At 71.6% G+C, this 56451-nt stretch carries 49 protein-coding genes, 1 tRNA gene and 1 pseudogene; 25 read left to right on the top strand and 26 right to left on the bottom strand.

The features are described 5' to 3' along the window. Positions 1-215 precede the first annotated feature (215 nt). From ACFQUV_RS14840 to ACFQUV_RS14825, 4 genes are all read left to right on the top strand, one after another. Complete coding sequence (locus tag ACFQUV_RS14840; protein WP_129607852.1) at positions 216-1841, top strand: B12-binding domain-containing radical SAM protein; 1626 nt, start codon at positions 216-218, stop codon at positions 1839-1841. A 153-nt stretch (positions 1842-1994) separates the two neighbouring features. Then, positions 1995-3737, top strand: coding sequence for a hypothetical protein (locus tag ACFQUV_RS14835; protein WP_244601464.1), 1743 nt, complete (start codon positions 1995-1997; stop codon positions 3735-3737). A 216-nt stretch (positions 3738-3953) separates the two neighbouring features. After that, a complete protein-coding gene (locus ACFQUV_RS14830) occupies positions 3954-6086 on the top strand; it encodes an AsmA family protein (RefSeq protein ID WP_378395143.1) in 2133 nt (710 codons plus the stop codon). 161 nt (positions 6087-6247) lie between these two features. Next, complete coding sequence (locus tag ACFQUV_RS14825; protein ID WP_129609115.1) at positions 6248-7759, top strand: malonyl-CoA synthase; 1512 nt, start codon at positions 6248-6250, stop codon at positions 7757-7759. Between the two features lie 71 nt (positions 7760-7830). Here ACFQUV_RS14825 and bla read toward each other — a convergent pair whose 3' ends face one another. After that, the gene (gene bla / locus ACFQUV_RS14820; RefSeq protein WP_129609116.1) at positions 7831-8721 is read right to left on the bottom strand and encodes a class A beta-lactamase; all 891 of its coding nucleotides are present in this window, start codon (positions 8719-8721) and stop codon (positions 7831-7833) included. Between the two features lie 162 nt (positions 8722-8883). Here bla and ACFQUV_RS14815 point away from each other — a divergent pair, with 162 nt between their 5' ends. Then, positions 8884-9792 carry a LysR family transcriptional regulator gene (locus ACFQUV_RS14815; RefSeq protein ID WP_129609117.1) on the top strand — a complete coding sequence of 303 codons (909 nt, stop codon included), beginning with the start codon at positions 8884-8886 and terminating at the stop codon, positions 9790-9792. 19 nt (positions 9793-9811) lie between these two features. Here ACFQUV_RS14815 and ACFQUV_RS14810 read toward each other — a convergent pair whose 3' ends face one another. Further along, positions 9812-10513 (bottom strand): SDR family NAD(P)-dependent oxidoreductase, encoded by a 702-nt coding sequence (locus ACFQUV_RS14810; RefSeq protein ID WP_129609118.1) that lies wholly within the window; start codon positions 10511-10513, stop codon positions 9812-9814. Positions 10514-10758: 245 nt separating this feature from the next. Between ACFQUV_RS14810 and ACFQUV_RS14805 the strand changes: the two genes are divergently transcribed. From ACFQUV_RS14805 to ACFQUV_RS14795, 3 genes are all read left to right on the top strand, one after another. Then, on the top strand, positions 10759-11841 hold the full coding sequence (locus ACFQUV_RS14805; RefSeq protein ID WP_371851707.1) for an ABC transporter ATP-binding protein: 1083 nt from the start codon (positions 10759-10761) through the stop codon (positions 11839-11841). Positions 11842-11939: 98 nt separating this feature from the next. Beyond that, a complete protein-coding gene (locus tag ACFQUV_RS14800) occupies positions 11940-12821 on the top strand; it encodes an ABC transporter permease (RefSeq protein ID WP_244601585.1) in 882 nt (293 codons plus the stop codon). Between the two features lies 1 nt (position 12822). Next, positions 12823-13620 carry an ABC transporter permease gene (locus ACFQUV_RS14795; RefSeq protein ID WP_129609121.1) on the top strand — a complete coding sequence of 266 codons (798 nt, stop codon included), beginning with the start codon at positions 12823-12825 and terminating at the stop codon, positions 13618-13620. A 233-nt stretch (positions 13621-13853) separates the two neighbouring features. Here the strand turns inward: ACFQUV_RS14795 and ACFQUV_RS14790 are convergent, their stop codons facing one another. From ACFQUV_RS14790 to ACFQUV_RS14745, 10 genes are all read right to left on the bottom strand, one after another. Next, positions 13854-14105 (bottom strand): hypothetical protein, encoded by a 252-nt coding sequence (locus ACFQUV_RS14790; protein WP_129609122.1) that lies wholly within the window; start codon positions 14103-14105, stop codon positions 13854-13856. Positions 14106-14323: 218 nt separating this feature from the next. Then, positions 14324-16372: an AsmA family protein gene (locus ACFQUV_RS14785; RefSeq protein ID WP_165363884.1), complete on the bottom strand. Its 2049-nt coding sequence runs from the start codon at positions 16370-16372 to the stop codon at positions 14324-14326. Positions 16373-16734: 362 nt separating this feature from the next. Continuing rightward, positions 16735-17388: a 3-oxoacid CoA-transferase subunit B gene (locus ACFQUV_RS14780; RefSeq protein WP_129609124.1), complete on the bottom strand. Its 654-nt coding sequence runs from the start codon at positions 17386-17388 to the stop codon at positions 16735-16737. Continuing rightward, positions 17388-18122: a CoA transferase subunit A gene (locus ACFQUV_RS14775; protein ID WP_129609125.1), complete on the bottom strand. Its 735-nt coding sequence runs from the start codon at positions 18120-18122 to the stop codon at positions 17388-17390. The genes ACFQUV_RS14780 and ACFQUV_RS14775 overlap by 1 nt, the downstream gene beginning before the upstream one ends. Before the next feature lie 196 nt (positions 18123-18318). Then, the gene (locus ACFQUV_RS14770; protein WP_244601581.1) at positions 18319-20052 is read right to left on the bottom strand and encodes an iron ABC transporter permease; all 1734 of its coding nucleotides are present in this window, start codon (positions 20050-20052) and stop codon (positions 18319-18321) included. 122 nt (positions 20053-20174) lie between these two features. Continuing rightward, on the bottom strand, positions 20175-21212 hold the full coding sequence (locus ACFQUV_RS14765) for a Fe(3+) ABC transporter substrate-binding protein (RefSeq protein WP_129609126.1): 1038 nt from the start codon (positions 21210-21212) through the stop codon (positions 20175-20177). A 264-nt stretch (positions 21213-21476) separates the two neighbouring features. Beyond that, the gene (locus ACFQUV_RS14760; RefSeq protein WP_244601582.1) at positions 21477-22337 is read right to left on the bottom strand and encodes a DUF1194 domain-containing protein; all 861 of its coding nucleotides are present in this window, start codon (positions 22335-22337) and stop codon (positions 21477-21479) included. A gap of 216 nt (positions 22338-22553) precedes the next feature. Further along, the gene (locus ACFQUV_RS14755; RefSeq protein WP_129609127.1) at positions 22554-24731 is read right to left on the bottom strand and encodes an acetate--CoA ligase family protein; all 2178 of its coding nucleotides are present in this window, start codon (positions 24729-24731) and stop codon (positions 22554-22556) included. Next, positions 24728-25537 (bottom strand): enoyl-CoA hydratase/isomerase family protein, encoded by an 810-nt coding sequence (locus ACFQUV_RS14750; RefSeq protein WP_129609128.1) that lies wholly within the window; start codon positions 25535-25537, stop codon positions 24728-24730. Before ACFQUV_RS14750 ends, ACFQUV_RS14755 begins: the two co-directional genes overlap by 4 nt. Before the next feature lie 47 nt (positions 25538-25584). Then, positions 25585-26445: a MurR/RpiR family transcriptional regulator gene (locus ACFQUV_RS14745; protein ID WP_155479762.1), complete on the bottom strand. Its 861-nt coding sequence runs from the start codon at positions 26443-26445 to the stop codon at positions 25585-25587. 155 nt (positions 26446-26600) lie between these two features. Here ACFQUV_RS14745 and ACFQUV_RS14740 point away from each other — a divergent pair, with 155 nt between their 5' ends. The 3 genes from ACFQUV_RS14740 to ACFQUV_RS14730 are packed head-to-tail and all read left to right on the top strand — an operon-like array spanning position 26601 to position 29624. Further along, on the top strand, positions 26601-27611 hold the full coding sequence (locus ACFQUV_RS14740; RefSeq protein ID WP_165363886.1) for a tripartite tricarboxylate transporter substrate binding protein: 1011 nt from the start codon (positions 26601-26603) through the stop codon (positions 27609-27611). 37 nt (positions 27612-27648) lie between these two features. Continuing rightward, positions 27649-29175, top strand: coding sequence for a tripartite tricarboxylate transporter permease (locus ACFQUV_RS14735; protein WP_129609131.1), 1527 nt, complete (start codon positions 27649-27651; stop codon positions 29173-29175). Then, positions 29172-29624, top strand: a complete 453-nt coding sequence (locus tag ACFQUV_RS14730; RefSeq protein WP_129609132.1) for a tripartite tricarboxylate transporter TctB family protein — start codon at positions 29172-29174, stop codon at positions 29622-29624. Before ACFQUV_RS14735 ends, ACFQUV_RS14730 begins: the two co-directional genes overlap by 4 nt. A 24-nt stretch (positions 29625-29648) precedes the next feature. Here the strand turns inward: ACFQUV_RS14730 and ACFQUV_RS14725 are convergent, their stop codons facing one another. Further along, positions 29649-32672: a PAS domain-containing protein gene (locus ACFQUV_RS14725; protein WP_165363888.1), complete on the bottom strand. Its 3024-nt coding sequence runs from the start codon at positions 32670-32672 to the stop codon at positions 29649-29651. A gap of 72 nt (positions 32673-32744) precedes the next feature. Further along, positions 32745-32909: pseudogene (locus ACFQUV_RS14720) on the bottom strand (PAS domain-containing protein); the annotation flags it as partial. Positions 32910-33167: 258 nt separating this feature from the next. On the opposite strand from ACFQUV_RS14720, the gene ACFQUV_RS14715 reads away from it, so the two are divergent. The 3 genes from ACFQUV_RS14715 to ACFQUV_RS14705 all read left to right on the top strand — a co-directional run bounded on the left by ACFQUV_RS14715 (position 33168) and on the right by ACFQUV_RS14705 (position 35995). Further along, entirely contained in the window at positions 33168-33563 is a 396-nt protein-coding gene (locus ACFQUV_RS14715) for a phasin family protein (RefSeq protein ID WP_129609134.1), read from the top strand. A gap of 562 nt (positions 33564-34125) precedes the next feature. Then, positions 34126-35505, top strand: a complete 1380-nt coding sequence (locus ACFQUV_RS14710) for a pyruvate carboxylase subunit B (protein WP_111386289.1) — start codon at positions 34126-34128, stop codon at positions 35503-35505. A gap of 103 nt (positions 35506-35608) precedes the next feature. Beyond that, positions 35609-35995 (top strand): MmcQ/YjbR family DNA-binding protein, encoded by a 387-nt coding sequence (locus ACFQUV_RS14705; protein ID WP_129609135.1) that lies wholly within the window; start codon positions 35609-35611, stop codon positions 35993-35995. Here ACFQUV_RS14705 and ACFQUV_RS14700 read toward each other — a convergent pair whose 3' ends face one another. Together ACFQUV_RS14700 and ACFQUV_RS14695 are read right to left on the bottom strand one after the other, a co-directional pair. Further along, positions 35996-36748, bottom strand: coding sequence for a hypothetical protein (locus tag ACFQUV_RS14700; RefSeq protein WP_129609136.1), 753 nt, complete (start codon positions 36746-36748; stop codon positions 35996-35998). It abuts the gene before it with no gap. Positions 36749-36985: 237 nt separating this feature from the next. Further along, positions 36986-37972 (bottom strand): AraC family transcriptional regulator, encoded by a 987-nt coding sequence (locus tag ACFQUV_RS14695; protein WP_165363889.1) that lies wholly within the window; start codon positions 37970-37972, stop codon positions 36986-36988. Between the two features lie 275 nt (positions 37973-38247). On the opposite strand from ACFQUV_RS14695, the gene ACFQUV_RS14690 reads away from it, so the two are divergent. Beyond that, positions 38248-39939 carry a methyl-accepting chemotaxis protein gene (locus ACFQUV_RS14690; RefSeq protein WP_129609138.1) on the top strand — a complete coding sequence of 564 codons (1692 nt, stop codon included), beginning with the start codon at positions 38248-38250 and terminating at the stop codon, positions 39937-39939. A gap of 55 nt (positions 39940-39994) precedes the next feature. On the opposite strand, the gene ACFQUV_RS14685 is transcribed toward ACFQUV_RS14690, so the two are convergent. After that, positions 39995-40876 (bottom strand): LysR substrate-binding domain-containing protein, encoded by an 882-nt coding sequence (locus tag ACFQUV_RS14685; protein WP_129609139.1) that lies wholly within the window; start codon positions 40874-40876, stop codon positions 39995-39997. A 180-nt stretch (positions 40877-41056) separates the two neighbouring features. Between ACFQUV_RS14685 and ACFQUV_RS14680 the strand changes: the two genes are divergently transcribed. Both ACFQUV_RS14680 and ACFQUV_RS14675 read left to right on the top strand, forming a co-directional pair. Next, positions 41057-41425 carry a DUF1127 domain-containing protein gene (locus ACFQUV_RS14680; protein ID WP_129609140.1) on the top strand — a complete coding sequence of 123 codons (369 nt, stop codon included), beginning with the start codon at positions 41057-41059 and terminating at the stop codon, positions 41423-41425. Positions 41426-41537: 112 nt separating this feature from the next. Further along, positions 41538-41918, top strand: a complete 381-nt coding sequence (locus ACFQUV_RS14675) for a hypothetical protein (RefSeq protein ID WP_129609141.1) — start codon at positions 41538-41540, stop codon at positions 41916-41918. Positions 41919-42111: 193 nt separating this feature from the next. On the opposite strand, the gene ACFQUV_RS14670 is transcribed toward ACFQUV_RS14675, so the two are convergent. The 3 genes from ACFQUV_RS14670 to ACFQUV_RS14660 all read right to left on the bottom strand — a co-directional run bounded on the left by ACFQUV_RS14670 (position 42112) and on the right by ACFQUV_RS14660 (position 44248). Continuing rightward, positions 42112-43095: a tripartite tricarboxylate transporter substrate binding protein gene (locus tag ACFQUV_RS14670; protein WP_129609142.1), complete on the bottom strand. Its 984-nt coding sequence runs from the start codon at positions 43093-43095 to the stop codon at positions 42112-42114. A 262-nt stretch (positions 43096-43357) separates the two neighbouring features. After that, positions 43358-43666: a hypothetical protein gene (locus ACFQUV_RS14665; RefSeq protein WP_111387896.1), complete on the bottom strand. Its 309-nt coding sequence runs from the start codon at positions 43664-43666 to the stop codon at positions 43358-43360. A gap of 228 nt (positions 43667-43894) precedes the next feature. After that, complete coding sequence (locus ACFQUV_RS14660) at positions 43895-44248, bottom strand: BA14K family protein (RefSeq protein WP_111387898.1); 354 nt, start codon at positions 44246-44248, stop codon at positions 43895-43897. 232 nt (positions 44249-44480) lie between these two features. Between ACFQUV_RS14660 and ACFQUV_RS14655 the strand changes: the two genes are divergently transcribed. Next, on the top strand, positions 44481-45110 hold the full coding sequence (locus tag ACFQUV_RS14655; RefSeq protein ID WP_244601583.1) for a LysE family translocator: 630 nt from the start codon (positions 44481-44483) through the stop codon (positions 45108-45110). A gap of 23 nt (positions 45111-45133) precedes the next feature. On the opposite strand, the gene ACFQUV_RS14650 is transcribed toward ACFQUV_RS14655, so the two are convergent. The 4 genes from ACFQUV_RS14650 to ACFQUV_RS14635 all read right to left on the bottom strand — a co-directional run bounded on the left by ACFQUV_RS14650 (position 45134) and on the right by ACFQUV_RS14635 (position 47359). Next, entirely contained in the window at positions 45134-45562 is a 429-nt protein-coding gene (locus ACFQUV_RS14650; protein ID WP_129609143.1) for a hypothetical protein, read from the bottom strand. A 65-nt stretch (positions 45563-45627) separates the two neighbouring features. Next, positions 45628-46380, bottom strand: a complete 753-nt coding sequence (bluB, locus tag ACFQUV_RS14645; RefSeq protein ID WP_129609144.1) for a 5,6-dimethylbenzimidazole synthase — start codon at positions 46378-46380, stop codon at positions 45628-45630. Between the two features lie 92 nt (positions 46381-46472). Further along, a complete protein-coding gene (locus ACFQUV_RS14640) occupies positions 46473-46877 on the bottom strand; it encodes a hypothetical protein (RefSeq protein WP_244601584.1) in 405 nt (134 codons plus the stop codon). A 134-nt stretch (positions 46878-47011) separates the two neighbouring features. After that, positions 47012-47359 (bottom strand): DUF952 domain-containing protein, encoded by a 348-nt coding sequence (locus ACFQUV_RS14635; protein ID WP_129609145.1) that lies wholly within the window; start codon positions 47357-47359, stop codon positions 47012-47014. 274 nt (positions 47360-47633) lie between these two features. Between ACFQUV_RS14635 and ACFQUV_RS14630 the strand changes: the two genes are divergently transcribed. The 3 genes from ACFQUV_RS14630 (at position 47634) to ACFQUV_RS14620 (ending at position 49380) form a co-directional block, all read left to right on the top strand. After that, entirely contained in the window at positions 47634-48563 is a 930-nt protein-coding gene (locus ACFQUV_RS14630; RefSeq protein ID WP_129609146.1) for a diacylglycerol kinase family protein, read from the top strand. 215 nt (positions 48564-48778) lie between these two features. Continuing rightward, positions 48779-48854, top strand: a tRNA-Phe gene (locus ACFQUV_RS14625). 208 nt (positions 48855-49062) lie between these two features. After that, positions 49063-49380 (top strand): hypothetical protein, encoded by a 318-nt coding sequence (locus ACFQUV_RS14620; RefSeq protein ID WP_129609147.1) that lies wholly within the window; start codon positions 49063-49065, stop codon positions 49378-49380. A 28-nt stretch (positions 49381-49408) separates the two neighbouring features. Here ACFQUV_RS14620 and ACFQUV_RS14615 read toward each other — a convergent pair whose 3' ends face one another. Together ACFQUV_RS14615 and ACFQUV_RS14610 are read right to left on the bottom strand one after the other, a co-directional pair. Next, the gene (locus ACFQUV_RS14615) at positions 49409-50962 is read right to left on the bottom strand and encodes a UxaA family hydrolase (protein WP_207211470.1); all 1554 of its coding nucleotides are present in this window, start codon (positions 50960-50962) and stop codon (positions 49409-49411) included. A gap of 55 nt (positions 50963-51017) precedes the next feature. After that, positions 51018-51689: a GntR family transcriptional regulator gene (locus ACFQUV_RS14610; RefSeq protein WP_129609148.1), complete on the bottom strand. Its 672-nt coding sequence runs from the start codon at positions 51687-51689 to the stop codon at positions 51018-51020. Positions 51690-51764: 75 nt separating this feature from the next. Between ACFQUV_RS14610 and ACFQUV_RS14605 the strand changes: the two genes are divergently transcribed. From ACFQUV_RS14605 to ACFQUV_RS14590, 4 genes are all read left to right on the top strand, one after another. Then, entirely contained in the window at positions 51765-53480 is a 1716-nt protein-coding gene (locus ACFQUV_RS14605; protein WP_129609149.1) for an IlvD/Edd family dehydratase, read from the top strand. A gap of 325 nt (positions 53481-53805) precedes the next feature. Continuing rightward, a complete protein-coding gene (locus ACFQUV_RS14600; RefSeq protein ID WP_129609150.1) occupies positions 53806-54837 on the top strand; it encodes an amidohydrolase family protein in 1032 nt (343 codons plus the stop codon). Between the two features lie 19 nt (positions 54838-54856). Further along, positions 54857-55846 (top strand): tripartite tricarboxylate transporter substrate binding protein, encoded by a 990-nt coding sequence (locus ACFQUV_RS14595; RefSeq protein WP_165363891.1) that lies wholly within the window; start codon positions 54857-54859, stop codon positions 55844-55846. 259 nt (positions 55847-56105) lie between these two features. Beyond that, positions 56106-56270, top strand: a complete 165-nt coding sequence (locus ACFQUV_RS14590; RefSeq protein WP_155479781.1) for a hypothetical protein — start codon at positions 56106-56108, stop codon at positions 56268-56270. The last annotated feature ends 181 nt before the right edge of the window (positions 56271-56451 follow it).

Genomic DNA, 56451 nt, shown 5'->3' with positions numbered 1-56451 from the left:
ACCCGCGCTCGCACGCTTCCTGGGCTCGCCCGTCCCGGCACGCACCCCCTCTGCCGGCCCGCGGCATCGTGACCACCCGCCGGGCGCCGTGGCCCGCCCGTACGGCCAAAAAACCGCCCAGCTTGACAGGTCTTTCCGTGGTCTCGCACGTTGTCACAGCACGGACGCGACCCCGACCCCCGAAACACCCCCGCGTCGCGCCGCAGGACTTGGGAATGCCGATCGTTCATTCGGAAGCCACACGCGCGGACGCCACACGCGCGGCAGGAGACGACGGCGCCCGCCGCATCCTCTGCGTCTGCCCGCGCTACACCTCGTCGTTCGGCATGTTCGAGCATGCCTATCCGCTCACCGACGGCGTCCGCGCCCTGATGCCGCCGCAGGGCCTCCTGGTGATCGCCGCGGCGCTGCCGCCCGGCTGGCAGGTCCGCTTCGTCGACGAGAACATCCGCCCCGCGACCCGCGAGGAGTTCGAATGGGCCGAGGTGGTGTTCGTCACCGGCATGCACGCCCAGCGCCGGCAGATCGAGACCATCTGCCACCGCGCCCACCGGCTCGACCGCACCACGGTGCTGGGCGGCTCCTCGGTGTCGGCCTGCCCGGAGAACTATCCGGAGTTCGACTATCTGCATGTCGGCGAGCTCGGCGATGCGACGGACGAGCTGTTCGCCCGGCTCGCCCGCGACCCGACCCGTCCCGAGCGGCAGATCGTGCTGACCACCCGCGAGCGGCGCGAGCTGACCGACTTCCCGTTGCCCGCCTACGAGCTGGCCGAGCTGCGGCGCTATCTCACCGGCAGCATCCAGTACTCCTCGGGCTGCCCCTATAGCTGCGAGTTCTGCGACATCCCGGCCCTCTACGGCCGCAACCCGCGCCTCAAGACGCCCGCCCAGGTGACGGCCGAGCTCGACAAGCTGCTCGCCTGCGGCCTCACCGGGCCGGTCTACTTCGTCGACGACAACTTCATCGGCAACCGCCGCGCCGCGCGCGAGCTGCTGCCGGCGCTGATCGCCTGGCAGAAGGCGCGCCGTTATCCCTTCATCTTCTCGTGCGAGGCGACCCTCAACATCGCCAAGCGGCCCGAGATCCTGGCGCTGATGCGCGAGGCGATGTTCGAGACGGTGTTCTGCGGCATCGAGACCCCCGAGCCCGAGGCGCTCGAGGCGATGTCCAAGGACCACAACATGATGGTGCCGCCGCTGGAGGCGGTCGCGACGCTCAATCGCCACGGCCTCGAGGTGGTGTCCGGCATCATCCTCGGCCTCGACACCGACACGCCGGAGACCGGCCCGCGCCTCGTCGACTTCATCGAGCGGTCGCGCATCCCGATGCTGACCATCAACCTGCTCCAGGCGCTGCCACGCACGCCGCTGTGGGACCGGCTGGAGAAGGCGGGGCGCCTGATCGACGACGACGAGCGCGAATCCAACGTCGACTTCGTCATGCCCTACGACGAGGTGCTCGCCATGTGGCGCGCCTGCATGGCGCAGGCCTTCGCACCGGCCGCCGTGCTGGCGCGCTACCGTCATCAGCTCGATCACACCTATCCGAACCGGCTGCGGGTGCCGTGGCGGCAGCGGCATGTGCCGTGGCGTGACGTCGTCCGCGGCCTGCGCATGCTGCGCGCCGTGCTGTGGGAGGTCGGCGTCAAGGCCGACTATCGCGGCGAGTTCTGGAAGGTCGCCCGTGCCTGCCTGCGGCGCGGCCAGATCGAGCACCTGATCCGGATCGGCGTCATGGCGCATCATCTGGTGATGTCGGCTCGCGATGCCGCGGAAGGGCGCCAGAAGGCGTCGCACTACTCGGCCCGCCCGCAGGAGGTGCCGGTGCCGGCCGAGTAGACGGTTTACCTCGCGACGGTCCCGGCCCGACACGTGCGGGCGCGCCCGCGCCTTCATTCACATGACGACCCGCAAGTCCGACGCGCGTGGATGGCCGGGTCGAGCCCGGCAGGACGAGCGACCGTCGATGCCGCGTTGTTCAGGATACTGCCTTTGCCTGCCATCGATCTGATCAAGGCCGCCGCCGCGGCACTCACCGCCAAGAAGACCGGCCCCACCCTCTACGACCTGTGCGATCCGCTGCTGCGCGGGCGCGGCCCCGGCGACGCCCATCTGCGCACCTTCTACAAGACCGCGGTGGCCAACGTCGCGCTGCGCCCGCTCCTCGGCCGCGCCGGCCTGCCGGCGCTCGCCGATCCCGACCGCTTCGCCGCCCTGCAAGGGGCGATCCGCTCGGCCCGCGACGACGACCGTCCCGACTGGGCCGCCATCGGCCGCGAGGTCGCGCCGCTGATCGACGCCGCCCCGCAACAGCATCCGCGTCGGCCGCGGCTGGCCGCGGTCGCCCCGATGCCGTCGACCGCCGAGATCGATCGGGTGCTGCGCGGCTGCGCCAGCCACCTGCTCGGCGCCTTCGGCCGCAACAAGGGCTTCCTCCCGGCCTGGGCGGCCTTCAACCTGGTCGGCGATCCCGACTTCCACGGCCGCGATCTGGTCACCGCGCTGACCGGCCTTCAGGCGCGCACCTACAAGAACGCCACGCTGGTGTTCAACCTGGCGCGCGCCTTCATCCTGCCCAATGCGCCGATCGCCGGCCTGCTGAACCCGCCATGGACCGGCTTCGCCGAGCCGATGTGGGAGCCGGTGCAGATCCGCCACCGTTCCGCCTATTACGACGCCTTCTTCGCCGAAGCGCTGATGGACTATGTCGGCACCGGCCTCGCCGCCGGCGACGAGGCCGCCCAGGCCCGGAGCGCGGTCGCCGCCATGGTCGACTTCTGCCTGCGGACCAGCCGCGAGACGGTGAAGCACCCGGTCGACGGCACGCCCTTCGACGTGGTCACCGCGCTGGTGCCGCCGCCCCACGCCCGCATGAGCGGGTTCTTCTGGCGGCTGAAGAGCGATCTCGGCTTCGGCACCTACGTGCCGGACTGTGACACGACCGCCTGCGCGCTGTCGGCCGCCACCCAGTTCGGCTCGCTCGACCCGATGCTGGACCAGCCATTCCTCGACTTCTACGCCGGCTACCAGGTGCGGCCCGGCAGCAACCGGCCGCCGCCCTCGGTCGACATCAACACGCCACTCGATTTCCAGGGCGGCATCGTCACCTGGATCGAGAGCGCCGGCGGCGACCGCCCGTTCGGCAACGACCTCGACCCCACCCTCAATCTCGACGTCCTGGAGGCGGCATTCCGCAATCATGCCCGCTGGGGCATCGTCGAGACCGAGCAGCGCCGCGACGTCGTCCGCGGCATCGTGGCGTTCCACGACCGCCTGATCGGCTCCGGCCTGTTCGCCGATCCGCGCGCCCACATCTATTATCTGCCGGAGCTGTACGCGGCCTATTTCGGCCGCTGCCATGCGGCGTTCCGGGCGCTGCCGGCGGATGTGCGTGCCACCGTCGATCCCGACGACCGCTTCGCCCGCATGCGCGAGACCGTGCTGGCCTATGTGCTCGACGATCTCGCGGCCCACGAGATGAACCCGTTCGACGCCGCACTCGCCCTCCTCGCCATGGCCAAGCTCGGCGCCAAGCCGGCGCGCTTCGCGCCGGCGCTCGACGTGCTGGTCAGGAGCTTCGGCGAGGGCGGCCGGCACGGCCCGTATCGCGCCTACGAGTGGAACAAGATGAAGACGCCGACCCGCATCCTGGTCGGCGGCCCGGAGGTGACCTCGGCGTTCGTGCTGTCGGCGCTCTGCCACGCCCGGACTAGCCTTCGCGGCGACCGGGCCTGAGAGCCCGGTCCGGGCCACCCTGCCGTGGTGGCCCTGCCGTCGCGGCCGTCGCGGGACGGCCGCATTCGCTCGCCAAGTTGTGCACGCCGGCCGTCTCGCATGGAAACGGCCGGGCCGAAAGTGATACAGATCACATCAGTCGATCGATCCCCATTCTATTTGAATCCGTCGTTTCTCCGAGTTCGATGCGCCGTCCCGGCGCAGGAGGCACCGGACATGGTCCCGAGGAAGATCGCGGCCCTGGCGGCGGCGGCGGTGCTGATCGTGATCGCGCTCGCCGCCCTCCATGGCATCCCGGCCGCCGGGCTGATCGACAGGTTCGGCCGTGACGCCCTCGCCCGCCACGACCTCGCGCTCGACGTCGCCGGCGACGCCCGCCTGACCCTGTGGCCGTCCACCGGGCTGACCCTCGCGGACGTGCGCCTGCGCGACGCCGTCGGCTCCGACGAGATCGCCCGCATCGATCGCGTCCAGGCGGCCATCGGGCTCGGCGACCTGTGGGGCGGCCGGCTGCGCATCGCCGAGCTGACGCTGACCCGACCGGTCCTGCGCACCGATCCGCTGTTCGCCCGGGCGGCACGCGCCGCCGCCCAGCGCAAGACCCGCGGCCTCGGCGGCGCCAACGAGAGCCTGCTGCCGGAGGATGCGCCGGTCTCGGTCGGGACGCTCGTGCTCGACAACGGCACCGTGGTGGTGCGCGACGGCGGCGAGACCGCCGAGATCCGCGTCGACCAGCTCCGGGCCGCCTCGCTGCCGGCCGCCGGCGGCCGCTCCAACCTGCATCTTGACGCCCGTCTCGGCACCGCGACGGTGCGCCTCACCGCCGCCGCCGACGCCCCCTCCCGCCTCGCCGAAGGCCGCGCCGTCCCGATCGAGGCGACCATCGAGGCGCCGCGCCTGTTCCGCACTCCGGCGACGCTCAGCGCCAGCCTGACCAGCGCCGGCCCGGTGCTCAAGCTCGACAGCCTCAACGGCCTCGTCGACCAGGGCCGGCTGCGTGGTGCCGTGTCGGTGTCGTTCGCCGGGGCGAAGCCGTTCGTCGACGGCAGCCTCGAATCCGAGCGCCTCGACCTCACCGGCCTCGTCGACGCCGTCGCCGGCTCCGCCGCGACGCCCGCGGCGGGGCCCCGCGGAACGCCGGCCGCCCCCGCGACCTCACCGTGGAGCGACACGCCGCTGAACCTGTTCGGGCTGCGGCTCGTCGACGCCAATCTCACGCTGTCGGCCCGCGAGCTGGCGATCGACAAGGTGAAGATCGCGCCCGCCACCGTGGAGGCGACGCTGCTCGACGGCAGCCTGACCGCCAAGCTCTCGCCCTCCGGCCTCTATGGCGGCCAGGCGAGCGGCGAGGCGACGCTGGACCGCAGCCGCGACGAGCCCACCCTCGGGCTGCGCACCAGCTTCGCCCAGGTGGCCGCCCTGCCGCTCCTGCGCGACGCCGCCGCCTTCGAGTATGTCGAGGGCCGCGCCCGCGGCAGCCTGGATGTGCGCGGACAGGGCATGAGCCCGCGCCGCATCGTCGCCAGCCTGACGGGCCGCGGCGATCTCATGCTGGAGGACGGCGCCATCCGCGGCATCGACATGCCCGCCATGGTCCGCTCGGTGCTCGACGCCATCCTGTCGGGCTGGCAGGACAAGGGCTCCGGCCAGACTCGCTTCTCCACCTTCAAGGCGAGCTTCACGGTGGACGGCGGCGTCGCCCGCACCACCGACGTCGCCTTCGCGGGCCCCTACATGGTGATGAGTGCCGCCGGCAACATCGACCTGCGCGACCGCACCCTCGACCTGCGGGCCGACCCGCGCCTCGTCTCGGCGCCGGAGACGCCCGGGCAGCGCCCCGGCGTCTGGGGCATCGGGGTGCCGGTGGCGATCCAGGGGCCGTGGTCGGCGCCGCGCATCTATGCCGATACCCCGAACGTCCTCGCCAACCCGGACGGCGCCCTCAAGGCGTTGCGCGACGCGATCGGCGGCGGCGGCCAGCTCGGCAAGGTGATCGAGGGGCTGAAGGGCCTGGCGCCCGCCCCCGGCGGCGAGCCGCCGCGCGAGCCCGGTGCCCTCGCGGACGACATCCTGCGCGCCCTCAAGGGCGAGACCCCGGCCCCCGCGGCCCGCGACGCCCCGGCGGGTCGCGACACCATCACGCCGCCCGCTCGGCCGGCGGTGCCGCCTCCGGCCGCCGCGGCGGCACCGCCGCGCGAGAGCACGGCCCCGCGTCCCGCGCCGAGCCCGAGCCCGCCCCCGTCTGGCCCGATCACCCGCGAGACCCGCCCGAAGCCACCGCCGGAGCCGACCGTGCGCGAGCTGGAGCAGGGCGCCCGCGAGTTTCTCCGCGACCTCCTCGGCCGATAGGCCGCGAGACAGCGGCACGAGACGGCAGACGGTGCCGCGGTATGGCCGGCTGCGTGGAGCCATCGGCCCATCGCCGAGCCCCTTGAACTCGGCCCGCCCGGCATGGGAGGGGAGGAGGCGATCGTCGTCCCTCCCCCCGTCAGCAAGCTTGGGTCCACGCCATGTCCGGAAGCCTGTTCGCCCTCGTCCGCAGCCGCATTCCCTCGGTCGGCAAGACCCTGATCGAGACGCCGGCCGGCGAGACCCTGACCTATGCGGACATGCTGGCCCGCACCGGGCGGCTCGCCAACGCCCTGGTGAAGCGCGGCGTCGCCCCCGGCGACCGGGTCGCCGTGCAGGTCGAGAAGTCGCCCGACAACCTGATGCTGTTCCTGGCGGTGGCGCGCGCCGGCGCCGTCTACCTGCCGCTCAACACCGCCTACACGACCCACGAGGTGGACTATTTCGTCGGCGACGCCGAGCCGCGCCTGGTGGTCTGCGACCCGGCCCGGCGCGACGCGCTCGCCGCAGTCGCCGAGGCCCACGGCGCCACGCTCGACACCCTGGCGGCCGACGGCAGCGGCTCACTGACCGAGCTGGCCGCGGCGCTGCCCGAGGCGTTCGACGACGTCGGCCGCACCGACGACGACCTCGCCTGCATCCTCTACACGTCGGGCACCACCGGGCGCTCCAAGGGCGCCATGCTGACCCACCGCAATCTCGCCTCCAACGCCGACACGCTGGTCGACTACTGGCGCTTCGGCGAGACCGACGTGCTCTTGCACGCGCTGCCGCTCTACCACACCCACGGCCTGTTCACCGCCGCGCTGGTGGTGATGCTGGCCGGCGGCAGCATGCTGTTCCTGCCGAAGTTCGACGCCGACCAGGTGATGGCCCTGATGCCGCGCGCCACCACCATGATGGGGGTGCCGACCTTCTACACGCGGCTGCTCCAGCATCCCGGCCTCACCCGCGAGGCGACCGCCCACATGCGGCTGTTCACGGCGGGCTCGGCGCCGCTGCTCGCCGAGACGCACGACGCCTTCAAGGCGAAGACCGGCCACGCCATCCTCGAACGCTACGGCATGACCGAGACCGGCATGAACACCTCGAATCCCTACGACGGCGACCGCCTCGCCGGAACGGTCGGCTTTCCGCTGCCGGGCGTCACGGTGCGGGTCGCCGATCCGGCGAACGGCGAGCTGCTCGGCCCCGACGAGATCGGCGTCCTCGAGGTGAAGGGGCCGAACGTGTTCGCCGGCTACTGGCGGATGCCGGAGAAGACCAAGGAGGAGTTCCGCGCCGACGGCTTCTTCATCACCGGCGACGTCGGCAAGATCGACGCCCGTGGCTACGTCCACATCGTCGGCCGCGCCAAGGACCTGATCATCTCGGGCGGCTTCAACGTGTATCCGAAAGAGGTGGAGAGCGAGATCGACGCGCTTCCGGGCGTCGTCGAATCCGCCGTCATCGGCTGCCCGCATCCCGACTTCGGCGAGGGCGTCACCGCCGTGGTGGTGCGCCAGGCGGGCGCCACCGTGAGCGAGGCCGACATCATGGCGGCGCTCGACGGCCGCCTCGCCAAGTTCAAGCTGCCCAAGCGCGTGCTGTTCGTCTCCGAGCTGCCGCGCAACACCATGGGCAAGGTGCAGAAGAACGTGCTGCGCGAGCAGAACAAGGCGCTGTACGCCTGAACGCTGTACGCCTGAGCGGCGCGCCCGGGCGGCGCGCCGTATCGGCGCGCTCAGGCGCCGCGTCGAGGCGGTCAGGTGCCGAGCGCCGCGACCACCGCGCGGGCGACCGCCGCATGGGCGCCGTTGCGGACGGCCGGCGCCGCCTCGGTCTCGGTCAGATAGACGGCGACCACCACGGGCGGCCGGCCGGGCGGCCAGATCACGCCGACATCGTTGGCGGTGCCGCGGTCGCCGGTGCCGGTCTTGTCGCCGACCCGCCAGCCTTCCGGAACCCCGGCCCGCAGCCGCGCGTCGCCGGTGCGGTTGCCCACCATCCAGGCGACGAGTTTTTCACGCGACCCCGCCGCCAGGGCATCGCCGAGCGCCAGCCGGCGGACGGTCTCCAGCATGGCGGCCGGCGTCGTGGTGTCGCGCGGATCGCCCGGCACCGACTCGTTGAGGAACGGCTCGATGCGGTCGAGCCGCGTCGCCGGATCGCCGAGCGAGCGGGCGAAGTCGGTGAGGCCGGCCGGCCCGCCGATGGCCTCGAGCAGCAGGTTGCCGGCGGTGTTGTCGCTCAGCACCATCGCGGCCTCGCACAGCGCCGCGAGCGTCATCTCCTCGCCGGCATGCCGCTCGGTGACCGGCGAGTAGGTGACGAGCCCGTCACGCGGCGGGATCGCCACCCGGCGATCGAGCCGCTCCTGCCCGGCGTCGACCCGGGCCAGCACGGCAGCGGCGGCGACGAGCTTGAAGGTCGAGCAGAGCGGAAACCGCTCGTCCTCGCGATGGCCGGCCCGCAGGCCCGAGCCGGTGTCGCGCACCGCGACGCCGAGGCGGCCGCCGCTCTCCCGCTCGATGCGAGCGAAGGCGGCCGCGAGGGTCTCAGCCGACGGCGGGGCGGCCCGCAGCACGGCGGGTGCGAAGACGGCCGCAGTGGCGGCGAGGCCGGCGGACACGGCGAAGCGACGGCGGGTGATCATCGGGGGCTCCCCTGGAGTTGCGGAGACCAGAAAGCCGCGGCCCGTGGCTGTTGACAAAGGATGGATTTTCGCACGAGTCATGAGAAAATCTCGATCCGCTCCCGCCCGCACGTCCGCACCTCCGGGCGGGCGGGTCCCGACTTCCCTCGCCCCCGGCGGCCCATGACGGTCTCGCACATCTCCCTCAACGCGCTGCGGGCCTTCGAGGCCGCCGCCCGCCATCTCAGCTTCACCCGGGCCGGGCTGGAGCTGCGCGTGAGCCAAGCGGCGGTGAGCCATCAGGTCCGCGGCCTCGAGGAAATCTTGGGGGTTCGGCTGTTCCGTCGGCTGCCGCGGGGGCTCGCCCTCACCGACGAGGGGCTGGCCCTGGTGCCGGTGCTGGCCGACGCCTTCGGCCGCATCCGCGCCACCCTCGACCAGTTCGAGGACGGCCATGTGCGCGAGGCCGTCACGGTCGGCGCCGTCGGCACCTTCGCGACCGGCTGGCTGCTGCCGAACCTGAAGGGGTTCGCCGAGGCGCATCCCTATGTCGACCTGCGCCTGTTCACCAACAACAATCGCGTCGACCTCGCCGGCGAAGGGCTCGACTGCGCGATCCGCTTCGGCGACGGCTCGTGGCACGGCACCGACGCCACCTTCCTGTGCCGGGCGCCGCTGGCGCCGGTCTGCGCCCCGGCGGTGGCGGATCGCCTGCGCGACCCCGCCGACCTCGCCCGCGAGACGCTGCTGCGCTCCTATCGCAGCGACGAGTGGCCGCGCTGGTTCGCGGCCGCCGGCGCGCCCTGCCCGGCGCTGCGCGGCCCGGTGTTCGACTCCTCGGTCACCATGGCGGCGGCGGCCGCCCAGGGGATCGGCGTCGCGCTTCTGCCGGTCGCGATGTTCGCCGACGCGCTGCGCCAGGACCGGCTGGTGCGGCCGTTCGCCGCCGAGGTCGATCTCGGCGCCTACTGGCTCACCGCGCTCAAGTCGAAGGCGGCCACGGCCGGCCTGACGGCGTTCGTGCAGTGGCTGACGCGGCGCGTCGCCGCCGATCTTCCCGACGAGGCGGCCGGCGCGAGCCCGCCACCCTGAGAGTCCGTTTGGGCGCCGCTCACGCCTTGCCGTAGACCGGGACGACGGCGCCGCGGGTGACGCGGTTCTCCGGCGAGGCGAGGAACAGGATGGTGGCCGCCACCTCCTCGACCTTCGGCCACGCCGAGAGGTCGGCCTTCGGCATGTCCTGGCGATTGGCCGGGGTGTCCATGATGGAGGGCGCCACGGCGTTGACCAGCACGCCCTCCTTGGCGACCTCCTCGGCGAGTGCCACCGTCAGGGCCGCGACGGCGGCCTTGGCTGCGGCGTACACCGCCATGCCGGCGCCGGTGCGCCATTCGAGCGCCGGCCGCGCCGCCACGTTGACGATGCGGCCGCCGTTCCGCCCGCGCGAGAAGGCGCGCAGCGCCGCCTGGCAACACAGCGCGCAGGTGACCAGGTTGATCTCGATCTGACGATGCAGCACCGCGGCGTCGAGGTCGCGCAGCGGGCCGAACGCGAAGCCGCCGGCCAGATGGATCGAGGCCCACAAGGGGGGCAGGCGCTCGTACAGGCGATCGACCGCCTCGGCCTCGGCGAGATCGACGCCCGGATGGATCAACACCCTGGTGCTCTCGCGCAGCGCTGCCGGAATCGTCCCGCCGTCGCCCGTGGTGGGAACGTGACAGACCGCGCCCGCCTCCAGCAGTGCCGCCACCACCCCGCCGCCGAGCGCTCCGGCGCCTCCCGTGACCACGACATGACGTCCGTTGAAGTCCATTCCCGGTCTCCTTCTCGGGCGCCGCCGCGCCCGCCCCGCCCACCTGGCGGCGGCGCGTCACCATGGGGGATTCTCGCGCCGGCGTCATCGCCCGGCCCGCCCGTCCCCAGGCCGGCGGCGGCGAGAAATTTCCGGTTGATCGCCACGCCCGCCGCCTCTACGGGGACCACGATCAGCTCTCTCGCCGCCGGGACCGCGCCATGCCCCCTGACCCTGCTCCTCCGCCCGACCCCGACCCACGACCGATGGTGCGGTTCGACGCCGTGACGCGGCGCTTCGCCGACGTCACCGCGGTCGACCGGCTCAGCCTCGACATCCGCGAGGGCGAGTTCTTCGCGCTGCTCGGCCCCTCGGGCTGCGGCAAGTCGACCCTGCTGCGCATGCTGGCCGGCTTCGAGCGGCCCGACGCGGGGCGCATCCTTCTGGCCGGCGAGGACATCGTCCCGGTGCCGCCCTATCGCCGGCCGGTCAACATGATGTTCCAGAGCTACGCGCTGTTCCCCCACCTCACGGTGGCCGGCAACATCGCCTTCGGCCTCAAGCAGGAGCGGCTGCCCAAGGCGGAGATCGAGACGCGCGTCGCCGAGATGCTGCGCCTCGCCCGCCTCGAAGGGCTCGGCGGCCGCAAGCCGCACCAGCTCTCCGGCGGCCAGCGCCAGCGGGTCGCGCTCGCCCGGGCGCTGGCCAAGCACCCCAAGGTGCTGCTGCTCGACGAGCCGCTGGCCGCCCTCGACAAGAAGCTGCGCGAGGAGACGCAGTTCGAGCTGATGGAGCTTCAAGATCGGCTCGGCACCACCTTCGTGATCGTGACCCACGACCAGGAAGAGGCGATGACGGTGGCGGACCGCATCGCCGTGATGAACCAGGGCCATGTCGTCCAGGTCGGCACGCCGTCGGAGATCTACGAGCAGCCGCGCTCGCGCTGGGTCGCCGGCTTCATCGGCGACGTCAACCTGATCGAAGGCGAGCTGGTCTCGGCCGGTCCGGACGGTGCGGTGGTGCAGGATCGGGCCGGACGCCGCTTCCTGGCCGAGGCGGCGTCCTTCTCCGCGGCGCCGGGCGGCACCGTGGCGCTGGCGGTGCGCCCCGAGAAATTCCGCGTGTCGACGACGCCGCCGGCCGACGCCACCGTCAACGGCCTGTCGGGCCGGGTGGTGGACATCGGCTATCTGGGCGACCTGTCGATCTACAAGGTGCGGCTCGACGACGGCACGCTGGTGAAGGCGTCGGTCACCAACATCCGCCGTCACGCCGCCCGCGAGATCGACTGGGAGGATGCGGTGTGGCTGTCGTTCGCCCCCGAGGCCGCCGTGGTGCTGGGCGAATGAGCGCAGCGGAGCCGTCGATGACCGAAGAGTCCCCCGCGTTGCCCCACGCATCGCCGACCGCATCGCCCGACCCGTCGCCGCGCCGGTCCGCCGGCGAGATGCTGATCGTCGCCCTTCCCTATCTGTGGCTGATCGCCTTCTTCGTGGTGCCGTTCCTGATCGTCGCCAAGATCAGCCTGTCGCAAACCGCGATCGCGCAGCCACCCTACACGCCGGTGCTCGACCTCGCGGCCGGGCTCGACGGCCTCGCCGCCTTCGTGCGCGAGCTGTCGACCTCGACCTATGCGCTGCTGGCGAGCGACGATCTCTACTGGCTGTCCTACCTGAAGAGCCTGCGGGTCGCCGTGGTGTCGACCGCGATCCTGCTGGTGATCGGCGTGCCGATCGCCCATGCGATGGCGCGGGCGCCGGCGCGGCTCCAGCCGCTGCTGGTGATGCTGGTGATGCTGCCGTTCTGGACCGCGTTCCTGATCCGCATCTATGCCTGGATGACGATCCTTCAGCGCGACGGCCTGCTCAACGGGCTGCTGCACACGCTCGGCCTGATCGATCAGCCGATCACCTGGCTGGCCACCGACACCGCCGTGCACATCGGCATCGTCTACTCGTACCTGCCCTTCATGGTGCTGCCGCTCTATGCGAGCTTCCAGAAGCTCGACGAGAGCCTGATCGAAGCGGCCGCCGATCTCGGCTGCCCGCGCTGGAAGGCGTTCTGGCTGGTGATGCTGCCGCAGGTGGTGCCCGGCATCGCGGCCGGCTCGCTCTTGTGCCTGATCCCGATCACCGGCGAGTTCGTCATCCCGGACCTGCTCGGCGGCTCCGACACCATGATGATCGGCCAGACGCTGTGGTCGGAGTTCTTCGCCAACAAGGATTGGCCGGTGGCCTCCGCCATCGCGGTGGTGCTCCTGGTGCTTCTGGTCGGACCGATCGCCGCCTACGAGGCCCTGCAATCGCGCGCCATGGACGGGAGGCGCTGAGATGGGCCGCCGGCTGTCCGCATTCAACCTGGTTTCGCTCGCCCTCGGGCTGGCGTTCCTGTATCTGCCGATCCTGATCCTGGTGATCTACTCGTTCAACGACTCGCGGCTCGTCACCGTCTGGGGCGGCTTCTCGACCCGCTGGTACGTGCAGCTCGCCGAGGATCACGCGCTCCAGGAGGCGGCGCTGACGTCGCTCGGCATCGCGGTCGCATCGGCGACGCTCGCCACCGTGCTGGGGACGCTGGCGGCACTGGCGCTGACCCGGCTCGGCCGCTTCCGCGGCCGGCTGCCGTTCTCGGCGATGATCTACGCGCCACTGGTGATGCCGGAGGTGATCACCGGCCTGTCGCTGCTGCTGCTGTTCGTCGCGGTCGAGCTCGACCGCGGCTTCCTCACCGTGACGATCGCCCACACGACACTCACCATGTGCTTCGTCGCCGTGGTGGTGCAGTCGCGCCTCGGCAGCTTCGACAGCAGCCTGGAGGAGGCCGCCCAGGATCTCGGCTGCCCGCCGCTGAAGACCTTCCTCACCGTCACCCTGCCGGTGATCGCGCCCGCCATCGTGGCCGGCTTCCTGCTCGCCTTCTCGCTGTCGCTCGACGACGTGGTGCTGGCGAGCTTCACCACCGGGCCGGGCGCCACCACGCTGCCGATCCGCATCTACTCGGACGTCCGCCTCGGTGTGAAGCCGGAGATCAACGCGGTGTGCACCATCTTCATCGCGGTGATCGCCGTGGTGGTGATCCTCGCTTCGCTGGTCACCCGCCTCGGCGAGCGCCACGGCGCCGCGGGCTGACCTCAGGGCCCGTTTGGACACTCCGGCGTAGCCCCGTCGGAGTGTCCAGACGGTCGTTCCTGCTGTTTCCGGGTGATCAGTTGGCCGTCATTCCGGGGCGCGGCGAAGCCGCGAACCCGGAATCCAGCGACACACTCCATCCAGCGGCGAACTCAGAGCTCGCGGCTGGATTCCGGGCTCGGCGCTGCACGCCGCCCCGGAATGACCACCGAATGGACCAGCCGGATCTCGGATCACTCGCTGCTCTGGCCGGGCGGACGGAGGATGTAGATCAAGGCCCACAGCGGCACGATGATCACGGCACCGAGCAGCAGGTTGGGCACCACCACGGCGGCGGCCTGCCGGACCAGCTCGGCGAGGCGCTCGGGCGAGATGCCGAGCTCGCCCGCGAGCGTCTCCAGCGTGATGCCGAAATGGGCCAGGATGGTGCCGACGATCAGCGAGGCGACCGCGATCTTCACCACGGTGTGCAGCACTCTCCACATCGCCTGCGCTCCCGCGGCCGCGCGGGCGGTCCGGTCGGAGGGAACCCCGGATGCGCTGCGGCCTGGCTCTCGTGCTCGTTCGATCGGCGGCGAACCGCTGGCCGCGCCACCGGCGGCCGCGGCAGGCGGCCGCTGATTCGCGGCGGGCCATCATACAGCAAGGCAGGGAGTCGAACGGCCCGACCGGGCCGCACCGGACCACCGGGCCGGCAGGCCGATCAGCGGGTCGGGACCTCGGCGGCGTGCTCCGGGGCCGGCTCCGGCGTCGCCGAGACCGGGGCCGGATCGGCGGCCGGACCGGCCACCGGCGGCGTGGGAGCCGATTCCGGCGCCGGATCGGCCGACGGCATGCCGAAGCGGCGCAGCGCCGCGGCCCCGTCGGGTCCGCCGAGCCGCTCGATCGCCGAGCGCATGGCATCGCGGGCGCGCTTGTCCGACACCGCGTCGAGCAGCGGCGCCGCCGCGCCCGAGCGGCGGATCAGCGCCTGGGTGTCGGGCAGCATGATCGGATCGTCCCAGCTCCCCTGGACGAAGAAGGGCAGCTCGAAGGCGGGCGGCTGGTCGGCCGCCGCCAGCAGGCTGGCGGTGCCGGTGAGATCGAGTTCGCGGGCCGGCACCGAGGCGGTGCCGCCGACCGCGAGCCGGACCTTGGCGCCGTCGAACCGCACCTCCTCCGCATAGGCGGTGCCCTGGGCGATGCGCAGCACCACCGCCAGGCTGTCGAACGGGGTGCGGCCGCTGCGGAAATCGGCACTGCCGGCGAGCGGGCGGCGCTCCAGCCGGCGCAGCAGCTGCTCCACATTGACGCCGACCAGGCCGCCATTCGACGCCTTCAGCGAGACGCGGCCGGCGAGCGTGCGGGTGAGGCCGAGCACGCTGGTGCCGCTGCCCTCCACCGCGAACGAGATGTCGCCCTTGCCCTCCAGCCGGCGGACGCCGATCAGGTCGGACAGGCAGGCGTCGAGATCGACATTGACGAAGGAGAGCTGCGAGCGCAGGTCGGCGCCGGCCGGCACGCGGGCGAGCGCCACCGAGCCGCTGACCAGGCCGTTGAACGCCTGGCTCTCGCCGACGGTGACGACCAGCCGGCCGTCGCGCAGCGTGGCGGCGACGGCGGTGCGGCCGAGCCGGGTCTGTGGTGTCAGCACCCGGGCGGCCGACACCCGCAGATCGAGATCCATGTCGTCGAACCAGTCGAGGTCGAACGGCTTGCGGTTCCAGTCGCGCGCGTCGGAGCCCAGCAGGCGGATCGCCGACAGGTACGGGGTGAGATCGAGGGCGTCGACCGCCAACGTCCCCTGCAAGGTCGAGCGGCCGCGCTGGGCATAGGTGAGCACGCCTTCTGCGGCATTGCCGTCGAGCTCGATGTTGAGATTGGAGAAGGCGACGCTGCCGCTGACCGCATTGGTGCGCGCCTTGAGGGCGAAGCGGCCGAGCCCGACGCCGTAGAGCGGCCGTCCCGTCATCCAGCTCATGGCGGCGCGCAGCGACGGTGCGTCGGCCGCCAGCGTGCCGTCGATCTTGAGGGTCGGCCGGACCCCCATGGTGCCCTCGAAGGCGGCCTTCAGCGGGGTGCCGCCGATCCGCAGCTTGAGCCCGGAGGTCTCGCCGGCCAGCGCGGCGCGGAAGTCGCTGATCGCCAGCGAGACGTCGAGCGGCTCGTCCCGCCAGGTGACCCGGCCGGTGGCCGCGAAGCTCTTGGCGATGGACGGCCAGGCGAGCGACAGCGCGACGCCCTCCAGCACCTCGGAGGTGTCGCGCCCGGCCTCCTGGAGCACGACGACGCCGTCGGCGATGCGGATCTCGGAGAACGACAGGGTGCGCCGGTCGGGCTCCGGCCCGGGTCGCAGCGTGCGGGCGAGCGTCTCCAGCAGCGGCGACCAGTTGGAGCGGCCGTCGGCGCCGACGCGGACCGTGATGTGCGGCCGCACCAGGGCGACGTCGGCGATCTCGATGCGGCCGGCGAGCAGCGGCAGCCAGCGCAGGTTGGCGACCAGTGCGTCGGCCACGAAAGGCTGCTCGTCGACCGCGAAACCGGCCAGCGCCACGTCGCCGAGGCTGACGCGGGGCGACGGGAACATCGACAGGGTCGAGGCGCCGCGCACGCTCGGCTGGAGCCCGGTGACGGCCCGCACCTCCGCCGTGACGGCATCGCGGGCCACCTCGACCGAGACCAGATAGGAGGCGAGCCCCAGCAGGACGAGCCCGCCGGCAGCCACCGCGACGACGGCGGCGGCGAGACGCTTGAATCCGGCGGGAGCACTCACGGGACGGCGCATCCAGTCACGGGCTTGGGGCCGGCAGACGGCCGGCGGACGAGCCCGGACCCTGCGCGATCTTCATGACCCTTTCGTGGCCGCAAGATTCGGTTCGTCAAGGGTTTTCTCGTGCAATCGGGACCCCGTAGGCGGGCCGCTCGCGCCTCCTGCCGCACGCGGCGTCGTCGCCGGGCCCGACCCGGACGCGCACCCGCGTGACGAGCCCGGATGCGCGGGCAGCCCGCGCATGACGGCTCCCGGGCATGGCACGCGACCGGCGCCTGCCATCCCGCTTGCGGAGACCCGGTTGGGGAGAGAGGTGAGACGCCGGCAGCGCCTGCGCTCACACGGCTCCCCTCACCGGCCAGCCCTCACGCGGCCTGCGCCACCGCGACCTTGAAGCTCGCCTCGGTGTTGGCCTCGATCTCGTCGAGCGACACGCCGTCGGCGATCTCGATCAGGGTCATGCCACCGGGGCCGTGCTTGTCGATGGTGAAGACGCCGAGATCGGTGATCACCATGTCGACCACATTGGCGCCGGTGAGCGGCAGGTTGCAGCGCTTCAGGAGCTTCGGCCCGTCCTTGGCGACGTGCTCCATCACCACCACGACCTTCTTGACCCCGGCAACCAGGTCCATGGCGCCCCCCATCCCCTTCACCATCTTGCCGGGGATCATCCAGTTGGCGAGGTCGCCGTTCTCGGCCACCTGCATGGCGCCGAGGATCGACAGGTCGATATGGCCGCCGCGGATCATCGCGAAGGAGTCGGCGGACGAGAAGTAGCTGGTCGTCGGCAGCTCGGTGATGGTCTGCTTGCCGGCGTTGATGAGGTCGGCGTCCTCGTCGCCCTCCAGCGGGAACGGCCCCATGCCGAGCATGCCGTTCTCGCTCTGGAGCTGCACCTTGACGCCGGGCGGAATGTAGTTCGACACCAGGGTCGGGATGCCGATGCCGAGATTGACGTAGAAGCCGTCACGCAGCTCCCGGGCGGCGCGCGCCGCCATCTGATCACGAGTCCAGGCCATCACACCTCCTCCCCGGCGCCGGCGGGCACTTCCATCTCGCCGCGCTTGCGCGTGGTCCGCTGCTCGATATGCTTCTCGGCGTGCACCTGCACGAGGCGCTGCACGTAGATGCCGGGCGTGACGATGCGGTCGGGATCGAGCGAGCCGGGCTCGACCAGATGCTCCACCTCGGCGATCGTGATCTTGCCGGCGGTCGCCATCATCGGGTTGAAGTTGCGCGCCGTCTTTCGATAGATCAGGTTGCCTTCGCTGTCGCCCATCCAGGCATGGACCAGCGAAATGTCGGCGACCAGGCCGGTCTCCATCACATACTTCTCGCCACCGAACTCGCGCACCTCCTTGCCGTCGGCGATCACGGTGCCCACCCCGGTCTTGGTGTAGAAGGCCGGAATGCCGGCGCCACCGGCGCGGATGCGCTCGGCCAGCGTGCCCTGCGGATTGAACTCGAGCTCCAGCTCGCCGGAGAGGAACTGCTGGGCGAACAGCTTGTTCTCGCCCACATAGGACGAGATCATCTTGCGGATCTGGCGGCTCTCCAGAAGGATGCCGAGGCCGATCCCGTCGACGCCGGCATTGTTGGAGATCACCGTCAGGTTCTTGGCGCCCGACTCGCGGACCGCCAGGATCAGGCTCTCCGGGATGCCGCACAGGCCGAAGCCGCCCGACATGATGGTCATCCCGTCCTGGATCAGCCCCGCCAGGGCCGAGGAGGGGTCCTTGTAGACTTTCCTCATGGTCCCACCGCCGTTTGCTGCACCGTCGTCCCTCGCTTTTGGAAGCACCTTCTCGTTCTAAAGTAGCATGGCCGTATCGTTCTATGTCACGGTCCGTCAAGTGACGTGACGACCCCGGCACTGGCGCACGCCCCGCCGCGCGCGGCGCGCGTGGCGGCCGGACGTCGCAGGACCGCGGACGATTGACGGCGGAATGCTACGCGAGCGGCGGCTTCGGGTCGAGATCGTCGGCGAGGCGCACCATCCGGATCACCGGCAGGAGGCCGACCAGGACGATCAGCAGGGCGGCGAGCGCCCCCTCCTCGAAGCTGCCGCGGGCGGCGAACTGGTACACATAGGTCGCCAGCGTCTCGACATTCAGGGGTCGCAGCAGCAGCGTGGCGGGCAATTCCTTGAGGCTGTCGACGAAGACCAGGAGCGCCGCGCCGAACAGCGCCGGCCGGGTCAGCGGCAGATGGATGGCGCGCACCACCCGGCCGGGCCGCACCCCGACCGAGGCGGCGGCGTCGTCGAGCTCGACCGGCAGGCGGGCGAGCCCGGCCTGGGCGAAGCCGGTGGCCACCGCCAGGAACCTGATCACATAGGCGATCACCACGGCGGCACCGGAGCCGGCGAGCAGCAGCCCCGGCCCGTGGCCGGTGACGGCCCGCACCACGCCGCCGATCGCCTCGTCGACCGCCACCAGGGGCCCGAGCAGGCCGAGCGCCAGCACGGTGCCGGGCACCGCGTAGCCGAGCCCGGCGAGGCCGAGCAGCGCGGTCGCGCGCCGGCGACGCACCAGCCGGGCCGCGAAAGCGGCGCCGAAGCCGAGCGCCAGAGTGAGGACGGCAGCGGCCCCCGCGAGCATGACGGTCGAGCCGGCATGACGGACGAGATCCGGGTCGAAGCCGACCACCAGGCCGCGGGCGATCACCTCGTGCAGCAGGAAGCCGAACGGCACCAGGAAGCCGAGCGCCACCGGCACCAGGCAGGCGGCGAGCGCCGCCAGCCCGCGGGCGCCGGCGAGCCGGGTGCGGCCGCACAGCCGGACGTCGGTTCCGCCCGCCGCGACGCTGCGGTGGCGCCGCGCGTGGCGCTCCAGCGCGATCAGCGCCGCCACCACGATCAGCATGACGCAGGCGATCTGGGCGGCGCCGGCGAGGCTGCCGCGGTTGAGCCAGGTGGTGAACACCGTCAGCGTCAGGGTGCGGACGCCGAGATACTCGCTGGCGCCGATGTCGTTGAGCGCTTCCATCAGCACCAGAGCGAGGCCGGCCGCGAGCGCCGGGCGCGCCATCGGCAGCGTGATGACGCGAGCGATCCGGAAGGCGCCGGCGCCGAGCAGGCGCGCCGCCTCGACCAGCACGGCGCTGCGCGCCTGCAACGAGGCCCGCATGGCGAGATAGACATAGGGGTAGAGCACCAGGCTCATCACCACGACGGCGCCGCCGAGCGAGCGCATCTCGGGCAGCAGCGAGCCGGCCGGGGCCTCGATCCCGAGCAGCCAGCGCAGTCCCGTCTGCACCGGCCCGAGCGCGTCGAGCGTGTCGGCATACACATAGGCGACAATGTAGGTCGGGAAGGCGAGCGGCAGCGGCAAGAGCCACACCAGCACGCCACGCCCGGGAAAATCGTAGAGCGCCACCAGCCAGGCGGTGCCGACGCCGATCACCGTGGTGAGCGCCGCAATGCCGGCGAGCAGCGCCAGCGTGGTGACGAGGGCGTCGGGCAGCACATAGGCGGCGAGATGCGCCCACAGGTCGGGATCGCCGCGCAGCGCGATGGCGACGAGGCTCGCCAGCGGCGTCACCACCAGGGCCGCGACGGCGACGACGAGCCCCCAGGCGAGCGGATGGCGCGGACGGAGCCGACGAAGCGCGCGCGGGGCGAGCCCCGCGGCACGAAGCGCCGGCGGCGAGCCGCCGGCAGCGCGGCCCATCGTCTCGATCACGCCGCCCTCGTGCCCCGCCGTGCGCCGAGCCTCCGGCCCGCGGCCCGACGCCGCGCCGACACGAGGATGGCCGGGGCGAGCCCGGCCATGACGAGGTGCGAGACCGAGGGCCGGCGGCGGTGTCAGTTGTCGAACCCCACCTTGTCGACCAGGGTCGCGGCCTTCTTCTTGTTGGCCGCGATGGTGGCGACCGGCAGCGGATCGGCGGTCAGCTCGCCATAGGCCGCAATGGTCGGATGCGGCGGAATGCTGGCCCGGATCGGGTACTCGAAATTGATGTCGGCGTAGATCTTCTGCGCCTTCTCACCGACCAGCCACTCGATCAGCGTGACGGCGTTCGTCTTGTTGGGCGCGTGCTTGGCGAGGACGACCCCGGAGATGTTCATGTGGGTGCCGTGGCCCTGGAAGGTCGGCAGGATCACCTTGGTGGCCTCCGCCCACGGCTTTTTGTCGGGCTCGCGCTCGTTCATCAGCGCCCAGTAGTAGGTGTTGCCGAGGCCGATGTCGCACTTGCCGGCAGCGATGTCGCGCGCCACCTCGCGGTCGCCGCCCGACGGCTTCTGCGCCAGGTTGGCCTTGAGACCGGCGAGCCACGCCTCGGCCTTCTGGTCGCCGTGATGCGCCACATAGGCGGCGAACAGCGCGTTGTTGTAGATGTTCTGTCCGGAGCGGATGCAGATGCGGCCCTTCCACTTGGGATCGGCCAGCTCCTCGTAGGTGATCTCGCTCTCGGTCACCCGCTGGCGCGCGGCGTAGATCACGCGGGCGCGCGCCGACACGGCGTACCAGAGGCCGCCCGGATCGCGGTATTGCGCCGGCACCGCCTTGTCGAGCACGTCGGACTTGAGCGGCTGGGCGATGCCGAGGTCGACCGCCTCCTTGAGCCGGCCGATATCCACCGTCAGCAGCACATCGGCCGGGCTATTGGCGCCCTCGGTGGCGATCCGCTGCTCCAGGCCGGCGCTCGCCGAGATGGTGTTGACCTTGATGCCGGTCTCCTTGGTGAACGCCTCGAACAGCGGGGCGACCAGCTTGGCTTCGCGATAGGTGTAGACATTCACCTCGCCCGCCTGGGCGAGGCTCGCGGCCGGCGCGGCGGCGGTGCAGGCGATCACGAGGGCCAGCAGGCGACCGGATCGGCAGGACGGGGCACGCAGCATCGAAAGCTCCTGTCAGGTCGCGGGTCAAAGTCCGCGACTGCCCGGACAGGTAGGGGAGCGGGGTCCCGGCCGTCAACAATTTCGCGCTTGTAATCAATAAGTTAGAAGCCTTCTAGGGAGCCCCGAGTCTGGAACCGTTCGAAGGTTCGCCGGAATTCCGCTGTGCGATCACCGGGCCGCGCCACAGCAGGCCCACCACGGGCATCGGCCCGCGGCGCCACGCCGCGGGCGCTGCGAGACCCGCCACCCCTCTCGCCGGGTAGATCAAGGCGACGCATCACCGGTCGACAGCATGAGGGCCGCGCGGGTCGGCGGCGGCGTCCCGGCGATCTCGGCGACGAGCTTACCGATCAGCGCCTGGCCGAACGACTCGAAGTTCTGTGCCGTCATCACGAAGGCGCCCGGCCCGCCGATCACGTTGGCCCGATAGTAGGCGTCGAGGCCGCCGGCCGGGTTGGTGTGCTCGGCGTTCCACGACAGCGGCTGCTCGGTGAGGATGACGAGGCCGTTGATGGTGATGCCGCGCCCGACCGCCTCGTCCCGGGCGAGCGCGACGTCGCGGCCGGAATTGTTGGTGCCGTCGCCCGACACGTCGATGGTGCGGCGCCGCGCCTGGAACGGAGCACGATCGAGCTGCGCCACCGCGAAATCGATGCCGCCCGAGATCGAGGTGCGGTCCGCGAAGGCGCGCGGGCTCTCCACCAGCTGGGCCGCGAAGCGGCCGGCGCTGTCGGCGTCGCGGATCACCGCCCAGTCCACCACGACCTTCTGGTTGCCCGCCCCCGACCACTCGATATAGGCGACCGCGATGCGCCCCAGCGTGCCGCCGGCGATCGCGGCCAGCACCCGCGGATCGGTCAGGGCGGCCGCGTAGCCGTCGCGCTGGAGCTGGAACTTGGGTCCGTCGACGCTGCGCGAGACGTCGGCGGCGAGCGCGAGCAGCAGGTCGACCTCCTCGCCGGCGGACTGCTGCACCGGCTGCGGTGCCGGCACCCGCGGCTCCTCGGCCCACCCGGCGGCCGGACCACCGATCCACAGCGCCGCCACCGCGCCGAGGACCGCCCGCCGGATGCCGCGCATGGAGATGCCGAGCCACGAGATGCCGAGCAACGAGATGCCGCGCATCGCCGCCTCCGCTCCCCGCCGGCGTGCTGGGCCGCGCCGACCTCGAAGCAGGCTCGGAGCGGTCCGCGCGGGGGCTCGTGGACCGGCCGTCCCGCGCGGCCTCGCGGCCGGGTCGTCCGCATGCAGCAGCATAACGCAGGCGGGAGCCGAACGATCCCTGGAACCGAGGGTCGACGGCAGCATCCGGCCCGGGCCTGCCGGCAGGCGCGCGCCGGATCAGGCCCGTGCCGGCACCAGCAGGGCGTCGGCCGCCACCACGCCGCGGCCCTCCGGCAGCACCAGCAGAGGGTTGACGTCGAGGGCGTCGAGGTCGTCGCCGAGCGCGGCGGCGAGATGCGAGACGGTCACCAGGGTGTCGATCAGCGCCGGCACGTCGGCGCGCGGCCGCCCGCGCGGGCCGTCGAGCACCGCGCGGCCACGCAGCGACCTTACCATGGCGGCGGCCTCGGCCCGGCCGACCGGCGCCAGCGCCAGCACGCTGTCCTTGAGGACCTCGACCAGGATGCCGCCGAGACCGAGCAGGATCACCGGCCCGAACTGCGGATCGCGGCTGCAACCGACGATCATCTCGACACCGCCCGCCACCTGCTCCTGGACGGCGACGCCGTCGATCCGGGCGGCCGGCGCATGGGTCCGCGCGCTGGCGACGATCTCGGCGAAGGCAGCCGCCGCCTGGGCCGGGCTGGTGATGCCGAGCCGCACTCCGCCCGCCTCGGTCTTGTGCGGGATGTCGGCGGAGGCGATCTTCATCACCACCGGGCCGCCGAGCCGGTCGACCGCGGCAGCGGCCTCCGCCGCGCTGGTCGCCACGATCTCGCCCGGCACCCGTACGCCGCACCGGGCCAGCACCGCCTTGCTGTCCTGCTCCGACAGCGGCCCCGGGGCACGCCGCAGCAGCGACCGCGCCGCCGCCACCGCGGCGGGATCGAGCCGCACCGGCGGGCCGACCGCGGCGGCAGCCGCCTCGGGGTCCGCGGGCGGCCGGGCGAAGCGGAGGAAGCGGGCGATCGCCTTCAGGCTCTCGCGGGTGCCGAGCAGAAACGGCACGCCGCCCGCCGCCAGGATGGCGCGCACCTGCGGATCGGTGTCGCCCGACAGGTTGCTGAACACGACCACCGGCTTGTCGACCTGCGCGGCCGCCGCCACGAAGGCACGGGCGGCCCGGCGGTAGCGTTCCGCCTGGACGTCGCCCATCGCACCCGGCATGTCCTGCGACACCGCCAGCACGGCACAGCCGGGGTCGGACGCCAGGGTCACCAGCGCGTCGCGGTAGAGATCCGGCTCGTAGAGGCCGGTGGCGGTGACGTCGAGCGGATTGGCGACCGCGACATGCGGCGGCAGCGCCGCCCGCAGCCGCGTCGTGACGGCATCCGACAGCGGCGGCAGCGTGAGGCCCTCGTCGGCGGCGGCGTCGAGCACCACCGCCATCTCGCCGCCCGACACGGCGGTGACGACGAGGCCGCCGCGCCCGGCCGGCCGCCGCGACGACGAGAACAGCGTCGCCATCTCGGTCAGCTCGTCGAGATCGTGCGCCCGGACGATGCCGTGGCGACGGAACACCGCCTCCAGCACCTGGTCGGAGCCGGCGAGAGCGCCGGTGTGGGCGAGCGCCGCCTTGCGGCCGGCCTCGGAGCGTCCCGGCTTGAGCAGCACGATCGGCTTCCCGGCGGCGGCGGCGCGCGCCGCGACGGCGAGCAGGCGCTGCGGCTGACGGAAGCCGTCGATGAAGCCGATGACGACGCGGGTGTCGGGATCGTCGATCAGCACATCGAAATAGTCGGTGGCGTCGAGCACCGCCTCGTTGCCGCTGGAGATCAGATGGCTGAAGCGCAGGTCGCGCCCGGCATTCATCAGGGCCAGCAGGGTGGAACCGCTCTGGAACACGGCGCCGATGCCGCCCGGCTCCAGCGCCCGCGGCATCGAGGCGCCGTACAGCATGGTGCGGTCGTGCACGTTGACGAGGCCGAGACAGTTCGGCCCGCAGACCGCCATGCCGAACTCCTCGGCCGCGGCGACGAGCGCCGCTTGCAGCGCCGCCCCCGCCTCCCCGCTCTCGGCGAAACCGCCGGCATGGACGACCGCGGCGGCGATGCCGCGCGCCCCCGCGTCCCGCACCGCCTCCACCGCCGCAGCGGCGCCGACCGCCACATAGACGGCGTCGGGCGTCTCCGGCAGATCGTCCAGCGACGGATAGCAGCGCCGGCCGAGCACCTCGCGGTAGCGCGGATTGATCGGATAGACGGCGCCCGGATAGCCGACCGCGATCAGGTTCTCGACCGCGTTGCGGCCGTTGCCGAGCCGCTCGGAGGCGCCGACGACGGCGACAGCGCGCGGTCGGAGCAGCGCGTCGAGCCGATCGCGCCGTGCGGTCGGCGCCGGGGCCGCGGTCGTCACGGCTTCGGCCCGGTGTTCTCGAAGCGCGTTCCCGGCAACGGCGCGTCGAAATCCGGCTCCGTCTTGGCGAAGAAGGCCGAGACGCCGGTGCGATAGTCGGCGCTGGTCTGCGACAGCGCCTCGGCCATCGACTCGAGCACGAAGGCGTTCTGCGGGTCCATGCTGAGCGACGCCTTCATGCCTTCCTTGAGAATCCACATGGCGCTGGCGCTCTGCTTCGACAGCCGGTGCGCGAGCGCCAGGGTCTCCTCCTCCAGCCGGTCGCGCGGCACCACCTTGTTGACGATGCCCCAGTCCTTCGCCTCGGCGGCCGAGAACATCTCGCCGGTGAGGCTGATCCACATGGCGCGCTTCTCGCCGACGAGCCGCGGCAGCCGGACGAAGCCGTAGGACTCTCCGAGATTGATCTCCGGCTCGCCGAACTTCGCCTCGTCGCTGGCGATCAGGAGATCGCACAGCAGCGCGAACTCCAGCCCCATGCCGAGGCAGTAGCCGTGGATCGACCCGATGATCGGCTTGCGGAACCGGGTGAACTTGTAGAAGAGCTGGTGCAGGTAGGTGTGGCGCGAGTAGAAGCCGATCGGTGACACCTCGGTCTGGCCCTTGACATAGGCGCCGGCGCAGAACGCCCGGCCGGCGCCGCGCAGGATCACCACCTTGACGGCGGCGTCCTCGTTGAGTGCGTCGAGCGCCTTCTCCAGATCGAAGCGGAGCTGCCAGTTCATCGCATTGAGCACCTCCGGCCGGTTGAGCGTGATGGTGGCGATCGGACCGTCGGTGTCGACGAGGATGCACTCGTAGGTCATGCGGCAGGCTCCTTGGGGGCCGGGGGGCGAGGGCGGGATGGAGCGCGTCAGCCGCGCTCCCAGAACACGTCGACGTCGATCAGCGTATCCTCGAAACGCTTCAGCGCGGCGGCGACGCGGGCGCGGTCGCGCAGCGCGACGGCGCCGATGAGCGCGTTGACCACCGCCAGCGCCGCCGTCTGCGACGGCAGAAAATGGATCGACGCGGTGGCGACCAGCAGCACCACGTCGCCGAACCGCGCCGGCGGCGCCGTCACGCTGTCGGTGATCACGATGGTGGGCAGGCCGAGCTCGCGGGCGTAACGCATCGCCTCGACGGTCGGCCGCGCGTAGCGCAGGAACGACACGCCGATCACCACGGTGCCGGGCGGCGATCCGCGCAGGCGGTCGATGCTGTCGCCGATCGGCAGCGGCAGCGGCGTGACGTTGCCGAAGAGCTGGTTGAGCGCCGCGGCGAGATACGAGGCGGTCGCCGTCGACGACCGCATCCCGATGGTGCACACCTGCGGCGCCGCCAGGATCAGCTCGGCGGCCCGGCGCAGGTCGGCGGCGTTGAGGCGGGCGAGCGTCTGCTGGACATTGTCGGCGTCGGCCTGCGCCACCCGGGCGAGCAGTGCCGCCTCGTCCCCGGCGCCGGCACCGGGCCGTGCCACCCGCTCGATGCGGTGGCGCACCAGCCCGCTGCGGATGAACTTCTGCATCGCGGCGAAGCCGGGGAAGTCGAGGGTGGCGGCGAGACGGAACACCGTCGTCTCGCTCACCCCCGCCTGCTCGCCGATCTCGGCCGAGGTCTTGAAGGCGCAGTCGTCGAAGTTGCGGACGATGTAGTCGGCGGCGCGCCGTTGCGAGCGGGTCAGCAACTCCTGCTTGCGCCGGATCGCCTCGACGAACTCGTCCCGACTGCCCAAGCCCGTCACCTCGCCACCCGCCGGCCCGAAGTCCGCACATCGAAAAAATGCACCTCTTTGGAGCCTGTACTACATATTTTTTGATTTTTGAAGTGTATCCTTCATAGTCAAGGCGCGACGCGGACCCCCTCCGCGATCGCCCAGGGAGGATGCCCATGTCCAAGGCCCATCGGTCCGGCCCCCGCCGGACGAGGTTCGCGGTCGCGGCGGCGCTCGGCGCAGCGATCGGCACGGTCCTCTTGTCGGCCGGCTGCGCCGAGAAGTCCGACTATCCGGCCAAGGCCGTGAAGGTGATCGTGCCGTTCGGTCCCGGCGGCCCGAGCGACGTCAACGCGCGGCTGATCGCCGAGCACGCCAAGGCGCAGTTCCCCAAGGGCATCGCCGTCACCAACGTGCCGGGTGGCTCGGCCACCACCGGCACCTATCAGGGGGTCTCGTCGGAGCCCGACGGCTACACCTGGATCTACGGCGGCACCTCGGAGCTGTCGTCGGTGCTGCACACCGTCGAGGCGCCCTACACCATGGACAGCTACCGGCTGGTGCTCAAGGTCGGCAACATGCCGACCGTGCTGCTGGTCAAGAAGGACCCGCGCTGGCCGACCCTCGCCGCCTTCATCGACCACGCCAAGGCCAATCCGGGCGCCGTCAAGGTCGGCACGCCGGGAGACGCCAGCTTCAATCGCCTGATGGGCGAGCAGCTCGCGGCGGCCGCCGGCATCAATCTCGTGATGGTGCCGTTCAACGGCAACGCCGCCGTCGTCCAGGGCCTGCTCGGCGGCCACATCCAGGCCGGGCTGGTCAACTCGCCGGACGCTCGGGCGCATGTGAAGGACGGCTCGGAGATCGCCGGCCTCGCGGTGTTCTCGGCCAAGCGCGTCGCCTCGATCCCGACCATCCCGACGACGCGCGAGCAAGGCGTCGACCTCGTCGGCACCATCTCGCATTACATCGCGGTGCCGAAGCAGACGCCGGACGCCGTGGTCGCGGCGATCGAGAAGCGGCTGAAGCCGGTGCTCGCCGATCCGGCCTACGTCAAGGCCGCCGAGGCGATCGCCTTCGAGGCCGACGTGCAGGACGCCGCGGTGGCGCGCAGCGAGCTGACGCGCTGGTACGAGACCGCCGGCACGCTCTACGGCAAGCTGGGAATGCTCAAGAAGAAGCAGTGATCCTCACCGACCGGCGGCCGCCAGGGAGGAGACCACGGTGGGCATCTGGCACGATCTTCTGTTCGGCTTCTCGGTCGCGCTGCAACCCGAGAACCTGCTCGCCGCGTTCCTCGGCGCCCTGGTCGGCACCGTGGTCGGGGTGCTGCCCGGCCTCGGCCCCGCCGGCGCCATCGCGATCCTGCTGCCGATCACCTTCGGCATGAACGCCCCGACCGCGCTGGTGATGCTGGCCGGCATCTACTACGGCTCGATGTACGGCGGCTCGATCACCTCGATCCTGGTGCGGGTGCCGGGCGAGGCGGCGAGCGTCGTCACCAGCCTCGACGGCTACCAGATGGCGCGCCAGGGCCGCGCCGGACCGGCGCTCGCCATCGCGGCGCTCGCCTCGTGGGTGGCCGGCACGCTCGGCGTGCTGGCGCTCACTCTGGTGGCGCCGTCGCTGGCTCGCTTCGCCCTCGCGTTCGGGCCGCCCGAGCAGCTCTGCCTCGCGGCGCTGGCCCTGCTGACACTGCCGACCGTGACCGGATCGTCGGTCGCCAAAGCCTACGGTCTCGCGGCGCTCGGCGTGCTGATCGCCACCGTCGGCCAGGACCCGACCGGCGGCCTCGTCCGTTTCGTTCCGCAGATGGTGCCGGCGCTGAGCAAGGGCATCGACTTCGTGCCGGTGGTGATGGGGCTCTACGGCGTCGCCGAGGTGCTGCGCACCGCCGAGGAGTGGATGGGCCGGTCGCGGACGGACAAGACCGACATGATGGCGGTGCCGCGCCTGAGCCGGCTGTGGCCCGACCGTGACGATCTGCGCCGCTCCGCCGGCCCGACCGGCCGCGGCGCGGTGATCGGCTTCCTGGTCGGGCTGCTGCCCGGACCCGGCAACATCGTCTCCACCTACATCTCCTACGTGCTCGAGCGCCGCCTGTCGAAGCAGCCCGACGAGTTCGGCCGCGGCGCGGTCGAGGGCGTCGCCGGCCCCGAGGCTGCCAACAACGCCGCGACCGCCGGCCAGCTCGTGCCGCTGCTGGCGCTCGGCATCCCGTTCTCCTCCATCACCGGCCTGCTGCTCGGCGGCATCATGCTGCACGGCATCGTTCCCGGTCCCCGCCTGATGAGCGACCATCCCGAGCTGTTCTGGGGCCTGATCGCCAGCATGTATGTCGGCAACGTCGTGCTGCTGGTGCTCAACCTGCCGCTGGTCGGGCTGTTCGCCCGCATTTCGCTGCTGCGGCCCAACCTGCTGGCGCCGGTCGTGCTGGTGTTCTGCGTGATCGGCGCCTTCTCGCTCAACAACAGCGTGTTCGACGTGGTGGTGCTGATGGTGGCCGGCGTCGTCGGCTATCTGCTGCACAAGGCCGGCTACGAGCCGGCGCCGCTGGTGCTCGGCATGATCGTCGGGCCGCTGCTGGAGGCGAGCCTGACCCAGACCGGGCTGATCCTCGACGGCCAGTGGAGCGCCATGCTCCAGCGCCCGCTCAGCGCCGCCCTGCTCGGCCTGATGCTCGTCGCGGTGCTGTGGCCGCTGTCGCGCTGGCTGCTGCGCCTGCTGCTGGTGCGGGAGCCGGCCCGATGAGGCCGCGCCGGAGCGGCGTCGCCCGCCTCGTCGCCCTGCTGCTGCTCGCCACCGCGGCGACCTTCGTCGCAGCGAGCCTTCAGCTCTCGCTCGGCACCACCCAGAAGCCCGGGCCGGGCGTGGTGCCGCTGGTCTCCGCGGTCTTCCTGGGGCTCGCCGCCGTGACGGCGCTGGTCGGCCGGCGGCGGGCCGACGAAGGTGAGCCGCCGGCCGGCGCCGCGGCCCGGGCCGTCCTCGTCGTCGCCGCGCTGGTGCTGGTCTATCCGGCCGCGCTCGCCTGGTTCGGCTTCTCGATCGCCACCGTGGCGCTGGTATGGGGTGCGGCGCGGGCGCTCGACCTGCCGGCGCGGCCGGCCGGCCTGCTGGCCGTCGGCACCGTCGGCGTCTCGGTGCTGCTGTTCCGCGTCGCCCTCGACGTGCCACTGCCGACCGGCCTGGTGGGCTTCTGACCGAGCGTAGCGGTGGCGGCCCGTCTACTCGGCGGGAATCTTGGGCCGCGGGAAGGTCACCTCCACCAGGGTGCCGTCATTGGCCCGGCTGGTGATGTGGAAGGTGCCGCGATTGGCCTCGGCGAGCGCCTTGGTGAGCGGCAGGCCGACCCCGTCGCCGGTCGCCGGCGCGGTGGCCTGGCGGGCGAAGGGATGCAGCACCGTCTCCAGCTCCTTGCCGCTGAGGCCGACGCCGGTGTCGCGCACCCGCAGCACCACCCGGCCCTGGGAATCGACGCCGGTCGACACGATCACCTGGCCGCCCGGCCCGGTGAGCCGGATCGCGTTGGCGATCAGGTTGGCGATGATCTGATCGAGCGAGCGCAGATCGGCGACGATCGGCGGCATGCGCGGGGCGAGCGCGCTGCGGATGATGATGCGCTCGCGATTGGCCTGCGGCTGCATGGTCTTCACCGCGGCCTGGACGACGTCGTTGAGGTCGACCGACACGAAGGTCAGCTCCAGCGTGCCGGATTCGGCCCGCGTCAGATTGACCATGTCGTCGATGAGCGCCGTCATCTGCTGGGCGGCGGTGCGCACGTCGCGCAGATAGGCCCGGTAGCGCTCGTTGCCGATCGGCCCGAAGCGCTCCTCCAGCATCAGCTCGGCAAAGCCCAGCACCACGGTCAAGGGCGAGCGCAGGCCGTGGCCGAGCTTGGCCAGGAACTCGTCCCGGTCGGCGGCGGCCCCGGCCTCGGGGCGTGCCGGGGCGGTCCGCAGCGGGGTCGCCGGCGGCAGCCGGCGCGCCGGCGTGAGATCGCGGAACACCGCGCACAGCCGGTCGCTGCCGTCGGCCATCGGGCCGAGCGCCAGCGACAGCGGGAGGGCCCCGCCGCCGCGCACCAGGCCGACCACCTCGTGGGCGCCGTCGATCGGCATGCGGCCGGTGCCGCGCACCCGCGCCAGCAGATCGCGCACCGGCTTGCGGCCGTCCGGCACGAACAGCGCCTCGAAGGGCTGGTCGACGAGGCCGCCCGCATCGGCACCGAACAGCACCTCGGCGCTGTGGTTGGCGGAGACGATGCGGCCGTCCGAGGTGAGGACGACGACGCCGTCGAAGGCGGTGTCGAGCAGCCCGTGCAGCTCCCGGATGGTCGCCTCGGCGCGGCGCAGCGCGAGGTCGCCGGCGCGGTTGCGCTCGTCGCCGGCGGCGGTGGCGAGCACCAGGGCGAACACCGTCTCGCCGTTCCACGGCAGCGTGAACAGCCGGGCCGCCACCGGCTTGCGGTCGCCGCGGCGGGTCAGGATGGCGAGCGACTGCCCGGCCGGGCCGGGGGCGGCGGCGAGATCGGCGTCGCCGGTCACGAACAGGCTGTCGAGGCCGCCGGCCGCGGCGAGCGCCGCCAGATCGGCGTAGCCGGTGGTCTCCAGGAAGCTGCGATTGGCGTAGAGCAGCTCGTCGAAGCGATAGAGCAGCACGCCGACCGGCAGGCGGTCGAGGAGCCCGGTCGGCACCGCGTCGGGGGGCGGCGACGGGGTGTCCCGCAGCAGGCCCGGCAGGAACGGCTCGCTCGGATCGGGCAGCGGCGGGATCGCCTCGCCGGCCAGGCGGGCGTTGAGCTGGCGGGCGATCTCGCGGAAGGCGTCGCGCTCGCCGAGGCTGAGCCCGGGCGTGGCGGCCTGGCGCGGCTCGGCGCCGGCACCCGGCGAAGCCGCCGCGGCCGCCGGGAAACGCACCACATTCTCGGGGGTCGGGCTCTCGGGGGCCGCAGCCGCGGACGCGGTCGCGCCCGTCCCGAGCAGCCAGGGCGCCGCGGCAGCGCCGTCGAGCCGCCCGCCGTCGATCGGCTGCTCGGGCACCGGCTCGACCGGGTCATGGTCACCGGCGCGGCGCCCATAGGCGACCCCGCCCGCTCCGGACGGCTCGGTCGGCGCCAGGTCGGGAGCGCGGCGGAGACGCCCGATGGTCGCCAGCCGGCCGGTGTCGCGGCACACGCCGAAGCCGCGATAGCCCAGAAAGCGGCGCTCGCGGTCGTAGACGGGCAGGCCGGACAGCTCGACGGCGAGTCGCTCGTCGCTGCCGTCGACCGGGAAGGAGACGACGATACCGCTCCAGGTGTCGCGCGCCTCGACGGCCCGCTGCACCCGTCCCTCCGGGTCCAGCCCGAGGACGGCGGCGATCTCGTCCCAGGGCCGCCCGAGGGCGACCGCGACCCGCGGCCCGATGGCGTCGGTGAACGCATCGGAGCCGAGGGTGAAGCGGCCGTCGGCGTCCATCCGCCAGACGAAGCGCAGCGACGATTGGCGGCGGTCCGCCACCGGCGCGTCGATCCGCAAGGCGGGCGGCGCCGCGCCGTCCGGCTCCGCCGCCACCATCTCGGGTTGGGCCGTCTCGGGTTGGGCCGTCTCGGCTGGGGTCGGATCGGCTGGGGTCGCCTCGACGGGAGGAGCCGCCGGCCCGGCCGGCTCCGCCGGCGGCGCCTCGGCAGGCTGTTCGGGCGCGACCGCAGGGGAGACGTCGGATGCGGAGGTTTCGGGGCGAGCGGAACCGGCCGCCTCTGGAACGGAGGGCGGCGTCACCAGGGCGGGCGGGAGGCGGACCAGAAGCACGGTCTCGCCGTCGCCGCCGAGGCGGATGAGCTCCACCGGGCCGTGTGGCGTATCGCCGGTCGCGACGGAGCCGGCCAGGGCGGCGGCCACGAGCGACGGCGGCACCAGAGACGGCGGCACCAGGGCGATGTCGGGCGCCGCGTCGTCGCCCAGCAGCGCCACCGCCGCCGCATTGGCGGCGAGCCGGCGGCCATCGCGGCCGATCACCGCGACCGGGCCGGAGACGCCCTCGCACAGGCGGCGCAGCCGCTCGGCGAGCGGCACCGGCCGACCGACCGGCTCCTGCGCCACCACCAGCATGGCGGCACCCTCGCGCAAAGCCAGCCGGGTGCAGGCACACAGCAGCGGCCGACCGAGCGGCCTGCCGCCGAGCGGCCAGCCGAGACCGCGCAGGCGTTGCAAGCTGGTCACCCCGGTCGGGTAGAGAGTCGCGCCGAGCCGGGCGACCTGGGCCGCCAAGAGGTCCGGAGGCGCCGAACGGCGCTCGCGACCGGCGAACTCACTGGGTGCGGACCCGCGCGTTGCAGATCCGATTATTGCAGAATCGTCATAGCCGAGCAGCGCCCGGCCGGCCGAATTAGCCCAAAGGACGCGGCGCCCGTCGGTGCTCCACAGCCAGACCGGCGCGGCCTGCACCGCATGGGCGGCCAAACGGTCGTTCCGCAAGGGCGCGAGCTCGTCCGACTCCTGTCCCATCCGTTCCCGCCTGCGTCGCCGCTCCCGTCTATCGTAAACAAATCCCTAATAATCCGTCCTACCCTGAGGCGTCCACGCCGCCGCGACACCGTCCCCGGCAACTCGGCCCTTAAGCTTAACGGCCCGGTCCCGGTGGGCGGCCCCAAGCCCCCGGAAAATCCCGTATGGGTTGTTTCCATTTGCATCGCTTATGTTGCAGTGCAATAATTCTCCCGTCGGTGGGCCGCCGTCGAGCCCCGTCGAAACCAGGAGAGGACGATGATCAAGGGGACTACACCGCCTTTCGAGATTCCGGCCGACATGCGGGCCGTGGCTGAGCGCAGCGTCGAGCAGGCGAAGCTCGCCTTCAACAACTACATGCAGGCCGCCCAGGAGGCCGTTTCGGCGTTCGAGGAGCGGGTGAAGGCCAGCCAGGTGGGCGCGCAGGGCATCAGCAAGAAGGCGATGAACTTCGCCGAGCGCAATGTCGTGTCGGCCTTCGAGTTCGCCCAGAAGGTCGTGCAGGCGAAGGACATCCAGGAGCTGATCCGGATGCAGACCGAGTTCGTCCAGACCCAGATGCAGGTGCTCAGCGAGCAGATCAAGGACCTCGGCGAGACGGCGACGCGCACCGCCATGGACAGCGTCAAGACGGGCCGCAACGGCGCCCCGTGAGCGGCGGCCCGAGGCCTCATCGCATCGCACCATGGACGGACCGCTGACATTGCATTGCAGCAAAAGTCAGCCGGAACCGCAACCTTGACGAGCAGCCCGAACGCGGGCTGCTACTGCCGGCGCAGGGCGCGCCGGAACGGGCCGAGGCCGGCCGGGGCGCATGTCCCTGTGGATGACGACGACACCGCCCGCCGGCACCGCTCGCGGCCGCGCTGTTGATTCCGGTCCGACGTGCCGGCCCTCGCCTCTCGGTCCGCCCGGCCTTCGCCCCTCGGGTCCGCCGTCCTGCACAGCTTCACCCCCGCATGATGCACTGCACCGAGCGCTTGCGCCGATTGGTCGCCGGGGCGCCGGCACGATGTCGAAATCTGTCGTCGAGGCAAGCTGCTATGCGCCGGCGACGCGGCCGCCCTCCGGCTCCGAGCGCGGCCATGCGGATTGCCAGTCGGCGGTTTCCGGGTATCAATCTCGGCGTCTTGACATTGGATCGGACCAGACACCGCCTGCGGAGCAGGCAGACGGCGCGGCCCGTTCGTGACGACTCGCAACCCGGGAGTGCCTCGTGACAACCAACAACAAGCCCCTGAAGATCGTCGAAACGGTGCTCCGCGACGGGCACCAGTCCCTGGCGGCGACCCGCATGCGCACCTCCGACATGGTGCCGATGCTGGAGCAGCTCGACGAGATCGGCTACTTCGCGCTCGAGGCCTGGGGCGGCGCCACGTTCGACTCCTGCCTGCGCTTCCTCAACGAAGATCCCTGGGAGCGGCTGCGCACGCTCAAGACCTACATCAAGAAAACCCCGATCTCGATGCTGCTGCGCGGCCAGAACGTGCTCGGCTACAATCACTATGCCGACGACGTGGTCGAGACCTTCGTGCAGCGGATGGTCGAGAACGGCATCGGGCTGGTGCGCATCTTCGACGCGCTCAACGACACCCGTAATCTCGAAGTCTCGATGCGCGCGGCCAAGAAGGCGGGCGCGCATGTGCAGGGCGCCATCGTCTACACCATCAGCCCGTATCACACGACCGAGAACTTCCTGAAGGTCGCCAAGGATCTCGTCGATCTCGGCACCGACTCCATCTGCATCAAGGACATGGCCGGGCTGCTGGCGCCCTTCACGGCCTACGACCTGGTCAAGGCCATCAAGGAGAAGCTCGACGTCCCGGTCGACGTGCATTGCCACTACACCAGCGGCATGGCGTCGATGACCTACCTGAAGTCCATGGAGGCGGGCGCCGACGTGGTCGACTGCGCGCTGTCGCCGTTCGCGCTCGGCACCTCGCAGCCCGCCACCGAGGCGCTGGTCGCGGCGCTCGAAGGCCATCCGCGCGACACCGGCATCGACAAGGAGAAGCTCTATCCGATCGCCGACCACTTCCGGAAGGTGAAGAAGGATCTGGCCGCGACCTTCAAGCTCGACACCGCGATCGACATCGACACCAAGGTGCTGACCTTCCAGATCCCGGGCGGCATGCTGTCCAACTTCCTCAACCAGCTCAAGCAGCAGGGCAAGGCCCACAAGTATCCGGAGCTGATCGAGGAGCTGCCGCGGGTGCGCGCCGAAATCGGCTATCCGCCGCTCGTCACCCCGACCAGCCAGATCGTCGGCTCGATGGCGGCCTTCAACGTCATCCTCGGCCGCTACAAGGTGGTGCCGCAGGAGATCAAGGATCTGGCCCGCGGCGCCTATGGCCGCACCCCGGCGCCGATCCAGGACGTGATGAAGGAGGTGATCGCCGGTCAGACCATGATCGATCACCGGCCGGCCGACGACATCGCGCCGCAGATGGAGATGCTGAAGAAGAAGCTCGCCGAGAAGGGCTATCCGGACGCCAGCCTGGAGGACGTGCTGTCCTTCGCGCTGTTCCCCGAGGTGGCGCTGAAGTTCTTCGCCGCCAACCGCGACAGCGAAACCGACATCGCCGCGGCGGAGTGAGCCCGACCGCGACCGATGCGTTCTCGTCGAGCCCGGCCACGGCCGGGCTCGACGGCGACGGCGGCCGGCGAGAGCCGCGATCGGACGAGTGCAGAGCGATCCGATGACCTCCGACGAGTTCAACGACGTCTGCCGCGCCCTGCCGGCCACCACCCATGTGGTGCAATGGGGCGGCGCGGATGTCTGGAAGGTCGGCGGCAAGGTGTTCGCGATCGGCGGCTGGAACGGCGGCGACGCCGGCATCACCTTCAAGGTCACCGGCATCGCCTACGAGCTGCTGAAGGACCGGCCCGGCCTGCGACCGGCGCCCTATCTCGCCTCACGCGGCCTGACCTGGATTCAGCATCACGGCCGGCCCGGGCTGTCCGATGCCGAGCTGTGCGACTACATCCGCCACTCCTACCAGATGGTCGCCGGCAGCCTCTCCGGCAAGCGGCGCCGCGAGCTCGGCCTCGCCGAGACATCCCCGGCCGCAGCCCGGCGAAGCTGATCACATCCGCCGCACGCCGATCGTGTAGGACGGCCGCTGGTTCGCCTCGCGCCGGCTGGTGATCAGGCGCAAATCGGCGTCCATGTAGATGTTCTCCATCACCGGCTTGGCCTTGAAGGTCTTGCCGAGCTTCTTGGCGGCGGCGGCGTCGAGCTGCGAGAGATCGGGCGCGCCAAAGTCGGCCGCCTCCTGATAACGACGGCCCTTGCGCGCCATCACGTCGGCGAACCACGCTTCGGCGGCCGGGATGTCGAGGCCGCGGTCGGCCCGCACCACCGCCACCTCGATGCCGATATTCTCGATCAGCCAGCGGCCATCGGCGATCTCGTAATGCTGGATGATCATCAGGTTGCAGCCGGCCAGCACGGAGCGCAGGCGCTCCAGCAGACCGCCGTTCCGGCCCGGCGCGTGATGGGCGATGTTGGCGTAGAACCCGTCGTTGCGGAAGATCTGATAGGACTGATCGAACACCCGGCCCGGGATGGCGTCGTGAAACGGGATCGTCGACCACACCGGCGTCCACACGCCCTGCACGGCGACGACCTGATCCTCCACGCGCGGCGTCGGGTTGCGGCGCGCCAGCGCGGCGAACAGCGGCGCCAGCTCCTGATCGAACAGCTTCAGCTTGTCGCCCTGCTTGGCGTCGTGGCGCCCCTCCACGGCCGCGAGCAGCCGGGCCTTCAGCTCGGCCGTGCTCATCCACGCGAGGTCGTCGTCACCATGGTCGATGGAGGAGGTCACACGATCGAGCATGCGTTCGGCTCCAGATACGGCCCATTCGAGTTGCGATGGCGAGATCGGGCATATCGCGTCGCGGCGCGCCTTGCGGCGGCTCTCGCCGGGGGTCATCTGTCAGCTCGGGCTGACACACGCCTGCGTCACGTCGAGAACGCGCTTCACGCGAGACCGCCCGCACGCCAGGAACAAACATCTGGCCGCCGGAGGGTTCCGACGTGACGGGACGCTTCGGGGTGATGCACCCCGAAGTGGTCAGCCGTCGGTCGACAGCGTGCGCCGGGACCGCTGCCGCGTCTGCCGGGGCAACTCGCCGAACTCGGCCCGATACGCCGCGGTGAAACGGCCGAGGTGAGCGAAGCCGGAGCTGCGCGCGATCTCGGCGATCGTCGCATCCGACGCGGCCTCGAGGCGGCGCCGCGCCATCGCCAGCCGGTGGCGCCTGATGTACTGGACGAGGGTGCAGTCGAACGTTCTGCGGAACATCACCTGGAGCGAGCGCAGCGACAGGCCGACATGCTGGGCGAGCCGGATCAGATCGACATTGTCGTCGGCATGCGCCCGAATGTACTCGTCGGCGCGCCGTAGCGCCGGATCGTGGCGATGGATCGCCGGCCGGCCGTCGGGCGCCGCCGCGACGGCCAGCACATAGGCGAGCCGCAGCACCAGGAGCTGATCGGAGGCGGCGCGGAACGTGGCGAGGTCGAGGATCTCGTCGGGCTCGCGGTCGAGGCTGTGAACCAGACGGCGCACCTCGTCGACGGCCTCCTGGAGGCCGGTCAGCCGCGGCTCGAAGAACTGCTCGTCGAGAATCGACGCGATCGCCGCGTCGCACTCGAAGGCCGCCATGGCGTTCGCCAGGCGGGACGGGTCGACCCGCAGCATCAGATGATGACCGGCGGTGCGGCGGATGCGCTGCTCCTCGACAGGCAGGAGACCGCCGACGCCGCCACCGCGGATCTCGCGCATGCGACGACCGAGCGCGACGGTGATCCAGGCACTGAACGGCACCATCAGCCACACCGCGGCGCGCGAGTCGAACTCGACCGTGAGGCCGGGTGCGTGAAACACCGAGGCGAGCCACGAGCTGTCCGGCTCGCCAGCGAACGGGAACGCGGCGACGTCGCTGCGGAACGGCCCGTCGTCGATAGGCTCCAGGGACAGGCAGTCCGGAACCCGTGCGCGGACGAGCGCTCGATGATCGCCGATGTCCTCGGCGCTGAACAGACGGAAGCGATTCAACATATCGTCGTGGGATGTCACCCCCTTTCACAATGAGAGGTCGAGACAACACACAAGTCTATACACAATTCGGCCGGCGCTCTTCGCATTTTGGATAATTCTGCGGATTATGGACTATCATCAATTGTGCCAGTTTTTAATATAAACTTAGCGGTTTCCTGGAGAGCATGAGGCGTAACTCGAATCGGCTAGACGCACGTCGCGTCTCCATCGCTCAGACCGAGACCCCGCCGAACGGCCCGCCGGTCCCGACGTCTCATCCAGGAATGCTGAACATGTCCCTGCTGACCCGAATCAGAACGCTGCCGAAGATCCTCGGCGTGATCCTGCTGCTCGGCTGCATCGCCGGGCTTGCCACCTGGTATGCGGCCGACAAGATGAAGGAGATCGACGTCCGAAACACCCGCTTCATCGAGACCGACGCCGATGCGGCCGTGTCGATCGCGCGGTTGAACCGGGCGATCTATCAGTATGCGTTCCTCGCCTACCGAGCGATCTCCGACACCGACGAGACGGAGCGCAAGGACACCACGGCGCGAGCCGGCCAGGCGCTCGACGAAGCGCTGGGCTTCGCCGCCAACGCCAAGGCCAAGCTGCCGCGCCTTGCCGCCCGGCTCGACGAGGTGGAGCGGGTGTTAGGCGAGGTGCGAGGCAAGACGGCACCGATCATCGCGCTCGCCAGCCAGGGAGCCTCGGGGCAGGCCCACCTGACGATGCGCACGACGATCGAGCCGCCGCTGCGCAAGCTGCTGGCGGACACGCGCGAGATCGTGCTCGCGCTCGATCGCGATCTCAAGCAGGGCTCGGCCGAGCTGACGGCCACCACCCAGGCGGTCATCTTTCAGATCGTCTTGTCGGTCGGCATCGGCATCGCGATCGCGGTGGCGCTCGGCGTCGTGGTGGCACACTTCGGCATCGCCAAGCCGATCTCCGCGCTGACGGCCGGGATGCGCCGGCTCGCCGACGGCGACTTCACCGTGGTGCTGGCCGGCGTCGGCCGCAAGGACGAGATCGGCGAGATCGCCGAGGCGGTCGAGACGTTCAAGATCAAGGCGGCCGAGAAGGCACGCCGGGAGGCCGAGGAGAAAGCGGCGCAGGACCAGATCGTGGCGGCGGAACGCAGGGCGGAGACCATCCGGCTCGCGGATGCGTTCGAGGCGGCGATCGGCGCCATCGTGCGCGGCGTCTCGTCGGCCTCGACCGAGCTCGAGGCGGCCGCCGGCACGCTGACGAAGACCGCCGAGAGCACGCAGCAGCTGTCGTCGACGGTGGCGGCCGCTTCCGAGGAGGCATCGACCAACGTCCAGAGCGTCGCCTCGGCCACCAACGAGATGTCCTCGTCGGTCGGCGAGATCGGCCGTCAGGTCCAGGAGGCCACCCGCATCGCCGGCGCGGCGGTGCGCCAGGCCGAGACCACCGACGGGCAGATCAACGAGCTGTCGCACGCCGCCAACCGCATCGGCGACGTGGTCAAGCTGATCACCGACATCGCCGAGCAGACGAATCTCCTCGCCCTCAACGCCACCATCGAGGCGGCCCGCGCCGGCGAGGCCGGCAAGGGGTTCGCGGTGGTCGCCCAGGAGGTCAAGGCGCTGGCCGCCCAGACCGCCAAAGCCACCGGCGAGATCGGTGCTCAGATCAACGGAATGCAGAACGCCACCCAGGCGTCGGTCGACGCCATCAAGGCGATCGGCGGCACCATCGGCCAGATCGCCGAGATCGCGTCCGCCATCGCGGCGGCGGTCGAGGAGCAGGGCGCGGCAACCCGTGAGATCGCCCGCAACGTCCAGCAGGCCGCCCAGGGCACCACCGAGGTGGCCACCCACATCGTCCAGGTCAATCGCGGCGCCGGCGAGACCGGCTCGGCGTCGAGCCAGGTGCTGTCGGCGGCGCAGTCGCTCTCCCAGGAGAGCAGCCGGCTGCGACTGGAGGTGGACCGCTTCCTGGCCACCGTCCGCGCCGCCTGAGGATTGCGCGCGAAGGGCCGGCGGCGGGAGCGCCGCTGCCGGCCACCGGCCCTGCTCACTCGGCCGCGGCGGCGCCGGCCGACAGGTTGTCGAGCGACGAGATGATGTGGCCGGCGAGCGCATCGGCGAGCGCCGAGCGCTCGTGCGGATTGCGCAACAGGCCGATCCGGCAGGGCGACAGCTCCGGGAAGCCCTCGGCCGGTGTCAGCACCCGCATGCCCGGCCGCAGCCCCGAGGTCGGCAGCACCGACACCGCGAGCCCGGCCAGCACGGCGGCCGAGATGGCGCCGGCATTGCCGCTGGAGAACAGCAGCCGGTGGGCGCGCCCCATGGAGTCGAGGCCGTCGATGGCGGCGGCGCGCCATTGGCACGTCGGCCGTCCGAGCGCCAGCGGCAGCGGCGTGTCGAGATGGGTGGCATGCCGGCTCGACGTCACCCACAGCAGCCGCTCCTGACGGAAGATCTCGGACGCGCGATGGACGCCGCTGCTGGTCACGATGGCGATGTCGATCTCGTTGCGCTCGACCCGGCCCAGCAGCTCGATCGACGGCTCGCAGAACACCGTCAGCTCGACGCCGGGATAGACGCGCGAGAAACGCGCCATGATGTCGGGCAGATAGCGGTCCGCGTAATCGTCCGGCACGCCGAGCCGCACCCTCCCGGTCAGCTCCTCGCTGCCGAATGCCGCCACCGCCTCGACATTGAGCTTGACGATGCGCCGGGCGTAGTCGAGCAGCCGCTCGCCGTCCTCGGTGAGCTTGGAGACGCGGCCGTCGCGGACGAACAGCGGGCGCTCGATACGCTCCTCCAGCCGCTTCATCTGCATCGACACCGCCGACTGGGTCTTGTGCACCACCTCGGCGGCCCGCGTGAACGAGCCGGTCTCGGCGATCACCACGAAGGTGCGGAGCTGGTCGACATCGAGCAGGACGGACATGGCAGCCTCGGTGCAGAGGGGCCGAAACCATCAGCCCCGCTTATCGATCAGATTAAAAACATTCGTTTCATTCATCAATGGCGGAATGGCATTCTCCCGGCCACGGTTCAGCGGCTTTTCGGGTGGCGCCCTCGGAGGGGAGCGTCGACCTTGTCGCACCACCGACCACAGGAGGTCGCCATGACGGCGCTGTCGCCCACTCGTCTCGTTTCTCGGCTCCTGCCGCGGTCGCTCGCGGTGGCGGCGGCCGGGATTGAGATGCGGGTGCGCCGCATGGCCGAGACCATTCGCCACCGCCGCGAGGCGGCCGCGCTTGGCGGCTTCAACGACCGCATGCTGGCCGACATCGGGCTGTCGCGCGGCGATGTGATCGATGCGTTCGCCGAGCCGCCGTGGCGCGACCCGACCGAGCTGCTGGTGCGCCGCTCGGCCGAGCGGCGGCTGGCGCGCCGCTGGCGCCCGCGGCTGCTGCGCCGGGTGGTGGCGGCGCCGCCGATCGTGCCGGAGCACGACTGCACGGCCGACCATCCTGCCTCACGGGCCGGCTGACGGCCGAACGGTCGCGCACGGAGGGCGGCCGCTCCCGATTGACAGGCGGCGGCGGTGCCGGAATGCTGCCGACCCCGCGCCAATCCCGGCGCCGGGTCGACGGAGCCCCCGCATGCGTCGCCTCCTCCTTGCTGCCCTTGTGCCCGCCCTGCTCGTGCTGGTCGCCGCGCCGAGCCTTCCGGCCGCCGCCGACACGCTGACGCTCGCCAAGAGCTACACCGTCGCCGGCACCAATCCGGACGGCTCGGCCTATTCGGGGACCCTCGCGATCCAGATCATCTCGGACACCACCTACACGGTACGCTGGTCGATCGCCGGCGAGACCTACACGGGCTTCGGAATGCGGATGAACGACGCGCTGTCGGCCACCTACACGCTCAACGGCAAGCCGGGGCTGGTGATGTACCAGGTGCAGGACGGCGGCGTGCTCAAGGGCATCTGGGCGGTGCGCGGCAACGACGGCTTCGGCACCGAGACGCTGACGCCGCGCTGAGCCGCGGCGCCTCATACGAGATCCGGCTGATCCACTCGATGGTCATTCCGGAAGCCGCGAAGCGGCTATCCGGAATCCAACCGAGAGCTTGGAGCCTGCCGCTGGGTTCCGGGTTCGCGGCGCCCGGACGGCGAAGCGCCGATCCGGGTGCCGCACCCCGGATCGACGGCGAACTGATCAGCCGAAGACAGAATCACTCCGCCTTGACGTTGGCGAGGCGCACCACCTCGGCCCATTTGCGCACTTCGGCGGCGACGAACTCCGGCATCTCGGCGGAGGGGCGGAAGCGCGCCACCACGGCGTTGCGGTCGAAGGTCTCGCGCACGCTGTCGGCCGCGAGCGCCTCCTCGATCGCCTTGGCAAGCATCGCGATGCGCTCCGGCGGCGTGCGGGCCGGCGCGAAATAGGCGAACCAGGCATCGGCGTCGACATCCGGCAGCCCGGTCTCGGCGAGCGTCGGCAGCTCCGGCATCAGGGCGATGCGCTTCGCCGAGGCGATCGCCAGCCCACGCACCAGCCCGCCTTCGAGCGGGCCGCGGATGTTGGCGACCGCGATGAAGCCGAAATCGACGACCCCCGCCATCAGGTCCTGGGCCAGCGGGCCGCCGCCCCGATAGGGGACGTGCTGCGCCTTGACGCCGGCCCGCAGCTGAAACAGCTCGCAGGCGAGATGCGACGACGAGCCGTTGCCGGTGGAGCCGTAGTTGAGCCGGCCCGGCTCGCGCTTCAGAAGCTCCACCAGCTCGGCCGCGCTCGCCACCGGCAGCGTCTTCTTCACCACCAGGGCGTGCGGCACCGTGCAGACCTGGCAGATCGGGGTGAAGCTCTCGACGGCGCGGTAGCCGATCGACGGAAACAGCGCCTCGTTGGTGGCGTGAGTCTGCTGGGTGCCGAGCACCAGCCGGTAGCCGTCGGGCTCCGCGAGCGCCACCGCCTGCGCCGCGACCGAGCCGCCGCTGCCGCCGCGATTTTCCACCACCACCGGCTGGCCGAGGCTGCGGCTCACCGGCTCGCCGATGGCGCGCGCCACCAGATCGACCGAGCCGGCCGGCGGATACGGCACCACGACGGTGACGGGCCGCGCCGGATAGGTCGCCTGCGCGGCAGCAGGACCGGCGACGGCGGGAGCGGCGGCGGCCGCGAGGGCGGCGAGAACGACACGGCGGCGATCGAGCATGGGACGATCCGCGAATCTGGGCAGCGGCCGGGGCCACGGGCAGGTGGGGCGCACGGACCGGCGGATCGGGGCGGATCGGCAGCGGATCGGGTCCGAGCCGGGGCGGCGCGCGGGAGGTTCCTAGCGCATTTGGTGGTGGGGTGGGAACCGGCTTGCCGGCGACGAGCGGAGCGCCCAGCCACGGGCGGGTCTAATCAGAACGGGGAGCGCGGGCATGCCGCGCTCCCCTGACGATTCGGCTCTATCGGCCGCGGCGGCTGCGTCAGCCGCAGCGGCGCACGCTGCGATACACGACGGCGCCGTTCGGCCGCACGACGCGCTCGCGGATCATCCGGCAGCCGCCGGCCGCGAAGCCCGGACGGAAGCCCGGCGTGCACACTTGGCGCGTCTTGTAGATGACGCGGCCATTGGGGCGCATCACGCGCTCGCGCACCATCCGGCACGCCACCGTCTCGGCCGTCGGCTCGAACGACTTGGTGGCGGGATCAAAGAACCGGGCGCTGGCCGGCTCGGCCGCCACCACGAAAGCGAGAGCGGCGGCCGCCGCGGCGGTCGCAGTTGCAAGGCGCATGAACGAAACTCCTCGGCAGGTGGGCGACGTCGGGAGAGGACAAGAAGAAGACGTCGACGAGAACGACATCCGGGACGACGAGGTCGCCCCGGACACAAAGGCGGCGGCGAAGGACTCGCCATCCGCATCGAAGCCGGCCGGAGAGGCCGGCGCCGCATCAACGACGATATCGCGGTTGCGTTCCATCCGGCCGGTCGGGACGGCCGGCGCACCCCGCCGTCTCGTCGGTCACGGGCAGGCGTGACGCTGCCCGTCGTAGCCCAGATATGTCCCCGAGGCCGGATCGTAGGAGCGGAAGCGCGACTGGCAGTAGGCGATCGCGTCGGCATTGCCGCCGTAGACGGGAGCCGGCGCGTAACCGGGCGCGTAGCGCGGCTGCGACGCGATGGCGCCGCCGATCAGCGCGCCCGCCGCGAAGCCGGCGATGCCCGCCGCGACCCCGGCGCCGCCGTGGCGGTGATGGTGGTAGCCGCCGCCCCAATGCCCGTGCCGGTGGCCCCAGTGCTGCGCCTGCGCCGGCGCGGCGGCGATCAGCAGCGCGGTGGTGAGGGCGACAGCACCCGATACGGTCTTGGCGATCATCGTGTTCACTCCATGCGACTCCAATGTCGGTCCAATAACATCGGGGCACGGCCGAAGTTTCGTGAAACTTCGGTAAGGGAACGCCACTCGGAAATCGGGTGGCGTGGTGATATCGCGCCACGCTAGAAGCGCGCAGGTGGATCGGGACGCCATGGGCTGCACGGTTGCGGCGCGCGACGCGTTCGCCTCCCGACCGGACTCCGGCAGCCCGCATGCCACCCTGGAGTGGTCGATGATCATGTCCGAGCTGCTCGCGCCCGAATTTCTGATCACCTCGCTCGTGGTGGTGGCCTCGCCCGGGACCGGCGTCGTCTACACGCTCGCGGCCGGCCTCGCACGCGGACGCGCCGCCAGCGTCGCGGCAGCGCTCGGCTGCACGCTCGGCATCGTGCCCCACATGGCGGCCGCCATGCTGGGCCTCGCGGCCGTGCTGCACACCAGCGCGCTGCTGTTCCACGCCGTGAAGATCGCCGGCGTCGCCTATCTCCTGGTGATGGCGTGGCAGACCCTGCGCGACCGCGGCGTGATGCGCATCGAGACCCGCGCCGATCCGCGCCCCGCCCGCGAGATCGTGCGGACCGGCGTCCTGATCAACATCCTCAATCCCAAGCTGTCGCTGTTCTTTCTCGCCTTCCTGCCGCAGTTCGTCGGCGCCGGCGAAACATCGCCGCTCGCCCGCATGGTGGCGCTGTCGGCGGTGTTCATGGTGATGACGTTCGTGGTGTTCGCGCTCTATGGCATCGCGGCCGCGGCGGTGCGCGACCATGTGGTGGCGCGCCCGGCGGTGCTGATGTGGCTACGGCGGGTGTTCGCCGCCGCCTTCGTCGGGCTCGGCCTCCGCCTCGCCGTCACCGAGCGCTGAGCGCGGCGTCGCCGCGCGGCCCGTCAGCCCAGCATGCGGGCATACTCGGCGGCGGCGTTCGCCAGCATCTCCTCGCAGGCGGCCGCATCGACAGCCTCGATGGGGCCGAGCACGCGGCCCGGCTCGCCGGGACGGAACAGCCAGACGTCGCGCCCCTCGCGCACATTGATCGAGTGACGCGGGCCGTGGGGCACCCCGCCGTGGTCGTCGCGCGGCGCGAGCCAGAAGTCCACATGGGCGTGGTTGGTCGAGCGCGGATCGAGATTGCTGTCGAGGCGTACGGCGACGCCGTCGCCGGCGAGCTCCGCGTCGGCCTGCGCGAGCGCCGGCAGCAGCACGTCCCGCACCCAGGCAGCACCGCGATCGAACGGCGCCGTGCCGGCGCCGCCGGCCGACGGTGCTGCTGCGGTGTCGCGCCGCTCGGCCCGAAATGCGTCCCCGATCCGACCCATGGCGTCCTCCTGTGGCGATGCCGTCTCGACAACCCGCCGCGAAGGTCGCGGTTCTGCGGGCCGCGTCACTCCGGTCTGTTCGTCTCCAGCGTGCTCCTGTCGAGCGCGTCGAGCAGCGGCTCGTCGCCGGTGCGGCGGTGCCAGCCGTCGAACCACACGAGGTCGCGCAGCGGCAGGCGCGGCAGCCAGCCCGCCGTCTCCAGCTCCGGCCTGGCGAAGAAGTGCGACACCCGACCGATGCACAGATAGGCGATCGGCTGGATGCGCGGCGGAATGCCGAGCGCGGCGCGCAGATCCTCGTAACGCACGATGGAGACCCAGCCGACGCCGAGATTCTCGGCGCGGGCGGCGAGCCACAGCGTCTGCACCGCGCACACCGCGCTGTAGAGATCCATCTCGGGCTGATGAGTGCGGCCGATGACCACGGAGCCGGTGCGCTCCCGGTCGCAGGTGACGCAGAGGCCGACCGGCGCCTCCAGAATGCCTTCGAGCTTGAGCTGGCGGTAGCGCTCGGCGCGACCGCCGTCGAACATGCCGGCGGCCTCGTGGTGGGCGGCCGCGAAGGCGGCGTGGACGCGCCGCTTCACCTCGGCGTCGCGCACCACGATGAAGTCCCACGGCTGCATGAAGCCGACCGACGGCGCCCGATGGGCGGCGGCGAGCAGGCGCGCCAGCACGTCGTCCGGAATGGGATCGGGAAGAAACTGGCCGCGTACGTCGCGCCGGGTGGCGATGCAGCGATAGACGGCATCGCGCTCCTCCGGCGAGAACTCGGCCTCTCGCTGCACGTCGGCGCGTCGCTCGACGATCGTATCCATGTCGGTCCTCTCGTCCGTGGCGGCGAACGGCGCCGTCACCGGACCATGATAGCGCGATTTCGCGATCGGGCGACCGCGCGATAAAGGCCGGCTCAGTTGTGCGGCAGCACGGCGAGCGGCGTCTGGTACGACTCCACCCGCAGCGTGTCGTGGGCCAAGAGGCCGACCTGCTGGCGCGGCGCCTGCTCGAGCTCGCCGGTCACCGCCTTGCGGGCCGCGTATTGCCATGCCGTCAGGGTGCCGCGCTCCTTGAGCGCACGGGCGACGGCGCCGACATCGCGGCCACCGAGCGCATCGAGCTCCACGGTCGACAGGCCGATGACGATATCGTCCCGCACGGTGACGACCTTGAACAGCATGACGGTGTCGGTCGATGCCGGCAGCCGGGCCCTCAGCCGGCTGTCCTCCACCCAATCACCGATCTGGGCGGACGCCGCGCCGGCGAGCGCGACGAGAACCACCCCCGCGATCAGGGGCCGGCGAACGACGTCTGGCATCGGAGCAACCTCGGCATGAAGAGGGAGCCGCGGGCGAGCGCCGCGGCGGTCCGGACAATCGAGTCGAGATGAAGTCGAATTCTCCCCAAATCCGTCCGCCTCCTTGGTCGCCCCGGGGAACGGGGCGGTTCAGGTCAGTCCGGGACGACACCGTCGATCGTGCCGTCGCGGGCGTGCCGGAACGGCGTCACCGCTTGCACCGCGGCGAGCGGCAGCGGGCCGTAGAGATGCGGGAACAGCGCGCCGCCGCGCGACGGCTCCCAGCGCAGCGCGTCGCCCAGCGCCGCCGACGAAACCGCCACCAGCACGAGATCGCTCTGCCCGGCGAAATGCTTGGCGGCCGTCTCGGCCACCTGATCGGCCGCCGAGAAATGGATGAAGCCGTCGGCGCGGTCCACGGCGGCGCCGTCGAACACGCCGGCGCGCTCCGCCTCCCGCCACAGGGTGGCCGGACAAATCTTGTAGATCAGCCGATCGGGCATCCCCCCTCCCGGTCCGGGCGCATCGCAGCCCGCGCCCAGCCCGGGCACGGCGACGGCGAGCCCGGCGTCATAGCACGACGGCGGCGCGCGGTCTGCGGTCACGCGGCCAGCGCCCCCTAGGAGCGCGATCGGTCCCCAACGGATCCCTGTCCGGGACGGCTGCGGCCAAAGATCGCGCGCCATTCGCGTTGGAGCGGTGAACCGAAGGCGCCGGACGGCGTTGAGGGCTCGACCGCGACGCCGGTGGGCGACGCGCCCCAACCCGGACCCCGCGATGCGCCGCATTCTCGTCCTGCTCAACGCCCGCGCCGGCACCCTGGTCGATCACGGACCGGAGCCGGTGAGGGCGGCGCTCGGCGCCCTCGGCGCCGGCGGCCGCCAGGTCGACATCCATGTCGTCGCCCCCAAGGCGATGCCGGCGGCGATCGCCGAAGCGGCCCGCTCGTCCCACGACGCCCTCGTGGTCGGCGGCGGCGACGGCAGCGCCAATCTCGCGGCGAGCGCGCTCGCCGGCACCGGCAAGGTGCTGGGCGTGCTGCCGTTCGGCACCATGAACCTGTTCGCCCGCGATCTCCGCATGCCGGCCGACATCGAGGAGGCCGTGGCGGCGCTCGGCGCCGCCGCCCCGCAGGAGGTCGACCTCGCGACCCTCTGCGGCCGGCCGTTCCACTCGCTCTCCGGCATCGGCTTCTTCAGCCAGATGGCACGGGCCCGGGAGGAGACCCGCGGCCATCCGCTCGGCCGCTTCCTCGGCGTCGCGGTGGCGGCGCTGCGGGCGCTGCGACGGAGCGGGCGGTTCCGCTTCGAGGTGGCGGTGGACGGCCGCCGCGAGACCGTGGACGCGGTGGCGGTGCTCGTCACCAACAACCGCTTCGGCCTCGACTGGCGCCGGCCGCGGCTCGACGAGGGCCTGCTGGAGCTGCACATCGCCGAGGATGCCGGCACGCTCGGGCTCGCCCGCGCCGGGGCCGACCTTCTCACCGGCGGCTGGCGCGACAATCCCGGCATCCGCAGCATGACGGCGACCAGCGTCACCATCTCGCATGTGCGCCGGCGCGCCTGGACCACCACCGACGGCGAGCTGGTGCGGGCCAAGATGCCGCTGCACTACGGGGTGAGGCCACGCGCCCTCACCGTCCTGATGGGACCGCCCGACGAGACCCCCACCCCGGCGGTGCGCACCGACGCGGTGGCGCCGGCCTGACGCCCCGGCCCGGCGCCGCGGGCGGCGATGCGCCGCGACCCGCCGGGGTCTTCACGGGACCGCTGGCCGGCCGGGGACGCATCAGATTTGCGCGCTCGGGCAAGGGTTTTGGGGCTTCGTGACAACCGCGTCACGGCGTCTGGACATCGGCCCGGGGAGCCTCTATAACCGCCCGCGCTCGCCGATGCCTTCGGGCATCGCGCACTCGCGGGCACGCCCAGGTAGCTCAGTTGGTAGAGCACGTGACTGAAAATCACGGTGTCGGTGGTTCGATTCCGCCCCTGGGCACCATCCCGCTGCCCGCAACCATCTTGTCGCCCGAACAGGTCTCTGGCTCGGACTCTGCCGATTGAGCGGCACATCCATCCTCTTCGCGTCATACGCATCTACAGATGCGGTCGCCTGTTGCTGCGCGGCCGATCGTCCGCGACCCATCTCGGAACCTTCCGCATCACTCTCGGTTGTCCGCCACGGGCGGACATCGAGACAGGATCGAAGCATGACACAGGCGGGTCGCGTCGTGCTGGTGGCTCTCGCGATCGCGACACTGTCGTCGCAGGCCATCGCCGGATGGCGCGGCGCCCATGGGACCGGCCGGCCCGTGGTGATCGTCACGCCCGGGGCGCATCCGGGGGATGGCTGGCGCCTCGACGACGGCCCCGGCCCTTATGCGGCGCCGGTGGTCTTCGGCCGCGCCGTTCGCACGACCGTCTATCCGTACGGCCCGGGAGGCGACGCCGTGCGCGGCTACGTGTACCGCCCCACCATCGGCATCGGATGCGGCTGCGGCCCCGGTTGGTACGCCTCCTGCTGCTGAGGCTGAGGCCGCCAGGCCCGTCCGCCCGTCAGTTCATCACCCCGGCCTGCCAGGGCACGAACTCGTCGGCGCCGACGCCGAGCTCCTCGCTGCGCGTCCGCTCGCCCGAGGCGACCGCCAGGAAGCGCTCGAAGATCGCCCGTCCCATCGACTCGATCGTCTCGTCGCCGTCGAGAATCGCGCCGCAATTGATGTCCATGTCGTCGGCGAGCCGGCGATACATCGGCGTGTTGGTGGCGAGCTTGAGGGTCGGCGCCGGCACCGAGCCGAAGCACGAGCCGCGCCCGGTCGTGAAGGCGATCAGGTTGGCGCCGCCCGCCACCTGGCCGGTCACCGAGATCGGGTCGAAGCTCGGCGTATCCATGAACACGAGGCCCGCGGCGCGCACCGCCTCGGCATAGCGGTAGACCGCCATCAGCGGGCCGGTGCCGCCCTTCATGGCGGAGCCGAGCGACTTCTCCAGGATGTTGGCGAGGCCGCCGGCGGCGTTCCCTTGGGTGACGCGGCCGTTGATCTGGGTGTCGCGGCCGACCGAGTACTCGTCCTTCCACCAGCGCAGGCGGGCGATCAGCGCCTCGCCGATCTCGCGCGTCGCGGCGCGCCGCGTCAGCGTGTGCTCGACGCCATAGATCTCGGCAGTCTCCGACAGGATGGCGGTGCCGCCGTGGCGGGTCAGGATGTCGACCGCGGCGCCCAGCGCCGGGTTGGCGGTGATCGACGAGAAGCCGTCGGAGCCGCCGCACTGGAGCCCGACCACGAGGTGAGAGGCCGGCACCGGCTGGCGCACCACGCGGTCGACCACCGGCAGCATGTCGCGCACCGCCGCGATGCCGGCCTCGATGGTGCTGCGGGTGCCGCCGGCGTCCTGCATCACGAAGCGGCCCAGCAGCGGGCCTGCCGACAAGCCCTCGTCGGCGAACAGCTCGTCGACCGGATTGCGCTCGCAGCCGAGCCCGACCACCACGGCGGCCGCCATGTTGGGGTGGCGGATGTAGCCGCCGAGCGTGCGCCGCAGGATCGCCATCGGCTCGCCGGTCATCTCCATGGCGCAGCCGAGCCCGTGGGTGAGCGCCACGACACCGTCGACGTTCGGGTAGGCGGCGAGCCGCTCCGGCGTGAACCAGGCGGCGACCCGCTTGGCGACCGTCGCCGAGCAGTTCACGGTGGAGACGACGCCGACATAGTTGCGGGTGGCGACGCGGCCGTCCGGCCGCACGATGCCGCGGAAGCTGGCGCGCTCGCGCTCGGGCACCAGATCGAGAGGCCGGAACTCCGAGGCGTGCGCGTAGTCGTGCGCCACGTCGCGGAACGCGATGTTGTGGCTGTGCACGTAGCTGCCCGCCGGCACGGCGGCGGCCGCGAAGCCGATCACCACGTCGTATTTGCGGAACGGCGCCCCGGCGGCGACGTCGGCGAGCGCCACCTTGTGGCCGGCCGGGACGGCCTCGCGCGTCACCAAACCGGTGTCGCCGACCGGCGTGCCGGCCGTCACGGCGCTGCGTGCCACCGCCACGTTGTCGTTCGGATGCAGCCGGAGAAACGGGCCGAGGGTCTGCTTGCGGGCGGTCTCGATCAGCGCCATGGGGGGTCTCCGAACAGGGATCGCGGGTCGCGACAGGCCATCGGCCGACGCCACCTCAGGCCAGGCCGCGCCGCTTCAGCCCCGCCACATAGGCGGTGAGGGACGGCACCAGATGGTCGCGGCAGAGCTGCACCAGGCGGGCGCGGTCGCCGTCGCGCAGCGCCGTGATCATCGCCTCGTGCTCGGCGCGGGAGCGCGCCAGATGGGCAGGGTCGGCGGCCGTGTTGGAGCGCACCCCGTGCACCTTCTGCACGAACAGCCGGATCGCCTCGGCCAGATGCGGGTTGCCGCAGCTTCCGAACAGCACGTCATGGAACGCGATGTTGGCCCGGAAGGCGGCGCGCGGGTCGCCGGCGTCGACCGCGGTGGCGTAGCGTGCCTGCACGGCTGCCAGCCGCTCGACCAGCGCCGGGGCCGCCGGCAGCGGGATCTGCGCGGCCGCCAGCGTCTCCAGCACCTCGCGCACCGCATAGATCTGCTCCACCTCGCGCGCCGTCAGCATGCGGACCACGGCGCCCTTGTTGGGCGTGCGATCGACCAGCCCCATGCGTTCGAGCCGCAGGATGGCGTCGCGAGCGACGTGCCGCTTGACGCCGAAGCGCACCGCCACCTCCTCCTCCACCAGCCGCTCGCGCGGCAGCAGATAGCCCAGAACGATCTCCTCCTCGAGAACATCGACGAGCGAGGGCGGCTCGTTCGCCGGGCTGGCCGCAGGGGGCGAGGTCATCTGACGATCTCCGTTACCAAGATTGTTGACAATCCTGTCAGTGAGTCAATACTGGCATGAACCACGGAGCGGATCATGACAAAGTCGGTGGGCATGCGGCGCAATCTCGCGGGCTATGGCGACGCGGGATTCTCGGTGTTCCTGCGCAAGGCGTTCATCAAGGCGCTGGGCTACACCGACGATGCCCTCGACCGGCCGATCATCGGCATCGTCGACACCGATTCGGGCTACAACGCCTGTCACCGCAACCTGCCCGACCTGATCGAGGCGGCGAGCCGCGGCGTCATGCTGGCAGGCGGCATTCCCATCCCCTTCCCGGTGATCTCCATACAGGAGAGCTTCGCGCATCCGACCAGCATGTATCTACGCAACCTGATGGCGATGGACGTGGAGGAGATGATCCGTGCCCAGCCGATGGATGCGGTGATCCTGCTCGGCGGCTGCGACAAGACGGTGCCGGCGCTGATCATGGGGGCGGCGAGCGCCGGGGTGCCGGCGATCCTGCTGGTCTCCGGCCCGATGCTGGCGGGGAGCTGGCGCGGCGAGCGGCTCGGCGCCTGCACCGATTGCCGCCGCTTCTGGGGCCGCTACCGGGCCGGCGAGCTGACCGAGCAGCAGATCGCCGAGGTCAACAGCGAGCTCGCCCCGACGGTCGGCTTCTGCGGCGTGATGGGCACCGCCAGCACCATGGCGCTCGCCACCGAGGCGCTGGGCATGATGCTGCCGGGCGGCGCCTGCGTGCCGGCCGTGCATGGCGAGCGGCGCCGGCTCGCCGAATTGACCGGCACCCGCGCGGTCGCCATGGCGGCCGAGCGGCTGACGCCCGACCAGATTCTCACCCCCGCCGCCTTCACCAACGCGCTGCGCACCGTGCTGGCCGCCGGCGGCTCCACCAACGCGCTGATCCACCTCGCCGCCATGGCGGGCCGGCTCGGCATCGGCATCGACCTCGACGGCATCGACCGCATCGCCCGCGAGACGCCGGTGCTGATCGACCTGAAGCCGACCGGCCAGGGCTACATGGAGGACCTGTATCACGCCGGCGGGCTCGTCCCCATGCTGCGCGAGATCGCGCCGCTGCTCGATCTGTCCTGCCTCACCGTCACCGGCCGGACGCTCGGCGAGAATCTCGACGCGGCGCCGCCGCCCTTCCCACAGTCGGTGATCCGGCCGTTCGCCGATCCGATCTTCTCGGGCGGCGCCATGGCGGTGCTGCGCGGCAACCTGGCGCCCCACGGCGCCATCATCAAGCAGGCGGCGGCGACGCCCTCGCTGTTGCAGCACACCGGCCGTGCCGTGGTGTTCAAGTCGCTCGCCGATCTCGCCGCCCGCATCGACGATCCCGCCCTCGACGTCACCCCCGACGACGTGCTGGTGATGCAGAACGCCGGCCCCAAGGGCGCTCCCGGCATGCCGGAGGCCGGCTATATCCCGATCCCCAAGAAGCTGCTCCAGCAGGGCGTGAAGGACATGGTGCGCATCTCCGACGCGCGGATGAGCGGCACCGCCTTCGGCACCATCGTGCTGCACGTCTCGCCCGAATCGGCGATCGGCGGGCCGCTCGGCCTGGTCCGCGACGGCGACACCATCCGGCTCGACACCGCCGGCCGCACGCTGTCGCTCGAGGTGGACGACGCGACGCTGGCGGCGCGTGCCGCCGAGCAGCCGCCCGCCCCCACGGGCGAGGGCCGGCGCGGCTACGCCAAGCTCTATCTCGACACGGTGACCCAGGCGGAACGCGGCTGCGACTTCGACTTCGCCATCCCGCCGATCACCCGCACCATTCCCTGAGCATCCCGCCGGGGCGCCGGCCCACCCGCGCTCCCGAACCGCACAGCCGCCGGCTTGGCGGACGCCCAGGCGTGGCGCCGTCGTAAGCCCCTTGGCGCGAAGGTGAGAAGACGCGACGGTCGAGTGCGGGGCGACCATCAGCGGCCGCTTCGGAACGCCATCCGAAACCAGCGGCACCGGGGAGGCGCCGCCCCGCACTTAATATGCATGCGTCCGCCGCGGGGCACCCCTGCCGTGGGCCTCGTTCCGATTGTGATCACTACCGTCTCGTGCCTAGACTTGGCGACTTTGAGGTTCCTTCCGCCGCTCGCTCGCCGGTGGGTCCATGCTCGAGACGTCCGCCCCGACCTCCCTTGTGCGGCTCACCGCCATCGACGTGCATGCGCATGTCGTCGTGCCGGAGGTGTTCGCGGCGACGCGGCCGCACAGCCTGTTCGCGCGCGCCGAGGCCGACCCGTCGCTGACCGAGACGCAACGCGCCGCCATCGCGGCCCGCAACGACGCGGTGGTCCGCCGCATGGCCGACGTCGGCGACCGGATCGCCGCCATGGACGCGGCCGGCGTGGCCGTGCAGGTGCTGAGCCCGAGCCTCGTTCATCAGTGCAGCGACTGGCTGCCGCCGGACGCGGCGCTTGCGCTCGACCGCCGCACCAACGACACCATCGCGGCGCTGGTGGCGACGGCGCCGACCCGCTTCGTCGGGCTCGGCAGCGTGCCGCTCCAGACGCCCGACCGCGCTGCCGCCGAGCTCAATCGCTGTGTCGGCACCCTCGGCCTGAAGGGCGTGGCGATCCCGACCCGGGTCGGCGACCGCGAGATCGGCGACGCCGGGCTGCGGCCGTTCTGGGCGGCGGCCGAGGCGCTCGGCGCCGTCGTCTACGTGCATCCGGCCGGCAATCCCGACCCGCGCCTGCGCCCCTACATGATGTGGAACAGCCTCGGCCAGTCGATCGAGGAGACCTTCGCGATCGCCTCGCTGTTCTACGAGGGCATCCTCGATGCCTTCCCGGGCCTGCGCATCTGCATCTCCCACGGCGGCGGCTACATGCCGTTCTACACCGGCCGCATCGCGCGGAACTACGCCGAGAAGCCGGCGACCCGGCGCAACATGACGAAGCCGCCGGCCGACTATCTGCGCATGCTCCACTACGACACCTGCGTCTACGACGCGCGCGTGCTGCGCCATCTCGTCGAGGTGGTGGGGGCCGATCGGGTGCTGCTGGGCTCGGACTATCCGGTCGGCGATCCGCAGCCGGTCGCCTTCGTGCGCGACGCCACATTCCTGACCGACGATGAGAGAACCGCCGTTCTGGCCGGCAATGCGTCGCGACTCTACGGCATCGATATCGGCCCTTGACCCAGCGAGGAGACAGGCCATGACCCGATCGGTTTCGCGACGTTCCGTGTGCTCCGCCGGCCTCGCGCTGCTCGCGGTCGCTCCCGCGGCGCTCTCCGGCGCTGCTCACGCCCAGCGCGGCGCGGCGCCCATCACGGTGGTGGTCCCCTACACGGCCGGCAGCGCCCCCGACCTGTTCGCCCGCCTGCTGGTCGAGCACATGCGGCAGCTCTCGGGGCAGACCATCATCGTCGAGAACCGGGTCGGCGCCAGCGGCAATCTCGGCACGCTCAGCGTCGCCCGCGCGGCGCCGGACGGCACCACGCTGCTGGTCACCGCCAACACCATCGTGATGAACCCCAGCCTGTTCAAGTCGCTCCAGTACGACCCGGTGAAGAGCTTCGAGCCGGTGGCCGCGCTGGTGAACGCCAACTTCGCCCTCACGGTCAACGCAGGGCTCGGCGTCGCGACGCTGGCCGAGTTCGTCGCCAAGGCCAAGGCGGCGCCGACGTTGATCAACTACGGCTCGCCCGGCATCGGCACGCCGCATCACCTCTGCATGGAGCTGTTCCGCCGCAAGGCCGACATCGCGCTCCAGCACGTCCCGTATCGCGGCCTGGCGCCGGCGGTCGCCGATCTCGCCGGCGGCCACATCAGCGCGATGTTCATGCAGATCAACGCCGCGACCGAGCTGGCCCGTGACGGCCGCGTGCGGGTGCTGGCGCTGATGGGCAGCGCCCGCAATCCGGTGGCACCGAGCGTCGCCACCTTCGCCGAGCAGGGCATCACCGATGTCGACGTCGACAATTGGTGGGGGATGTTCGCGCCGGCCGGGACGCCGGCCGAGGTGGTCAAGCAGCTCAACGCCCGCGTCAACGAGGTGCTGCGGCTGCCCGAGGTGCAGAAGGCGATGGAGACCCAAGGCCAGGCCGCCATGGGCGGCCCGCCCGAGCGGCTGAAGGAGATCGTCGACACCGATCGCGTGCGCTGGGCCGAGGTGATCAAGGCCGCCAACATCGCGCTGGAGTGACGGCCGCCGCGGCGACGTCCGATCCGCCGCATTCGACGAGACTTTTCCGGAATCGATGAGGCCGAAACCCGCGGCGGACCCTAACCGCCGCACCACGGCCGGGTGCTAGAGTCCATCGAGACCGGACCTCGACGCGACGCAGCGGCTGAACGGCCCAACGGCGCGCGGCGGCGCGCCGAGGCCGCGGTCTGCATCGCGACGGATCATCGGCGAGACGAACCACAAGGCCCGCCGCGGCCCGCTTTCGGAGGACCGGCCCATGCGCCTCTTCCTCGTGGTGCTGGTGATGGTGCTGCTGCTCCTGTCCTACGACACGATGGCGCTCGGCGGCCGCTGGCAGCACGGGCTGGTGGCGAGCGCCTCGCATTACGGCACGGCGGCGCGCCACGAGACACGCGACGTCTTTCGCCGGCGCGGCTTGTGATACGAGATCCGGCCGATCCATTTGGTGGTCATTCCGGAAGCCGCGAAGCGGCTATCCGGCGACTGTCTTGGATGTCAAGCGGGTGCGTATACGACGTCGGCTTTGACGAGGCCGTTGGCGACGACGAGGATCTTCCTGGCGACGGCGATGAGGGCGACCTTTGCGGGCTTTCCCTGGTCGC

This window comes from Rhodoplanes sp. P11 (assembly GCF_964266735.1).
Lineage (GTDB): Bacteria > Pseudomonadota > Alphaproteobacteria > Rhizobiales > Xanthobacteraceae > Rhodoplanes > Rhodoplanes serenus.
This window is presented reverse-complemented; position numbering and strand designations above follow the sequence as displayed.

Coding starts and splice junctions, on each gene's coding strand:
- ACFQUV_RS14590 (WP_155479781.1), top strand. CDS start 56,106: ATGCGCCTCTTCCTCGTGGTGCTGGTGATGGTGCTGCTGCTCCTGTCC.
- ACFQUV_RS14815 (WP_129609117.1), top strand. CDS start 8,884: ATGACGGTCTCGCACATCTCCCTCAACGCGCTGCGGGCCTTCGAGGCC.
- ACFQUV_RS14685 (WP_129609139.1), bottom strand. CDS start 40,876: ATGTCCGTCCTGCTCGATGTCGACCAGCTCCGCACCTTCGTGGTGATC.
- bluB (WP_129609144.1), bottom strand. CDS start 46,380: ATGGATACGATCGTCGAGCGACGCGCCGACGTGCAGCGAGAGGCCGAG.
- ACFQUV_RS14595 (WP_165363891.1), top strand. CDS start 54,857: ATGACCCGATCGGTTTCGCGACGTTCCGTGTGCTCCGCCGGCCTCGCG.
- ACFQUV_RS14650 (WP_129609143.1), bottom strand. CDS start 45,562: ATGGGTCGGATCGGGGACGCATTTCGGGCCGAGCGGCGCGACACCGCA.
- ACFQUV_RS14805 (WP_371851707.1), top strand. CDS start 10,759: ATGGTGCGGTTCGACGCCGTGACGCGGCGCTTCGCCGACGTCACCGCG.
- ACFQUV_RS14705 (WP_129609135.1), top strand. CDS start 35,609: ATGACCTCCGACGAGTTCAACGACGTCTGCCGCGCCCTGCCGGCCACC.
- ACFQUV_RS14665 (WP_111387896.1), bottom strand. CDS start 43,666: ATGCGCCTTGCAACTGCGACCGCCGCGGCGGCCGCCGCTCTCGCTTTC.
- ACFQUV_RS14715 (WP_129609134.1), top strand. CDS start 33,168: ATGATCAAGGGGACTACACCGCCTTTCGAGATTCCGGCCGACATGCGG.
- ACFQUV_RS14730 (WP_129609132.1), top strand. CDS start 29,172: ATGAGGCCGCGCCGGAGCGGCGTCGCCCGCCTCGTCGCCCTGCTGCTG.
- ACFQUV_RS14750 (WP_129609128.1), bottom strand. CDS start 25,537: ATGACCTACGAGTGCATCCTCGTCGACACCGACGGTCCGATCGCCACC.
- ACFQUV_RS14670 (WP_129609142.1), bottom strand. CDS start 43,095: ATGCTCGATCGCCGCCGTGTCGTTCTCGCCGCCCTCGCGGCCGCCGCC.
- ACFQUV_RS14775 (WP_129609125.1), bottom strand. CDS start 18,122: ATGAGGAAAGTCTACAAGGACCCCTCCTCGGCCCTGGCGGGGCTGATC.
- ACFQUV_RS14810 (WP_129609118.1), bottom strand. CDS start 10,513: ATGGACTTCAACGGACGTCATGTCGTGGTCACGGGAGGCGCCGGAGCG.
- ACFQUV_RS14615 (WP_207211470.1), bottom strand. CDS start 50,962: ATGGCGCTGATCGAGACCGCCCGCAAGCAGACCCTCGGCCCGTTTCTC.
- ACFQUV_RS14680 (WP_129609140.1), top strand. CDS start 41,057: ATGACGGCGCTGTCGCCCACTCGTCTCGTTTCTCGGCTCCTGCCGCGG.
- ACFQUV_RS14795 (WP_129609121.1), top strand. CDS start 12,823: ATGGGCCGCCGGCTGTCCGCATTCAACCTGGTTTCGCTCGCCCTCGGG.
- ACFQUV_RS14640 (WP_244601584.1), bottom strand. CDS start 46,877: ATGCCAGACGTCGTTCGCCGGCCCCTGATCGCGGGGGTGGTTCTCGTC.
- bla (WP_129609116.1), bottom strand. CDS start 8,721: ATGATCACCCGCCGTCGCTTCGCCGTGTCCGCCGGCCTCGCCGCCACT.
- ACFQUV_RS14610 (WP_129609148.1), bottom strand. CDS start 51,689: ATGACCTCGCCCCCTGCGGCCAGCCCGGCGAACGAGCCGCCCTCGCTC.
- ACFQUV_RS14760 (WP_244601582.1), bottom strand. CDS start 22,337: ATGCGCGGCATCTCGTTGCTCGGCATCTCGTGGCTCGGCATCTCCATG.
- ACFQUV_RS14655 (WP_244601583.1), top strand. CDS start 44,481: ATGATCATGTCCGAGCTGCTCGCGCCCGAATTTCTGATCACCTCGCTC.
- ACFQUV_RS14740 (WP_165363886.1), top strand. CDS start 26,601: ATGTCCAAGGCCCATCGGTCCGGCCCCCGCCGGACGAGGTTCGCGGTC.
- ACFQUV_RS14790 (WP_129609122.1), bottom strand. CDS start 14,105: ATGTGGAGAGTGCTGCACACCGTGGTGAAGATCGCGGTCGCCTCGCTG.
- ACFQUV_RS14620 (WP_129609147.1), top strand. CDS start 49,063: ATGACACAGGCGGGTCGCGTCGTGCTGGTGGCTCTCGCGATCGCGACA.
- ACFQUV_RS14690 (WP_129609138.1), top strand. CDS start 38,248: ATGTCCCTGCTGACCCGAATCAGAACGCTGCCGAAGATCCTCGGCGTG.
- ACFQUV_RS14660 (WP_111387898.1), bottom strand. CDS start 44,248: ATGATCGCCAAGACCGTATCGGGTGCTGTCGCCCTCACCACCGCGCTG.
- ACFQUV_RS14825 (WP_129609115.1), top strand. CDS start 6,248: ATGTCCGGAAGCCTGTTCGCCCTCGTCCGCAGCCGCATTCCCTCGGTC.
- ACFQUV_RS14830 (WP_378395143.1), top strand. CDS start 3,954: ATGGTCCCGAGGAAGATCGCGGCCCTGGCGGCGGCGGCGGTGCTGATC.
- ACFQUV_RS14780 (WP_129609124.1), bottom strand. CDS start 17,388: ATGGCCTGGACTCGTGATCAGATGGCGGCGCGCGCCGCCCGGGAGCTG.
- ACFQUV_RS14600 (WP_129609150.1), top strand. CDS start 53,806: ATGCTCGAGACGTCCGCCCCGACCTCCCTTGTGCGGCTCACCGCCATC.
- ACFQUV_RS14800 (WP_244601585.1), top strand. CDS start 11,940: ATGCTGATCGTCGCCCTTCCCTATCTGTGGCTGATCGCCTTCTTCGTG.
- ACFQUV_RS14605 (WP_129609149.1), top strand. CDS start 51,765: ATGACAAAGTCGGTGGGCATGCGGCGCAATCTCGCGGGCTATGGCGAC.
- ACFQUV_RS14700 (WP_129609136.1), bottom strand. CDS start 36,748: ATGCTCGATCGTGTGACCTCCTCCATCGACCATGGTGACGACGACCTC.
- ACFQUV_RS14765 (WP_129609126.1), bottom strand. CDS start 21,212: ATGCTGCGTGCCCCGTCCTGCCGATCCGGTCGCCTGCTGGCCCTCGTG.
- ACFQUV_RS14635 (WP_129609145.1), bottom strand. CDS start 47,359: ATGCCCGATCGGCTGATCTACAAGATTTGTCCGGCCACCCTGTGGCGG.
- ACFQUV_RS14630 (WP_129609146.1), top strand. CDS start 47,634: ATGCGCCGCATTCTCGTCCTGCTCAACGCCCGCGCCGGCACCCTGGTC.
- ACFQUV_RS14675 (WP_129609141.1), top strand. CDS start 41,538: ATGCGTCGCCTCCTCCTTGCTGCCCTTGTGCCCGCCCTGCTCGTGCTG.
- ACFQUV_RS14840 (WP_129607852.1), top strand. CDS start 216: ATGCCGATCGTTCATTCGGAAGCCACACGCGCGGACGCCACACGCGCG.